Source organism: Uliginosibacterium sangjuense (genome assembly GCF_059132465.1).
This window is the reverse complement of the sequence record NZ_CP101132.1, coordinates 1295526-1350932: the sequence shown is the minus strand read 5'-3', so window position 1 is coordinate 1350932 and position 55407 is coordinate 1295526. Positions and strand designations below refer to the sequence as shown.

The window sequence follows — 55407 nt, the reverse complement described above, 5'->3', positions numbered from 1 at the left end:
CCGAATGGCACACAATTGCCGTAGGTGGCCTGGGCAAGGGCGGCAGAATGATTTACGCGCTCGATCTCACCCAACCGGTCGGCTCCGGCGAATCCGAGACCTCGATGACCTCGGGTGGCAACTACAACAAGCGCCTGCTCTGGGAGTTCACAGACCCTGATCTGGGCTTTACTTATGGCGAACCCTTGGTCGTCAAGACTGAGCATTGGGGCTGGGTGGTCATCGTTTCTGGTGGCTACAACAATAATTCCGGCATTGGAAAAATATTCGTATTGCATCCCAAAACGGGCGCCGTTCTCGCCACAGCAAGTACCGGCGTCGGCACACCCACGACCCCATCAGGTTTATCCGAACTCACAGGGTTCACCAGAAACTACAAGGACTTCATCTTTAAGGAAGTGTACGGCGGCGACCTCCTGGGCAATGTGTGGCGCTTCGATCTGCCCAAGCACAAAAGTGTGTCCGCAACGCCCGTCATCACAGTCACACATCTTGCCGTCCTGACCGATGCGGCTGGTGACCCACTACCCATTACGATGCCGCCCTGGGTGGATGTTGCGAATGATGCTCAGCGCTACGTTTTCGTTGGCACGGGCAAGGCGCTGCATAACGACGACTTGACCCTGGCATCCAAGCCCAATACGCAGACGCAGACTATGCATGCCCTGCACGATGGAGATCAGAATCAGCCTTACTCCTCCACCAACCAGCCCGCCGGCAAGACACTTCCGTATCGGCGTGGCGATCTAACCCAGGTTACGGACGTTCTGGTCGGCGTTCCATCCAAGCAGCCATATGGCTGGTACTACGACTTCCCGACCCCGCCCCAAACCCCTGCCTTACCAGTGGCCGCCACAACCCGAATGATTCACTACATGCAGGGCAATGCGTCGCAATTGGCATGGCTTGTCGATCTTCCAACCGCAGACCCCTGCGAACCGGGCTTCAAGTCCTGGGCCTACTGGATCGATATGGCAACCGGCAAATCCGTACTGATAGACACCACAGGCAATGCAGTCCGTACGGTTGGCGGCAGCGGTGGATACGTGGGTCTCAACTTCGCGCGCGCGGGCAATGACGTTGTCCTCATTGGAACCGACTCAAGCGGAAACACCTCGATCCTCGGCAAACAACGCACTCCCTCTACACCCCGTATCGTCAACTGGCGGACCATCGGAGAATAGGCATACGTGCGTTGCTGGTACTACCTGTTTCAGTTAGAATGCCGGACTTCGCTGCTGTAGCTCAGTCGGTAGAGCAACTGATTCGTAATCAGTAGGTCACCAGTTCGATTCCGGTCAGCAGCACCAAACAAAAAGGGGTGGCGTTTATCGCCACCCCTTTTTCATTCTGGCGTCAGGATCAACTGACGCCTTGACTGCGCCGACTCAGTCGCGAGTGAAACGACGACGCGGAGCTTGTTGGCCCGCATCTTCGCGGACATGACGAGGGCGATCACCCACGGGGTGTTGCGGACGCTGGCTCCAGCCTTCCTCGCGGCTACCCGCAGCGCGCGGGGCACGCGTATCGTCGCGACGCGGGGCAGCCGGACGGTCACTGAAAGTACGCCGACCTTCGCCGCCGCCAAAGCCGTTGCTGCGGGCACGCTCACCATAAGCGCCTTGAGGACGATTGTTGTCGCCGAAGCCCCGGTTTTCGCGACGCTCCCCGTAAGGACGTTCGCCGGCCGGACGGGGGCTGGTACGAGCCCCCTCTTCCGCCGGGCGGGCAAAGCTGCGACGCGCCTCAGTGCCCTGCTCACGACCGCCAAAACCGCTCGCGGGGCGAGGTGCGCCCTGCCAATCGCTTCGGCGCTCGCCGCCGAAGCCGCGGCTTTCGCCACGCTGTTCTTGGCGGCCATCGCGCGGGGCGAAACCACGGTCTTCACGAGGGGCGAAGCTGCGCCCCTCACGCGGAGCAAAACTACGCTCTTCGCGCGGCGCGAAGCCGCGATCCTCGAAGCGCGGCTTGCCACCAAAACCACCGCGACGATCACGGTCGAAGCGCGGACGACTCTCGGGCTTGAGCTTGGGCTCAAGACCAGCAATCTCATGCACGGCGATGCGCTGGGTGGTGAAACGCTCAATGGCGCGCACCTTGCCGCGCTCAGCCGGGCCGGCAATCGTGATCGCCACGCCATTGCGGCCTGCGCGGCCAGTACGGCCAATGCGGTGCACATAGTCTTCGGCACGCATCGGCATGCCGTAGTTGATGACGTGGCTGATGCTCGGCACGTCGATACCACGCGCGGCCACGTCGGTCGCAACCAGGATCTTGATCTCGCCACGGCGCAGGCCAGTCAGCGTGCGGTTGCGCTTGGCCTGCGGCATGTCGCCATGCAGCGGCGCGGCGGCAAAGCCGTTGGCAGCCAGATGGTCGGCCAGGAACTCGGTGTCGCGCTTGGTGGCCGCGAAGACGATGGTCTGATCCACACCCTCGCCCCGCAGCAGGTGGTCCAGCAGGCGCGACTTGTGGCGATCGTCGTCGGCAAAGTGCAGACGCTGCTCGATGTTCTCGTGCGTATCCTGGGAATTGGCCAGCTCGATGCGTTGCGCGTCCTTCATCATGCCCGCGGCCAGCTTGCCGACGGCACCGCCAAAGGTGGCGGAGAACATGACGGTCTGGCGCTCGGCCGGCAGCGCCTCGGCGATGGCTTCGATGTCCTCGATGAAGCCCATGTCCAGCATGCGGTCGGCTTCGTCAAGCACCAGCAGTTCCAGACGCGAGAAGTCGATGCGACCACGCTCGATGTAGTCCAGCAGGCGGCCCGGCGTGGCCACCAGGACTTCCAGCGGCTGCTTGAGCAGGCGAATCTGCGCCGGGTAAGGCATGCCGCCCACCACCGACACGACGCGCGTACGCTTGAGGAACTTGCCGTAGGTTTCGGCCGCCTTGGTCACTTGCAGCGCCAGTTCGCGGGTCGGGGTCAGCACCAGCACGCGCGGACCGATGCTGCGCACCGGCGATTCCATGGTCAGCTTGTGCAATGCAGGCAGCATGAAAGCTGCAGTCTTGCCACTGCCGGTGGCGGCTGAGACCATCAGGTCAGCGCCACTGAGCAAGGCGGGGATGGCCTGCGCCTGGACAGACGTAGGCTCGGTATATCCGGAGGTCTTGACGGCTTTGATGATGGCGTCGTGAAGACCAAAATTCTCGAAAGACATGAGTTTTCTTCCTGTGCCGCATTCAATGCGGCAAAGGCGCACGTAACGACGCACCGGCCTAGGCCGAGCGAAGACGGAGGGTCGCCAGTTGGGCGACAGATGACCGCAGGTGACGTGCGCGGTGGGGCGCGGCTAACGCAAACATCGGCGCCAACCAGAACGACACCCGCAAGATGTCTCCGCTGTGTGGGAGACGCGAGGAAGGAGGGTCAGGGACGATGAACCATGGCAATCACGCAGAACGGGCCACGTGATGCGAAGGGGCGCACTGTACAGGCTTGATGCAAAAAAGAAAAGCAAATTCTTGCGTCGCAGCGAGAGCACGCCCCGCCAGCACAGACCGAGAACTCAGTCGGTCGATTCCTGGGCTGTCTCGCGGTAGGCGCGCACGCCCGCCCAGATCTCCTGCTTGGCTGCGTCAGGCCCCTCCCAGCCCAGCACCTTGACCCATTTGCCCACTTCCAGGTCCTTGTAGTGGCTGAAAAAGTGCTCGATCTGACGCAGCAGAAGCGAAGGCAGGTCCTCAAAGGTCTCGACCTTCTCGTATAAAGGAGAAATCTTGCCGATCGGCACCGCCAGCACCTTGGAATCCTCGCCCGCCTCGTCCTGCATGCGCAGAACGCCAACCGGGCGGCAACGGATCACCACGCCTGGGATGAGCGCAAAAGGCGCGACCACCAGCACGTCCACCGGATCACCGTCGCCCGAGATCGTCATCGGCACATAGCCGTAGTTGCAGGGGTAGGACATCGAGGTGCCCATGAAGCGGTCGACGAATACCGTGCCGGTGTCCTTGTCGATCTCGTACTTGATGGGGTCGGCATGGGACGGAATTTCGACGATCACATTGACGTCATTGGGGACGTCCGTGCCGGGAGTGACGCTCTTGAAGGCCATGGAAGCGCTCTATCGTATGTTGTTGTGCAGCGCACATTATACGGAGCCGAGGCTTACGCCCGCCTTGCAAGCGGGAAAGCCCTTATGCGGGATTCACGTAGACGGCAGTTCGCCTGCAAAACCGCCTGCCACCAACGCAGCCTTCATTTGCTCAGGCTGGAGGCGGGCCGCATCGTAGCTCACCTTGGCCGTCCCCTGCTCCAGTGAGACCGATGCCTCCACCACACCGTCCAGGTCGCTCAGGATGCGGGTCACCGCACGGACACAGCCGCCACAGGTCATGCCAGCAACCTTGATTTCGATCTCCTGCATCTCGTCCTCCGACATCCGGGCGTCAACGACGCCCGATTCACCAAATGCCCAGCCAGCCCTGGCCAGGCTCACAGATCAGGCCCTGCCACAAGCGCCCGCCCAACTCCGAGGCATGCAGCAGACCATACACCCCGAAAGCCGCCACCAGCAGACCGCTCCCGATACGCAAGGCGGGATGTCGCGTCATAGCGCGCAGGCGGACCAGCGCCATGCCTGCCAGCAAGAGATTGGGCAAGGTGCCCAGGCCGAAGGCGAGCATCAGAGCCGCACCATGGGCGGCTGAACCGCTCACCAGAGCAGCGCTCAGTACGCTATAGGTCAGCCCACACGGAATCAGCCCCCACAACAGTCCCACCGGATAGGCCGCAGGCCAGCGTCGGACGGGCAACAGCCCTTTGCCCAGCGGCTGAATCCGCCGCCACACCGCGTGACCAAGCCGCTCCAGGGGTTGCAGCAAGCGGGTGATGCCGCACAGGTACAGGCCTAAAGCCACCAGCATCGCATTGGCCAGCACGTAGAGCGAGATCTGCACCGGCAGCCAGTCGTTGAACAGAAGGCTGGCCGACCCCAGTGCGCCGACGACGCCGCCCGTCACCAGATAAGTCGTGATGCGCCCGAGGTTGTAGGCCAGATGCACCGCCAGCCCTGCGCCCCCCCGGCCGGGTTGCGGCCCGCTCAGCGCGCTGACGATGCCGCCACACATGCCCACGCAGTGCACGCCCCCCAGCAAACCGATCAGGAATACGGCGAAATAACCGGTCTCAGGCATAACACGCATGACGCAGACAAAGGAGCGTCATGGTAGCAGGCAGGCTGTGCCGACTCAGATCACCCTGGAGTAACGGCGCTGCGCCCGATCAGCCCGCAAGTGATGATCGAACACCATGGCGACTGCCCGCACCAACAGACGCCCGGCGTCGGTGACGGTGATGAAGTCATCTTCAAAAGTCACCAGGCCAGCTCGCTCCAAAGCGCGCAATTCTTCCAACTCAGCCGCGAACTCGTGGCGGAAATTGATGTTGAAGCCCTGTTCGATGGCCTCCATCGACAGCTCGAAATGGCACATCAGCGACTGGATGATGGCGTGTCGCATCAAGTCTTCGGCACTGAGGACCCAGCCACGCATGACCGGCAGGTCGCCGCGGTCAATGGCCGCGTAGTACGGTTCGGTGTCCTTCTCGTTCTGCACATAGGCGCCGCCGACACGACCGATCGCCGACACGCCAAAGGCCAGCATGTCGCATTCAGCATGGGTGGAATAGCCCTGGAAGTTGCGATGCAGCCAGCCGCGGCGCTGCGCCTCGGCCAGTTCGTCATCGGGACGGGCAAAATGGTCCATCCCGATGTAGACGTAGCCCTCGGCCGACAGGCGCTCCAGCGCACGGGCGAAAATCGCCAGCTTGTCATCCGGCGTGGGCAGGTCTTCGGCCGCGATACGGCGCTGCGGCATGAAGCGGGTCGGCAGATGGGCGTAGCTGTACAGGGCCAGGCGATCCGGCCGCAGGGCCAGCACCCGATCCAGCGTCTGCTCGAAGCGCGCCACGGTCTGGAACGGCAGTCCATAGATCAGATCCAGGCTGATCGAGCGGAAGCCATGGGCACGCGCGCCTTCGATCACGCCGCGTGTTTCGTCTTCAGACTGCAGGCGATTGACTGCCTTCTGCACCACCGGGTCGAAATCCTGGACGCCGACGCTCATGCGATTGAAGCCCAGTTCAGCCAGCAATCTGACCTGATCTTCGCCGACCTTGCGTGGATCAACCTCGATCGAGAACTCGCCACCCGGCTTGAGTTGGAAGCGTTCACGGATCGCACCGACCAGGCGCCGCATCTCGGCTTCGTTGAGGAAAGTGGGCGTTCCACCACCCCAATGCATCTGCACCACCTGACGCGGACCGGACAGATGCTGCAACTGCATATCCATCTCGCGCACAAGGTAATCGATGTACCTTCCCGACAGCGTGCGATCCTTTGTCACGATTTTGTTGCAGGCACAGTAGTAGCAAACTGTGTTGCAAAACGGGATGTGGAAATATAATGAGAGCGGTCTTTCGATCCCCCCGCTTGCGCGGGCGGCCAGACGCTGCTCGAAAGCGGTAGCATCGAAGGCATCCGTGAAGCGGTCTGCCGTCGGGTAGGACGTATAGCGCGGTCCCGGAATGTCAAACTTTCGGATCAGTTCCGGGTCGAAGACGATGGACTGTCTCATGTTCTCTCTGAATTTTCTCTGGGGACTGTGACAATCGCAGATCGAGCCGTTATTTTGCTTGATAGCGATCAACCTGCAGAAAAGGCCCGAAGTGGATCAAAAAGTCAGCACACCCCTCACCCCGAACAACCTGCGGGTCGCCTGCGCACAGTGCAATCTGCGCGAGCTGTGCCTGGCAGTCGGCCTGGAAGACCAGGACCTGCACAAACTGGACGCCCTGGTGGCCCGCCGCAAGATCAAGCGCGGCCAGCAGCTCTACCGTGCGGGCGATCCCTTCGAGGCGATCTATGCGATCCGCGTCGGCTTCTTCAAGACCGACATCCTGACCGAGGAGGGCCTGGAGCAGGTGACCGGCTTCCACATGGCAGGCGAGATCTTGGGCATGGACGGCATCAGCACCGACACACATGTGTGCAATGCCACCGCGCTGGAGGACTGCGAAGTCTGCGTGATGCCTTACGACCAGTTGGAAGTGCTGTCGCGCGAGATCCGCTCACTGCAGCACCAGTTCCACAAATTCATGAGCCGCGAGATCGTGCGCGACCAGAGCCTGATGATCCTGCTCGGCTCGATGCGCGCGGAAGAACGTATCGCGGCCTTCCTGCTGAACCTGTCGCAGCGCATGAAGCAGCGCGGATACTCGGCCTCTGAGTTCCATCTGCGCATGACACGCGAGGAAATCGGCTCTTACTTGGGCCTGAAGCTGGAGACAGTCAGCCGCGCGTTCTCCAAGTTCCACGACGAAGGCCTCATTGGCGTGCAGCAAAAGTACATCCGCATCCTAGACAACGATGGCTTGCGTGCCCTGCTGAACCACACGACCTGCTGAGCCCCGCCAGCCAGGAAGAAAAAGGCCCGCCTGCGCGGGCCTTTTTCTTGGGTGCCGATCCGCTTAGATCGCTTCAGCCTCCATCTTGATGGCCCCACAGGGACACTCGGCCGCACAGACACCGCAGCCCTTGCAGTACTCATAGTTGAACTCGAACTTCTCGCCCGGGCCCAGCTTGATGACTGCATTGTCGGGACAGACGCCGTAGCAGTTGTCGCACTCGAAGCAGTTGCCGCAAGACAGGCAGCGGCGCGCCTCGAACAGCGCATTGCTCTCGTCCAGCCCCCCCTGCACCTCGTCGAAAGTGCTCTGGCGGCGGATGATGTCGAGCATCGGGCGCACGGTCTTCGGCGCGTCCGTGTAGTACCAGGGATTGAGCTTGTCGAAGGTGGCCAGCTCATTCTTCGGCGGCTTCACGTACTCGGTCCCACGCAGCCAGGCGTCGATATGCCGTGCCGCATGCTTGCCGTGGCCGACGCCAACCGTAACCGTGCGCTCGGAGGGCACCATGTCGCCCCCGGCGAAAACGCCGGCGTAGCCTGTCATCATGTTAGGGGCGACTTCGACCACGCCGTCCTTGAAGCTGAGGTTCGGCACGCCGTCGAGCAGACCCAGATCCACATCCTGGCCCAGGGCCAGCACCACGGAATCGGCTTCCAGCGTATCGAACTCGCCTGTCGGCACGGGCTTGCCCTGCTCGTCCAGCACCATCTTCTCGACCGTGATCGCGCCGCCATCACCGACCTGCTTGATGGTCGACAGCCAGCGCATCATGACGCCTTCCTGCAAAGCCTCCTCGACCTCGAAGTCGTGCGCCGGCATCTTGTCGCGCGTGCGGCGATACACGATGATCGCCTCCTCCGCCCCCAGGCGCTTGGCGGTGCGCGCCACGTCGATGGCGGTGTTGCCGCCGCCATACACGACCACGCGCCGGCCCAGCATCGGCTTCTCTTCACCTTCCATGCTGCGTAGAACCGCAACGGCATCGAGGATCTTGGCGGATTCCGCCGCCGGAATCGCGGTGCGCTTGGCAATGTGCGCGCCAACGGCCAGGAAGGCGGCATCGAACTTGCCTTCCTTCATCGCGTCGAGCAGGTTGTCGACCTTGGTGTTCAAGCGCAGCTCGACGCCCATGTCGAGAATGCGCTGCACCTCGGCGTCCAGCACTTCGCGCGGCAGGCGGTACTTCGGGATGCCGAAGCGCATCATGCCGCCCGCCAAGGGGCCTGCCTCGAAGATGACGACCTGGTGGCCCAGGCGGCGCAGGTGGTAGGCGGCGGACAAGCCAGAGGGGCCGGCACCGACGACCATCACCCGCTTGCCGGATTCCTGTGCCGGCGCATCGAACTTCCAGCCCAGCTTGATGGCCTCGTCACCGAGGAAGCGTTCGACCGAGTTGATGCCCACGGCCGCGTCGAGCTTGCCGCGATTGCAGGCACCCTCGCAGGGGTGATAGCACACGCGGCCCATGACGGCCGGCAGCGGATTGTCCTGCACCAGGGTCTTCCAGGCCTGCTCGTAGTCGCCGCTTTCGGCGTGGTAGAGCCAGCCCTGGGTGTTTTCACCAGCCGGGCAGGCGTTGTTGCAGGGGGGCATGCGCTGCAGGTAGAGCGGGCGATGGGTACGCCAGGTGCCCGTCTTGTTGACCAGCGAACTGCCTACGTCCAGCGTGATCGCAAAGGGTTTGTTCATCGTTGTTCCTCCCTCACACCGGCTCAGCGCCGAAGTAGCCGTAGTGCTTGGCATAGGGTTCATCGGTCAGGCCGAACTTGGCGATGTTGCGATCAGCCACGGCCTGGAAGCGGGCGATCACGTCCAGCGCGGGGTTCTTGCCGAACAGGTGGGCGAAGCGCTTTTGCGGCTTGAGGTATTCCTCCACCGGCAGCTTCTGGCGGATCTTCGACACGCCGCTGACTTCGCCGTACTCGGCCTCGAACACCGGGAACAAGCCGGTTTCCTTGGCCAGACGCGCCAGTCGGATGGTGTCGTGCGACGCGGCTCCCCAGCCCAGCGGACAGGGCACGAAGATGTGGATGTAGCGCGCGCCGCGCATGCTCATCGCCTTCTGGACCTTGTACTCGAGGTCGCGCAGGTCGGCCACGGTGGCAGTCGCCACATAAGGGATGCCGTGCGCCATGGCGATCAGCGGCACGTTCTTGCCCTGACCCCACTCGTTGCCCGGATGCTCGCCCACCGGCATGGTGGTCGCGGTGCGGGCCGAGGGCGGCGTGGCCGAGGAACGCTGCACGCCGGTGTTCATATAGGCCTGGTTGTCGTAGCAGATGTACAGCACATCATCATTCCGCTCGAACATGCCGGACAGCGGACCGAAGCCGATGTCGGTGGTGCCGCCGTCACCGCCCTGGGCGATCACGCGCACTTCGGCCTGGGCCTTGCCTTCCTTGCGGGCACGCACCTTGTAGGCTGCGGCGACGCCGGTCGCGACCGCTGCCGCGTTGCCGAACAGCGAGTGGATCCAGGGAATCTGCCAGGAGGTTTCCGGATAGGGCGTGGAGAACACTTCGAGGCAACCGGTGGCGTTGACGGCCACCATCTGGTTGTTGGTCGCACGCATGACCGCGTCGATCGCGTAGCGCGCACCGAGCGCCTCGCCACAGCCCTGACAGGCGCGGTGGCCGGAATTCAGCGAGTTGGTGCGGTGCATGTCGGCCTGCACCGAGCGTTGCTCGGGCGGCAGCAGGCGGTTGCCGACGGTGAAGGTGCCGGTCTGATAGAACTTGATGGATTGCAGTGCCATGTGTGTTCTCCTCAGGCGACGCGCTGGCCGGTCGGGCCAGTGGCGATACCCACGTCGCGCAGGATGTTCTCGGCGATGGGACCGGAACGGCGCGAGGAACGCTCGCGGTCCAGCTCCTTGTTGACGATGTTCCAGTCCAGATCCAGGAAGTGCAGCGACTCGAGCTGGTCGTGCATGGCTTGGCGGAACACGCGGTGCAGCGAGCTGCGCGTGATCGGACGACCACCAAGGCCGGCAACCACGGTGTAGACCTTGGTATCCAGGCCATCCAGCGCGAGGCGCACGTCGGTGGCGACGATGCCACCGATGCCCACGGCCAGGCTCTTCTCCAGCACCACGATGCGGTGGGCATGACCCAGCGCACGGCGGATCGCGTTGATCGGGAAGGGGCGGAAGCTGCTGATGCCCAGCACACCGATCTTGATGCCATCGGCACGCATCTCGTCGACCGTGTCCTTGATCGTGCCCAGCACCGAGCCGAGTGCGACCACGATGGTGTCGGCGTCCTCGATGCGGTACGGACGGATCAGGCCACCGGACTCGCGCCCGAAGATGTCCTTGAACTCGGCCGCGATCTTGGGGATCAGTTCCAGCGCCTGCATCTGCTTGGCATGCGCGAGGTAGCGCACTTCCGAGAAGGCATCCGGCCCCACCATGGCACCGATGGATACCGGGTTGGCCGGGTCCAGCACTTGGCGCGGCACATAGGGCGGCAGGAAGGCATCGACCTGCTCCTGCGTCGGGATGTCGACACGCTCATAGGCGTGGGTGAGGATGAAACCATCCATGCACACCATCACCGGCAGCGACAGCTCCTCGGCCAGCTTGAAGGCCTGGATGTGCAGATCGGCCGCTTCCTGGTTGGTCTCGGCGAACACCTGGATCCAGCCGCAATCGCGCTGGCTCATGGAGTCCGTATGGTCGTTCCAGATGTTGATCGGCGCACCGATGGCGCGGTTGGCCACCGTCATGACGATGGGCAGGCCCAGGCCGGACGCGTTGTAGACCGCCTCGGCCATGAACAGCAGGCCTTGCGAGGCGGTCGCAGTGTAGGTGCGGGCGCCGGCCGCCGAGGAGCCGATGCAGGCCGACATGGCAGCGAACTCGGACTCGACGTTGATGAACTCGCAATCCTGGATGTCACCGGCCTTCACCATCTCACCCAGACCTTCCACGATATGGGTCTGCGGTGAGATCGGGTAGGCACAGATAACTTCCGGACGGGCCAGGCCGACCGCTTCGGCGATGGCGTGTGAGCCTTCGGTCTGCTTAAGCATGGGTGGCCTCCTTCTGTTCGGCGCGGGCGAGCTGATAGGCCTCGGTCGCCGCGGCGATGTTGGCCTCGGCGATGCGGCCACTGAATTTGTCGCGGATCGCTGCAGTCACCGAATCCAGCGAGATCAGGCCGGAAGCGGCGGCGAAGGCGCCCAGCAGCGGCACATTGGGCACCGCGCGGCCGACGTGCTTCATCGCCAGCTCGGTCGCCGACACAGTGATCAGGCGCTCGGGACGGAATTTGCGCAGGGCCTGCGACAAGCCCAGCTCGGCAAAGCTGCGATTGGTGTTGAGGACCACGTAGCCATCGGCGCGCAGGCCGGCGAAGACGTCGACCTGGTGCAGCAAGGTCGGGTCCTGGATGATCAGCGCATCGGGCTCCATGATGGGCTCGCGCAACCGGATCTCCTTGTCGTCGATACGGCAGAAGGCCACCACCGGCGCCCCTGTGCGCTCCGAGCCAAAGCTCGGAAAAGCTTGCGCATTGCGCCCTTCGAGAAAGGCGGCGATGGACAGCATTTCGGCTCCCGTCACCACGCCCTGCCCGCCCCGGCCGTGAATACGAACCTGGAACATAACGATCTCCCCTGTTGAGAAGTGCAGAACTGCTTGGTTCCTGCTGCGCTATAGCCGACCTATGGCCAACAGTGAGGGAAGACACTAAGACAGGCGGAGGCGATAGCTTCTGCTTATCATCAAGAACCGATGAGAATGCTGTGCGCCGCGCGCGAAGCTTTTTCCAGCCGGGCGGTAAGGAATAGACGCGTGGCCCGGTCTGTTTGTGTGCATCCTGGCGGAACCTCTTGCCGCAACTGCCCGCCCAAAGACATAGAGAATCAAGTACCTGCCCACGGAGACCCACATGCTGACCCGCCGCCCCACCGACATCACGCCTTCCGAGATCACGCCGCGCGAGGTCTACGAGCGTCGCCGCGAGTTCATGAAAGATGCCGGCCGGGTCGCCCTGGCCGGCCTGGCGACCTCGGCCGCCTGGCCTGGCCTGGCCCAGGCCGCCAAGCTCTCCGGCGTCGTACCCGGCCCGTACAAGATCGCGGACAAGCCGACGCCGCAGAAGGACGTGACGAGCTACAACAACTTCTACGAGTTCGGCGTCGACAAGACCGACCCGGCCGAGAACGCACATCGCATGCAGACCCGGCCGTGGACCGTCAAGGTCGAAGGGCTGTGCAACAAGCCGCGCACTTTCGACATCGACGAGTTGATGAAGCTCGCGCCACTGGAAGACCGTGTTTACCGGCTGCGCTGCGTGGAGGGCTGGTCGATGGTGATCCCCTGGGTCGGCTTCCCGCTGGCCGCCCTGCTCAAGGAGGTCGATCCGCAAGGCAGCGCCAAGTACGTGGAGTTCACCAGCGCAGCCGACAAGAAAAGCATGATCGGGCTGTTCACCCCGGTGCTCGACTGGCCCTACACCGAGGGTCTGCGCCTGGACGAGGCGATGCACCCGCTAACCCTGCTGGCCGTCGGCCTGTACGGCGAGACCTTGCCCAACCAGAACGGCGCGCCTATCCGCCTGGTCGTGCCCTGGAAGTACGGCTTCAAGAGCGCCAAGTCGCTGGTGCGCATCCGCCTCCTGGAGCAACAGCCCAAGACGGCCTGGAACACCGCGATTCCGAATGAATACGGCTTCTATTCCAATGTGAATCCGACCGTGGACCACCCGCGCTGGAGCCAGGCCACGGAGCGCCGCATCGGCGAGATCAGGAAGCGCAAGACCCTGATGTTCAACGGTTATGGCGAAGAGGTCGGCAAGCTCTACGCAGGCATGGACCTGAAGAAATTCTATTGATCCGGTCGCGCCGCCCCTCCCCCGGCGGTGGTACGCTGCCGCCGGTTTCCGATCGCGGCCTGCCCACGCAGGCCCCTGCACAAACTTGAACGACACCCTCCTCACGCGCCTCCGCAACGCCTTGCGCAGCCCGCGCCCGCAGCGCATCGCGCAGGTCAAGCTCATCCTCTTCCTTGCCTGCCTGTGGCCGCTGGCCCACCTGCTGTGGGGCTTCGAGCAGGACGCGCTGGGCGCCAACCCGATCGAATACATCACGCGCAGCACGGGCGAATGGACCCTGCGCTTCCTGCTGATCACCCTGGCCATCACCCCGCTGCGCAAGCTCAGTGGCCTGCACTGGCTGGTCCGCCTGCGTCGCATGCTGGGCCTGTACGCCTTCTTCTACGGCGCGCTGCACCTGGCCACCTACCTGTGGCTGGACCAGTTCTTCGACTGGCAGGCCATTGCCAAGGACATTCTCAAGCGCCCCTTCATCACCGTCGGCTTCACTGCCTTCGTACTAATGGTCCCGCTCGCCGCCACCTCCTTCAACGCTGCTATCCGGGCACTGGGCGGGCGGCGCTGGCAGGCCCTGCATCGCAGCGTCTATGCCGTGGCCATCCTGGGCGTGGTGCATTTCTGGTGGCTGGTCAAACGCGACATCCGCGAACCCTTGGTCTACGCCGTGTTGCTCGCCGTACTGCTGGGCCTGCGCGCCTGGTGGCGCGAGCAGGAGCGGCGCGAGCAGGTGGCAGGCAAGTTCGGTCGCGAAATCCGCAAGACATGAGCGTGGCAGTCGAGGTGATCGTGTTCGACCTGGGCGGGGTACTGGTCGAACTGCAAGGCCTGGATGTGCTGCTGGGCGCGCCGCAGGACACGCCACACACCGAGGCCTTCTGGCACGACTGGCTGCTATCGCCAGCGGTGCGCGAATTCGAGGCGGGACGACTGAGTGCCGAGGCATTTGCGTCGGCCCTGGTTGAGGAATTGCGACTGGCGCTGACGCCGGCGCAGTTCCTCGACAACTTCCTGCGCTGGCCGCGCGGCTTCTTCCCCGGCGCCCTCAGCCTGCTGCAGGAGGCGGCGGCACAGCGCCCGCTGGCCGTGCTGTCCAACACCAACGACCTGCACTGGCAGCGCTTCGCCGCCGAGCCAGGTTTCCTGCCCTGCCTGCGACACCACTTCCTGTCCTTCGAATCCGGCCTGCTGAAGCCAGACCCGGAATGCTTCGCTCATCTGCTTGCCACGCTGGGCGTACCCGCCGCGCATATCCTGTTCATCGACGACAACCGCCTCAACGTCGAAGCGGCACGCCGCCATGGCCTGCAGGCCGAACAGGCGATCGGTGTCGACGCCGCACGCAGGCTTTTGCGGGAACGAGGGCTGCTGCAGTCACCCCGCGGATAAGACAGCGCCCCGTCATGCGGGGCGCTGTCTTATCCGGCATGGAGGCTCATACACCCGGCGGGCGCGGCGCGCTCTTGGGCCGGAAGGCCTTCACGATCTCGTCGTTGGTCACGGCGTAAGGCGCGCCGATCAAGTCCAGACAGTACGGGATGGCGGCGAAAATGCCGTCTACGACCAGCTTGCCCTCGGCATCGCGCAAGCCTTCCAGGGTCTCGCGGATCGCCTTCGGCTGGCCGGGAAGATTCACGATCAGACAACCGCCACGGACCACCGCAGTCTGGCGCGACAGGATCGCGGTTGGCACGAAATGGCGCGAGATGCGGCGCATCTCCTCACCGAAGCCGGGCATCTCGCGCTCCCCCACCGCCAAGGTGGCTTCCGGCGTCACGTCGCGCAGTGCCGGGCCAGTGCCACCAGTGGTGACGACCAGGTGGCAGCCGCGATGGTCGGCCAGCTCGATCAGCGTGCTCTCGATCAAGGGCCGCTCGTCCGGGATCAGGCAGGTCTCGGCATGCCAGGGACAGGCCAGCGCCAGGCCGAACCAGTCGAGCAGCGCCGGCAGGCCCTTGTCCTCATACGCGCCACTCGAAGCGCGATCCGAGATCGACACCAGGCCGATGCGCAGCGGGTCATCGGCGGTGGCGGCGCGCGGCAACTCACTCATCACCGACCTCGGCATCGTCGCTGGCAGCCCCTTCCTGCAACGCGTCGTCGAGCCCCTTGAGGATGCGGAAGATCTCGCGGAAGGCACGCGGCGGCTTGTTGTCCGTGTGCTCCTTGATGGCATTACGGCGCAACTGGCGCAGGTGCTGGATGTCCGCCTCGGGCCAGGTGGCGACGATCTCGGTCGCCACCTTCTCGTCCTCGATGAAGCGCTCGCGCATGCGCTCCAGGCGGTGCAGGCGTGCCACCTCGGCCTTGGACACGCCATTGACCTTATCCAGCTCGGCGCGGATCGGCCCCGCATCGGTCTCGCGCATGAGGCGGCCGATGTACTGCATCTGGCGTCGCATCGCCTCGTTGCGGCCGCTCATGCGCTGCGCCTCGCGCACCGCCTCGCGCAGGGCCTCTGGCAGGTCGATCTTGGCCAGGCGATCGGCGGAGAGTTTGATGAGTTGTTCACCCAGCTCTTGCAGTGCGGTCATGTCGCGCTTCTTCTGCGACTTGCTGGGGCCGTGCTGCGTGTGGGGTTCGTGGTGATTGCCGTGGTCGTGCATGACGTTGGAAAAAGGCTCCGGAAATGAAGGGCGGCGGCGCGATGACCGGCGCGTGACGGTAAGATTATAGGGTGCCGCGGGGCCTTCCCCCAGGCAGCCCCTGACGAGATCGCACATCCATGACCCAGACCACCACCCGCAAGACCGACAAGTTCAGTTATTCCAAAGCCCAGTTGCAGGACATCGCGCAGGACATCCTGGCCTACGCCGCCAGCCGCGGCGCCAGCGCCTGCGAGGCCGACGTGTCGGAGGGCTTCGGGCAATCGGTCAGCGTTCGGCACGGCGAAGTCGAAACAGTGGAGTACAACCGCGACAAGGGCATTGGCGTCACCATCTACCTGGGCCAGCAACGCGGCCACGCCAGCTCGTCCGACTTCTCGCGCGAGGCCGTACGTGCCACCGTGGATGCCGCCTTGTCGATCGCCCGCTTCACCGCCGCCGACCCCTGTGCCGGTCTCGCCGACCCTGAGCGCCTGTGGCGTGGCAAGCCGGCCGAGGTCAAGAAGCTGGACCTGTTCCATCCCTGGTCGCCCAGTGTGGAAGACTCCATCACCCTGGCTCGCCGCTGCGAGGCGGCCGGCTTGGCAGTCAGCGCGGACATCCGCAATTCCGAAGGCGCGACGGTGTCGTGCCAGCAATCGCATTTCGTGCAGGCCAACAGCCTGGGCTTCTGCGACGGCTTCGCCACCTCGCGCCACTACCTGTCGGCCTCGCTGATCGCCGGCGAGGGAGAAGGCATGCAGCGCGACGACTGGTACGCGACGCGGCGCAACGCAGCCGAGCTGCCGGCCCCCGAGGCCATTGGCGACTACGCGGCGCGCCGCGCGCTGTCACGCCTGGGCTCACGGCGCGTCAAGACCTGCGAGGTACCCGTCATCTTCGAGGCTCCGCTGGCTTGCGGCCTGCTCGCCAACTTCGTGCATGCGGCCAGCGGCGGCAGCCTGTACCGCAAGTCCTCCTTCCTCGTGGACGCGCTGGGCAAGCAGATCTTTGCCCCCGGCATCACACTGCATGAAGACCCTTTCATCGTAGGCGCGCTGGGCTCCACACCCTTCGATGACGAATGCGTGGCGACATCCGCCCGCGACGTGGTCAAGGATGGCGTGCTGCAAGGCTACTTCCTGGGCAGCTATTCGGCGCGCAAGCTGGGCCTGCAGAGCAGCGGAAATGCAGGCGGCTGCCACAACCTGAGCCTGGCGGCTGGTGACAAGGACCTCGCCGGTCTCGCGCGCGAGATCGGGCGCGGCCTGCTGGTCACCGAGTTGCTGGGCCAGGGCGTGAACTACGTGACCGGCGACTACTCGCGCGGCGCGGCTGGCTACTGGATCGAGCACGGCGAGATCGCCTACCCGGTCAACGAGATCACCATCGCCTCCAACCTGCAGGAGATGTTCCGCAACATCGCCGCCGTGGGCAGCGACGTCATCGTGCGTGGCGCCAAGCGCAGCGGCTCGCTACTCATCTCGCGCATGATGGTGGCCGGCGCCTGATCCTCGCCGCCTCAACGAAGTACACGCGCCCGGCGCCCCGCCGGGCGCCGCATGTCGCCGGAATGACGAAACGGGTTAACCCCGGTATCTGTGCGGCGCGCTCCCGTTCCTATAATCGCAACGCACACAAGACAGCGCCCGCTTCAGCACGGGCCCGACGACCGCCCGCCCCCATTGGCGGCCGCCGGCAGCAGCATCTGGTTTCACCCATCCGATTCTGTAGTGCCGTTCATTCATAGGGAGACAAGATGGAACGTCGTTCATTCCTGAAGAAAGCCAGCGTCGGCCTCGCCGCTGGTGCCGTAGCCACCCCCGTACTCGCGCAGGGCGCCCCCACCGTCAAGTGGCGTCTTGCTTCCAGCTTCCCCAAGAGCCTGGACACCATCTACGGTGCGGCCGAGATCGTCGCCTCGCACGTCAAGGCCGCGTCCGGCGGCAAGTTCGAGATCCAGCTCTTCGCCGCCGGCGAGATCGTGCCCGGCCCTGGCGTGCTGGACGCAGTCAAGGACGGCACCGTCGAGTGCGGCCACACCGCGAGCTATTACTTCATCGGCAAGGACCCGACCTTCGCCCTGGATGCCGCCGCACCCTTCGGCCTCAACAGCCGCCAGCAGACCGCCTGGATGTACGAGGGCGGCGGCCTGGAACTGATGCGCGACTTCTTCAAGGACTACAACATCTACAACATCCCCTGCGGCAACACCGGGGTGCAGATGGGCGGCTGGTTCCGCAAGGAGATCAAGACGGTCAAGGACCTGCAGGGCCTGAAGATGCGCATCGGTGGCCTCGGCGGGCCGGTGCTGCAGAAGCTTGGCGTGGTGCCACAGCAGATCGCGGGCGGCGATATCTACCCGGCGCTGGAGAAGGGCACCATCGACGCCACCGAGTGGGTGGGCCCCTACGACGACGAGAAGCTGGGCTTCAACAAGGTCGCCAAGTACTACTACTACCCCGGTTTCTGGGAAGGTGGCCCGCAGCTCTCGCTATATGTGAACATCAAGAAGTGGCAGGAGCTGCCCAAGGAATATCAGGTGATCCTGGAAGACGCCTGCGCGGTCGCGCACATCACCATGCAAGCCCGCTACGACGTGAAGAACGTCAACGCGCTGCGCCGCCTGGTGGCTGCCGGTACGCAACTACGCCCGTTCTCCAAGGAAATCATGCTGGCCGCGCACAAGGCCGCCTTCGAGTTGTACGACGAGTACTCGGCCAAGAACCCGAAGTGGAAGAAGGTCTACGAGCCGTGGAAGAAATTCCGCGACGACGAACTGCTGTGGTTCCGCGTCGCCGAGAAGAGCTTCGACGACTTCATGTACAGCGTGCCAAGCAAGCGCTGAAGCGCATTGCGCAAACGACAAAGCCATGGCGCATGCCATGGCTTTTTTTCTGCCTACCGGGAATAGGGCTGTGTGGCCGTGGGCCCCACGCCAGCCTCCTGGTAGACCACATCCCCATCCTTGGCCCACAGGAAATGCGGGACGCCGGCCGGCGCGACATACACACCACCAGCCGGGATGGCGACCATGCGCGCGTCATCCGCGATCTCGCCGAAACCGACATACAGCGTGCCCGACAGCACGGTGGAGTTGCGCGTGTCGGGATGGGTATGGACGGGTATGCGCCCTCCCTTGGCCAGCATCACGCGCAGCAGATAGGCCCCCTCCTTCTGCTCCGCGCCGATGACCCAGGCGCCGCGCAACTGCGCGTTGTTCGGCGGACTGAACCACTGCAGGCTGTCGGGAAGGACGGGAGCCGGAGCCGGTCCCTGGGCCCAGGCCGCCGACATCGACAAGAGCATGGCGGTCAGAACCGGCCAGTGAATGTGTCGCATCTGTTCTCTCCCTGCAAATTCGGCGGCTACGCTCACTCACCCTCGCGCAACTGGCGCACGGTGTAGCCGCGCTTGGCCAGCAGTTCGCCGATGTTGTTGGGGCCGACCAAGTGGCCCATGCCGACCACGGCGAACACCTGCTCGCCGCGCTCGGTCCATTGCTGGATGCGCGCACTCATCTCGGCGTTGCGTCGGTCCAGCAACTCGATGCGCATGCGCTCGGGCAGCATCTCGCCCTCGTTCAGCAAGGCCTGGATGCGCGCCGCATCGCCCTTGCGCCAGGCACCCACCATGTCCTCGAGGTAGCCGCCGATGCGGTTCTTCTCGAACAGCTCCAGGGTCTGGCGCAGGCTTTCCAACTGTTCGGCCTTGGAACCATAGGACAGGGCCTGGATCTGCCGCTCCACCGTCTCCAGCTCGCTCACCGGCAGGCCGCGCGACTGGGCACGCTGCAGCACCCAGACATCCACCCCCTGCTCCGGGCTCAGGCCCTGACGCTGGGCGGCCGCGATGACCAGCAGCGATGAGGCCATCCAGGGGCGGAAGCGCAGCACCAGTTCCTCTGGCAGACCCAGTTGCCCCAGCACGGCACGCAGGCGGCGCAGATCGGCGGCCCCGAGCTGGCTATCCAGCCCGGGCTCGCCGGGTGGAATCGCCGCCGCGTTCATCAGCGCCATCTGGTTTTCAGCCTTGTTGGGGTCCAGCTCCAAGGCAACACGCTTGCTCGCGTCGAGCCGGCGCAGGATGCTGTTCGACAAGGGAAAGCAGCCCGCGCTGCAGGCATGCACCGAGCCGAGCAGATACACTGTGCCGCGCGCGCTCTTGGCCTCCCACAGCGGCAACATGCCTTGCGCTCGCGCCTGGGCCGCCAGCAGGAGCAACCCGCAGGCCAGTGCCCAAACTGCACAGCGCTGCCAGCCACGGGCCTTCGCCATCCATCCGTTCAATCCGCTCTCCCTTCACGCATGTCGTTCACCCCCTCCGCTCCCCGCCCCCGCGCCGTGCTGCTGCTGGGCCCCACCGCCAGTGGCAAGACCGCGGCCGCGCTGCGCATCGCGCAGGAGAGGCCGGTCGAGATCGTCAGCGTAGACTCCGCCCTGATCTACCGCGACATGGACATTGGCAGCGCCAAGCCCAGCGCGGCGGAGATGGCGGCATGCCCGCATCATCTCATCAACATCCTGAGCCCGGAAGAAAGCTACGGCGCCGCACGCTTCCGCGAGGACGCGCTGACGCTGATCCACGACATCACCGCGCGTGGCAACTTGCCCCTGCTGGTGGGGGGCACGATGCTCTACTACAAGGCCTTGCGCGAAGGGCTGTCGGACCTGCCGCAGGCCGATGCCGACCTGCGGCGCGAGATCGACGAGCTGGCCGCGCGCGCCGGCTGGCCCGCCGTGCACGCCGAGTTGGCGCGGCTGGACCCGGAGGCGGCGGCACGCCTGCATGCGACCGATGCCCAGCGCATCCAGCGCGCGCTGGAGATCGTGCGCCTGACCGGCCGCCCGCTGGCCGAGAGCTACGCCCGCCAGCGCGAAGCGGCGCCTGCCGTCGACTTCGTGACGCTGGTGCTGAATCCGTCCGACCGCGCAGTCTTGCATGCGCGCATCGCCCAGCGTTTCGACGCCATGCTGGCGCAGGGTCTGGAACAAGAGGTACGTGAGTTGCGCGCGCGTTATCGCCTGCATCTGAACCTGCCCTCGATGCGCTGCGTGGGCTACCGCCAGATGTGGGAATACCTGGAAGGGGAATGCGACTACGCCACGATGCGCGACAAGGGTGTGTTCGCCACGCGCCAGTTGGCCAAGCGCCAGATCACCTGGATGCGCCAGTTCGCCCAGAGCTGGCCGGACTGGCAGGAGATCGACTGCCTCGCGGCGGATGCGACGGAGCAGGTGCTGCGTCGGCTGGACACCTGCCTGTAGCCGTAGCCCGGATGCAGCAAAGCGGAATCCGGGGCCGCAGCATGTGACCGCCCTCCCGGATTCCGGCCCAAGGGCCTTCATCCGGGCTAGGCCATCAGCCCGCCAGGTAGGACACCTGGATCAACAGCAACACCAGCACATTGAGCACCAGGGTGCGGCGGATCAGGCCGATGGTGCTCTGCAGGAACTCGACCTCGGCCTCGTCGCCGGTGCCCATCTCCGGGCGGTCGACCAGTTCGCCGCTCTCGTTGATGGGTTGGCCCAGGCGCACGCCCAGCGCACCGGCGCCGGCGGCGATCAGGGTGCCCTCGTTACGGTCGGGCCAGTTCGGTGCCTGGGTACGCCAGCTCCAGGCGGCGTCCTCGAAGTCGCCGACGATGGAGAAGGCCATCGCCGTCACCCGCGCCGGCAACCAGTCCAGCACCTGGAAAGCGCGGCGTGCGAAGCGGCCGAACTGCGGCATGCCGGGCCCGCCCGCCTCGCCCCAGTAACGACCGAAGAACTCGGTCATGCGGTAGAGCACCGCACCGCTAGGCCCCGGCAGCAGGATGAACAGCAGCACGATGGCGAACACCTGGCGGTGCGATCCCACCAGTGCGCTCTCGATGGACAGGCGCGTCACCTCCTCGGTGCTGGAGCGGCTGTAATCGTGCTTGCGCCACTGGCCCAGCAATTCGCGCGCACGGTCCAGGTCCTGCGCACGCAGCGCAGCATGGATGCGGGTGTAGAAGTGGCTCGCGTGGCGGAAGCCCATCGTGTAGTACAGCACCCCGATGTTGAAGGCGAAGGCCACCAGCGGATGAACCGCAAACAGGAGGGCGTAAACGACGGCGGTGAGCAAGACCGGCGGCAGCACCATCACGCACCAGGCCACCGTGCCATGGCGGGCCTGGCCGTCGTTGAAGCGGCGCTCGAAGGCGTCCCCCAGTGCGGCCAGCGGCGCGTGCAGCCAGCGCGCGGCGTTGAGGGGGCGAAACTGTTCGAGCAGCAGGGCGAGGATCAGCGAAAAGAGAGTCATGCTCGTTCTTCTGAGCGTCCATCGGCAGGACAGGGGAGGGCCGAAGATAGCACATGCGCCGGACACCCTGCGCCAAGCTGGTGCAGACGGCAGGATGCCGAGGATTCAGCGCGGCGTCAGAAAGGCCGCCAGCATCGCCAGCATGCCGGCGGTGGCGCCCCAGATGAAACGCCCCGGCCAGGGCACGGCGTAGAAGTGGGCGATGCGCCCGCCGCGCTGGATGCGATGGCGCTGGTAGTGGTGCGGCTGGACCAGGAAGGCCAAGGGCACCTCGAAGGCCTCGGCCACCTCGAAACTGTCCAGGCGCAGGGTCAGCGGCGCGTCCACCAGGCCCACCACCGGGGTCACGCAGAAGCCGGTGGAGGTGGCGTAAGGCGGTAGCTGCCCCAGCAGTTCGACGGCCGCGGGCGGGATGCCGATCTCCTCCTCTGTCTCGCGCAGGGCGGCATCGCAGGGGCTGGCGTCGGTGGCCTCGATGCGCCCGCCGGGAAAGCTGATCTGCCCCGGGTGATGGTGCAGGTGGTCGGTGCGCCGCGTCAGCAGCACGGTGAGCCCTTCAGGCCGCCGAATCAGGGGGATCAGCACCGCCGCACCGGTCTCGTTACCCTTGAGCGGCCATTCCGCCTCCCACACGAAGTCGTCCACCTGGGCGAAGCGCTCGCGCAGGCGGTAGATGGAGAGGGCCTCCTCGATCTGGGCGGACGTCCACACGCCAGCTAGCTCCCCATTGCGTGCGGCAAATCGTGTAACGGCCGGGACAACACGTTGTGAACCATGTCTTCAGTAACGGCGGCGCAGCACCATGGTCGAGCCATCGCGACGCATTTCCATGCGATTGAGCACGCTCATGCCCAGCAAGACCATCGGCATGTCCGTCTGCACCACCACGCCCTCGACGTTATTGAGCGTGATGTCTCCGATACGCAGGCGGTCGACCTTGACCGTCCATGCCTGCACCATGCCGTTGGCAGTCCCGACGACGCTGCGCTCGCCGCGCTGGAAGTCGATCCCGGCCGCCGCTGCCATCGACGGCCCCATGGCCACCGAGCTGGCGCCGGTGTCGATCAGGAAGCGTGCGGACGCACCATTGATCATGCCGGAGGTGGTGAAGTGCCCGCGGCCATCGGCGACCAGGGTCACCTCCATGCCGCTGCGGCCATGCTCCACCGCCGCCACTGACACCGGGGTGCCGATCTGCAATTGTGCGCTGCGGCCGTCGATCTCCACCGTCGCCGCGTCGCGCGTCACCGCCGTCAGCTTCACGCCCTGCAGGCCCTGCCCCACCGCCAGGGTGCGCGGTGCGCCGCCGTCGATGACCAACACAGCCTTGCCGGGGAAGACGCCTACCAGCGCCACCTCCGTCGCGCCAGCGAGCATCGGCAGCAGGCAGGCGCTCGCACATAAAATGCTTGCCGAGAACCGCTTGAACATCTCCACCCCTTTCATCACGCCCGCATGAAACCCGTTGCCGTCTTCCAGCATTGCCCCAGCGTCCAGCCTGGGCACTTTACCGACTTCCTCGATGCGCGCCAGTTGCCGTGGACGCGCATCGAGGTGGACGCCTGCACTGCCCTGCCCGCCCGCGCCACGGATTTCGCCGGCCTGTGCTTCATGGGCGGCCCGATGAGCGTCAATGATCCATTGCCCTGGATCGAGCCCGAGCTGGCCTTGATCCGCGACGCGATTGCACACGATGTGCCGGTGATCGGCCACTGTCTGGGCGGGCAGCTCATGTCGCGTGCGCTGGGCGGCACGGTGATGCGCAACCCGGTCAAGGAGATCGGCTGGGGCCTGGTGCGCCCGACCAACACGCCGGCCTCGCGCGACTGGCTGGGTGACTATGGCGATTTTGAGGTCTACCAATGGCATGGCGAAACCTTCAGCCTGCCGGCGGGCGCACAACGCATCCTGGACGGTGAGTACTGCGCCAACCAGGCCTTCGTGCTGGGCAAGCACCTGGGCATGCAGTTCCATATCGAGATGACCGAGCCGCTGATCCGCCTGTGGAACACGGAATGGGAGGCGGAATTCCGCACGGCAGCCCCACTGCCGCCCAGCGTGCAGCGCCCGGCGGAGCAATTCGCCCGTCTGCCGCAGGCCTTGCCGCACATGCGCGCGGTGGCCGAGCGCCTCTACACGCGCTGGGTGTCCGGACTGGTGGCCTGATCGCCCCTCGCCAGCATGGCCTCGAAAGCGGCCAGGGTCTGCGGCGCGCTGAACAGGTAGCCCTGGTACTGGTGGCAACCGTGGCGGAACAGGAATTCGCGCTGCACCTCGCGCTCCACGCCCTCCGCCACCACCGTGAGGCCGAGATTGCGCCCCATCCCGATGATGGACTGGGCGATCACCTCGTCACTGCGCGGGCCCGGCAGTTTGCGCACGAAGGAACGGTCGATCTTGAGCTCGTCCAGCGGCAGGCGGGTCAGGTAGGCAAGCGAGGAGTAGCCGGTCCCGAAATCATCCATGGACAGTTCCACACCCAGGCGGCGCAGTGCCTGCATGCGGGTGATCGCCCCCTCCACGTCGTCGAGCACCACGCTCTCGGTCAGTTCCAGCGTCAGGCGCGAAGGCTCCACCGCGCATTGCGTGAGCGCCTGCTCGACCTGGGCGACGAAATCGGCCTGGCGGAACTGGCGCGAGCTGACGTTGATGGCCAGGTGCAGCGCGGCCAGACGGCCACCGGCCTGCTGCCAGCGCGCCAACTGCTGGCAGGCCTGCTGCAGGACCCAGTGGCCGATGGGCAGGATCAGCTCCGAGGCTTCCGCCAGCGGAATGAACTCGGCCGGCGACACCAGGCCGCGCGTCGCATGCTGCCAGCGCAACAAGGCCTCCGCCCCGACCACCCGGCCATCGGCGTCCACCTTGGGCTGGTAGTGCAGCAAGAGTTCATTGCGCCGCAGGGCAAAGTGCAGGTCGTTGTCCAGCGCGTTGCGTTCGGTCAGCGCCGCCGCCTCGGCCGGATCGAAGAAGCGCAGGGTGTTGCGGCCGGCCTGCTTGGCCTGGTACATGGCGGTCTCGGCGCTCTTGAGCACGATGTCCGGCTCATCGCTGGCAGCAAACAAGGCGATGCCGATGCTGGCGGTGCACAAGCGCTCATGGCCATTGAGCTGGAAGGGCTCGGCCAGCAAACGGCGCAGGCGCTCGCCCAACTGCGCCGCCTGTGCCTCGTCCGCCCCGCCCAGCAGCACGACGAACTCGTCGCCCGCCAGGCGCGCCACGGTGCCCGGTTCCGCCACCGCGTGACGCAGGCGTCGCGCCACCTCGATCAACATGCGATCGCCGCTGTCATGGCTGCGGGTGTCGTTGACCGCCTTGAAGTTGTCCAGATCCAGCAGGAACAGCGCGCCGCGCCCGCCCTCCAGGGCCAGCCAGGCCAGGCTCTGGCGCAACCGGTCGTGCAGCAGGCGGCGATTGGGCAGACGGGTCAGCGGGTCGTAGTAGGCCAGGCGGTGGGCCTCGGCTTCGGCGCTTTCGTTCTGCAACACGTCGGTGAAGGTGCCGACGTGGTGCGTCACCCGCCCCGCCTCGTCCTGCACCGACACCAGGGTCAGCCACTCGGCGTGCACGCTGCCGTCCTTGTTGCGGTTCCAGATCACGCCCTGCCACAGGCCTTGCTGCTCGATGCCCGCGCGCAAGGCGGCATAGAACGCATCGTCATGATGATCGGAGCGCAGGAAGTCCGGCGAGCGCCCCACAACCTCCGCCGCCGGGTAGCCGGTCATCCGCTCGAAGGCCGCATTGACGCGCAGGATGACGCCCTGGGGGTCAGTCACCATCATGCCGGCCTGCGAGGCGAAGGCCACGGCGGCGATGCGCAGCTCGCTCTCCACCCGCTTGCGCTCGCTGATGTCGCGCAGCACGTAGACGCGCTGGGTCAGGCGCCCCGACAGATCGCGCACCGGGGTCACCGACAGCTCGCACCAGAAACGGCTGCCGTCCTGGTGCGGGCACAGGTACTCCACACTGCCTGCCACCTCCTCGGTCGAAGTGGCCAGCGCGCGGGCCCGCTCCTGCGCCTCGTCCAGCCCCAGCACGGCCGCTACCGGCAGCCCCAGCAGGGCGCGCTCGAAGCGCCCGGTGATCGCCTCCAGCGCATGATTCACATAGGTGATGCGGCCGTCGCCATCGCACACCAGCACGCCTTGTGAAATCTCGCCCAACGCCTGGTCGCGCGCCAGCAGCACGGCCATATTGCGACGCAGAGCCTCGTCGGCACGGCGCCGCCGGCGCATGCTGAGCACCAGGCCCAGGCTCAGCCCGAGCAACAAGAGACCGATGAAACCGCCGAACCAGAGCCAGACCTTGTACTCGACTTGCCAGGGCTGGTTGAGGATGCGTGCCTCCATCGGCAGGGAGGACGCTGCGATGCCGAAGCGCGCCAGTTGCCGGTAGTCGAAGGCGTACTCGCCATGCACATCGCGGCGCACCGGGATGCGCTGCGCCGCCTCGCCGTGCAGCACCCGCACCAAGGCCTCTCCGGCCGCCACGCCCTGGGCCCGCGCGTTGGTGAGGTAGCCGCCGACGATGCCGTGGCCGAGGTAGAAGCCCCAGGCACCGTAGACCGGTACCGGGCTCGCCCGGCTGACCCGCTGGGCGAGTTCGGCGAAACCGAGATAGACGCCCTCGCGGTCGGCCGCGACCGGCAGCAGCAGGACCAGGCTGTCGGCCGGCAGGGCGGCCAGGCGTTGTGCCAGCTCAGCGAAGCTGAACTGGTACCAGTGCTCGAAGACCGCGCGCTCGCGGAAGGGGTACAGGGCGGGCTCCAGTTCGGCCCGCACGGCTTGCCCGGTGGTCGTGTCATCGCTGAGCAGGATGACCCGGCGCGCCTGCGGGTGCAGGCGCAGCATCAGGGCCACGGTGGCGGCGCCATCGAAGGTCTCGGCCACCCCGGTCACGCCCGGCATTCCGGTCAACATCTCGTCGTGGAAGGAGTTGAGGCCGAGGAACACCAGGGGCCGGTCCGGGAACAGGACGTGGCGGAAATCGCGGGCGAAGGCGAAGGCGTCGTTGTCGGCAACCACCACCGCATCCAGCGGCTTGTGGCTGTACTTGTGCTGCAACAGGCGGCGCAGGTTGTCGAAATGGAGCGGATCGAAGATGCGTTTAGCATCCATGTACTCGACGTACAGCTCCACCGGCTGCGCGCTGGCCGCCAGCGCCTCGCGCAGGCCGGCGGTCTCGCCGTCGGTCCAGTCCATGCCGGCGTGGTAGGAATGCAGCAGCAGCACATGGCGCACCGCCGGCGACTCGTCTCCTCGCGCAACGCCCAGGCTGCACAACAGCAGCATGCTGGCGGCGACGAGTGCGCGCAGGCAAGCCGACAGCCCGACTGGAGATGAACGGTTCTTCATGACAAGGAGCGCACTTCTCAAGCGAGAACGATGCGTATCAGCATTACATATTTCGTCTCGTCCGTCCGGCCGGACGCACCGACCTGCCGCGCTTGTCTGGCGGCGGGTTTGATGACGGACGGGTGCGGGGCAAGCCGTCCGGGTGCGTCGGCCGGTCAGACCTGGAAACGGTTCACCATGCCCTGCAGATCGCGCGCCACATGCTCCAGCGCATCCGCCGTGCCACTGGTGCTGGCCGCGCCGGCGCTCATTTCCTCGACCATGTTGGCGATCTTCTCCACCTGCGCGGCGATGCTGTTGCTGGCGATGCCCTGCTCGCGCGTGGCTTCGGCCACCTCGCGCACCAGGGAGAGCGAAGTCTGCGCGCCCTCGCGCACGCTGCCCAGCGAAGACGCCGCCTCGCGTGCCTGCGCCACGCCCGCCTGGGCCTGCGGCACGGCCGCCTCCATCACGCCGACGACCTGGCGCGTGTCGTTCTGCACCGTCTGGATCATCTGCTCGATGCGCACGGTGGCGGTGGCGGTGCGCTCGGCCAGGCCGCGCACCTCGTCGGCCACCACCGCGAAGCCACGGCCCTGCTCGCCGGCGCGCGCGGCTTCGATGGCGGCGTTCAAGGCCAGCAGGTTGGTCTGGTTGGCGATCTCCTTGATCACCGCCGCAATGCCCCCGATCTCGTCGACGCGCTGACCAAGCGCGCCAACCCCGCTGCTGGCCTCGCTCACCGTGCCCGAAATGGCGTCGATCTGTGCCACCGCCGCATTGGCCCGCACCTCGCCGTCACCGGCAAGCTGCGACGCGCTGTGCGACTGCTCCTCGGTCTGGCGGGCATTGTCGGCGATGTGGTTGATCGCCACTGTCATCTCTTCGATGGCAGCCGCCATGGACGACGTGGCATCCGATTGCTGGCTCGCCGCGCTGGAAATCTGACGTGCGTTACCGGCCAGTTCGCTGGCGCTGGTGGTCAGCGTCTGCGCGCTGCGCTTCACCTGTGCCACCAGGCCCGACAGGCTCTGCAGCATGTCGCGCAGGGAGCCGAGGATACTGTCCTGCCCGGTCGGGGCGTTGAAGTTCGCACGCAAGTCGCCGGCGGCAGCCTGGCGCATGTAGGCCATGACCTCGCCCGGCTCGCCGCCCAGTTGGCGCACGATGCTGCGCGACACGAACACCCCGACCAACACCACCGCGCCGAGGGTCAGCAGGGCAATCAGCGACACACTGATCAGGCTGTTCCACATGGCCGCTGCGACATCGTCGACGTACACACCCGTGCCAATCACCCAGTTCCAGGCCGGCACCCCTTTGACATAGGCCAGCTTGGGCAGGGCCTCGGTGCCGCCCGCGCGTGGGAACACGTACTCCACAAAACCCTCGCCACGCTTGCCGGCGTCGACGATCGCGTCATACAGCTTGAAGCCGGCCGCGTCGGTCTTGCCCAGCATGACCTGGCCCTCGCGCTCGGGCACTGGGTCAAGCAGAACCACTTTGCCGTCGAAGTCGTAAATGAAGTAGTAGTCGTTCTGGCCGAAGCGCAGCTTGCGCATGGCAGCCTTGGCCTGTTCCTGCGCCTCGCCGCGCGGCAGCTTGCCGGCGGCCTCCAGGCCCTGGTAGTGGCTGGCGATGCCGGTCGCCGTGTCGACCAGGTGGCGCAGGCGCTCGCGGTGCCCGGCGGTCATGTCGTTGCGGGTTTTGATGACGACCGTGGCGGTCAGCAGCACGAAACCGAGAAAGGCAGCCACTACAAGGAAAGTCAGGCGGGTACGCACCCGCAGGTTGTCGAGCGAGAACATGATGGTCGTTCCGATGCAGGAAAGCGTTGGCTGCGCGCACTTGATCGGCCGCCCCGCAGTTGGGGGGACGCGCTCCGTACCACATTGAGGGATATCGACCCGTACCCACTAGGTCTTTAGGGGTAATTTCAGACCGCTCGCTCCGCGCAAAGCTTGATCCCACCCGGCAGACGCGAGAGGACGCCCGGGGTAGGATGCGCCGCGCACCAAAGCGGTGCCCTGCTCACGACACCAGACCAAGGAGAATCCATGTCCACACCCACCACCGCCAGCGGCGGCCCGGCCTGGCGCCAGGCCATCGCCGGCGCGCAGATCCTGTTCGTCGCCTTCGGCGCGCTCGTGCTGGTGCCCCTGCTGACCGGGCTGAACCCCAGCATGGCCCTGCTCGGCGCCGGCGTCGGCACCCTGCTGTTCCAGCTCGTCACGCGGCGCGAAGTGCCGATCTTCCTCGGCTCCAGCTTCGCCTTCATTGCCCCCATCATCTACGCCAGCCAGCAATGGGGGCTGCCAGCCACCCTCGGCGCACTGGCCTGCGTGAGCGTGGCCTACTTCATCTTCGCCGGCGTGGTGGCACGCCATGGCGCGCAGATCGTCCACAAGTTCATGCCGCCGGTGGTGATCGGTCCGATCATCATGGTCATCGGCCTGTCGCTGGCCGGCGTGGCGGTCAACATGGCGATGGGCAAGAGCGGCGACGGCAAGATCGAGCTGGTGGCCTACGGCCCCTCGCTGATCCTCGCCGGCGTGTCGCTGGGCACGACCATCCTGGTCGCGATCTTTGCCCACCGCTTCCTGCGCCTGATCCCGATCCTGGTCGGCGTGGCGGTCGGTTACACCCTGGCCGCGCTGATGGGCCTGGTCGACTTCAGCAAGATCGCCGCCGCCCCGTGGTTCGCCCTACCCCACTTCGTGGCGCCGGAATTCAACCTGTCGGCCGTGCTGTTCATGCTGCCGGTGGCGCTGGCCCCGGCCATCGAGCACGTGGGCAACGTGATCGCGGTGGGCGGCGTGACCGGCACCGACTACACCGAGAAGCCCGGCCTGCACCGCACCCTGGCCGGCGACGGCCTGGGCGTGCTGTTCGCCGGCCTGGTCGGTGGCCCGCCGATCACCACCTATGCCGAAGTGACCGGCGCCGTCACGCTGACGCGCAACTTCAACCCGGTGATCATGACCTGGGCCGCGGTGTTCGCTGTCGCCATGGCCTTCGTCGGCAAGTTCAACGCGATCCTGCAGTCGATCCCGGTGCCGGTCATGGGCGGCATCATGATCCTGCTGTTCGGTTCGATCGCCGCCATCGGTCTCAAGACCCTGGTGTCGGCGCGCACCGACCTGGAGATCCCGCGCAACCTGGTGATCGTGTCGGTGGTGCTGGTGCTGGGCATCGGCGGCTTCGGCATCATCGTCGGCAGCTTCGTGCTGCAGGGCGTGAGCTTGTGCGGCGTGGTGGCAATCCTGTTGAACCTGTTGCTGCCCAAGCAGGAATCGCTGAACTGAGGCCGCCGCGCCACAGCCTGGCAAGGCGCCCCGCGTGGGCGCCTTTTTCATGCCCTTCGCCAGCGGGCATGTTCTGGTGCAGACTACCCGGCCCTGCTATCCAGGATTGATCTGGCATGTACGACACCAATGAACTGGGTCAGCCCCTCGGCGCGGCGTTGCCCGACTGGCAAGCCGCCCAGCGCCCGCGACGCAGAGCCCTGTCGGGCCGCCTGTGCCGGCTCGAAGTCCTGGACCCGGCGCAGCACGCGGCAGCGCTATTCGACGCGTTCGCAGACGATGCCGAGGGCCGCATGTGGACCTATCTGCCCTACGGCCCCTTCCCCTCGCTGGCCGCCTACACGGACTGGATGCAGGCGCAGTGCCTGGGAGATGACCCGCTGTTCTTCGCCATCGTCGACCTCGCCAGCGGGCAGGCCGTCGGCACGGCAGCCTGGCTGCGCATCGAGCCCGAGCAAGGCTGCATCGAAGTGGGCCACCTCGCCTTCTCGCCGCGCATGCAGCGCCAGCCCGTCGCGACCGAAGCCATGTGGCTGATGATGCGTGAGGCCTTCGCGCTGGGCTACCGGCGCTACGAGTGGAAGTGCCATACCCTCAACCAGGCCTCGCGTGCGGCCGCCCAGCGCCTGGGCTTCTCGTTCGAGGGGGTGTTCCGCAATGCACGCGTCATCAAGGGGCGCAACCGTGACACCGCCTGGTTCTCGGTCATCGACCGCGAGTGGCCGGCGCTGGATGCCGCCTTCCAGCGCTGGTTATCACCTGAAAATTTTGACGCAGCAGGCCGCCAACGCAGCGCGCTTTCCGATCTGACCCGACCACTCCTGCACCATGTCTGACACCGACCTGCCGCCGCTGCCCACCCTGCGCCCCGGCCGCTACCGCCACTACAAGGGCAAGGAATACGAGGTCATCGGCCTCGCCCGCCACAGCGAGACGCTGGAAGTGCTGGTGGTCTATCGCCCGCTCTACAACGCGAGTGGCCTGTGGGTGCGGCCTTACGTGATGTTCGTCGAGACGGTCGAGGTCGATGGGCTCGAACAGCCGCGCTTCGCCTGCCTGGACTGAAGACAGGCTAGGACATAAAAAGCGCACCCGAGGGTGCGCTTCACATGAGCGGCAGGCCTGCTTCAATACTTGATGTCGCGCGCCTGCTGGCGGCCATCCTGCTTGGAATTGCGTTTGTCCTGGCGACACTCCGCATTGTTCTTCTGGTCCGCGGCGCGGCAATCCTGCTTCTGCTCGCGACTGTCCTGGCGCGTGTCCTGTCGCACGTCGCGACCCTGGCGCCGCTGCTGCGCCTGCTCCGTGGCCTGGGCCGGCGAATACAGGGCAGTCATGCCCACAGCCATGCACAGGCTCATCAACAGGGTTTGCTTCGTACTCGTGTTGCGGAACATGCGGTGCTCCTTTCGCGTTGAAGACGGTTTTTGCAGTCTGGCCCCACCCTGCGTACTCCGCAATACGCACTCCCGCGCGGGCGCCTGAATTAAACCGGAATACAGCCAAGGCGGAGGGCGAAATGCGCCAGGCAAAACAGGACTTCCCGGTCCATCAGGCCCGACGCTTTCTGGCGCCCGCCCCCATCGTACGGGTGAGTTCGTGCAGGCGCGGCCAGCGCAACATCATGACCCGAGGGCCTGTTCACAATGACCCGCCGGCTGCGCTGGGGGTGAATGGCGCGCAGATCAAGGCTCCACGACGACGGTTTGTTCATGCAATCCGGTCCCGATACTGCACGCTGGCGCCCACTGTTTCGCCACGACATGCAGTGACGCTCGCCGCCTCCAGGGGGGCGTCACGCAAGCGCCGTACCGCCAGGTGGCAATACACCTATTCCGATCAATTCGCTTTACCCCTGAGCTTCCATACTCTGCTTGGAGCGGCCCGGATCTTTCCCGCCGCGTAAAGGGGACATGCATGATTGACCACACCGGCATCCACGTCAGCGACCTGCCGCGCAGCAAGGCCTTCTACAGCGCCACGTTGGCCTCGCTGGGCTATGCCATCCGGCTAGAGTTGAAGTCGGCGATCGGCTTCGGCTCGCCGGCTACGCGTGACCCCGGCGGCGACTTCTGGATCAGCCAGGGCACACTCTTCACGCCGCGCAGCCACATCGCCTTCCGGGCCGACAGCGAGGCCGCCGTGCACGCATTCCACGCAGCGGCCCTTGCCGCGGGAGGCATCGACAACGGCCCCCCGGGCCTACGCCCGCACTACCACGCCAACTACTACGCTGCCTTCGTGCTAGACCCGGACGGCTACAACATCGAAGCCGTATTCCACGGCAACACCGACTGAGGAGGATCAGATGCATACCAGACCATGGCTTCGCGCCCTGCTGTTGCTGTTGTTCACCCCGCTTGCCATGGCGGCGGGTCTGCGTGACGGCGAGCGCGTCCCGCTGTGGGGCGAGATCCTGCCGCCGGGTTCGGCTGTTCAGGCCAGCCCACCCCCCAACACCAGCGCCCCCATCGGCAAGGAACTGCACAACAACCTCGCCGGCATCACGCACCCGACGCTGACCGCCTTCGCGCCGCCCAATCCCAATGGCATCAGCATGATCGTCGTGCCGGGGGGTAGCTACACCAAGCTGGTCGCCGCGAAGGAAGGGGCCGACATCGCGCGCTGGCTCAACAGCCTGGGCATCACCGCCTTCGTGCTGCTGCACCGCCTGCCCAACGAAGGCCATGCCAACGGTCGCCAGGTCGTGCTGCAGGACGGCCAGCGCGCCATCCGCGTGCTGCGCCAGCGCGCCACCGAGTGGAAGCTGGACCCGACGCGCATCGGCATCATCGGTTTCTCGGCTGGCGGGCATCTCGCCGCCGCGACCGGCACTGCCTTCGGTACCCTCAGCTATCCACCGCAAGACGCGGCAGACACGCTCAGCCCGCGCCCCGACTTCATGGCGCTCATCTACCCTGCAGTCGGCTTCACTCCAGGGCGTGACATGAACGGGCTGGCCGAAAACCGTGCCGCCTTCCTCGAGTACGCCACCGATGCCGTGCCGCCGGCCAATACCTCACCCGCCTTCATCGCCATCGCAGCCGACGACAGCCTGGTACGCAACACGGTGCGTTTCTGGCAAGCCATGGCACAGGCTGGCAATCCGCCGGAGCTGTTCATCGCCGCCAAGGGCGGGCACGGTTTTGCCTTGAAGCCAGATGCCGACCCGGCAGTGCGCGTATGGCCACAGCTCTTCGCGACCTGGCTCAGGACACGAGGCATCCTGCCCCCATGACGAAGACATCATGGCTGTTCTGCCTCTCGGTTCTGGCCTTGCTGTCGGCAGCCCTCGCCTTGGTGACCCGCCTGCCCGCCGAGTACCTGCTGAGCTTTACACCCTTCTTCCAGGGTTTCTGAATCAGGCGATGCGCGGCGTGCGCCAGGTCCAGAACAAGGCCCAGGCCAAGGCCCCCACGCCCAGCCAGTAGCTGTCGCCCATCGAGCCGCCGTGCTCGATCCACAGCCGCGCGAGGAAAGGGCCGGTCAGTTGCGCCAAGCCATAGAGCGCGATCAGGGCCGCCGAGAGGCGCGGCCCTTGATGCGGGTGCAGGGCGCGCGCGAGGCGCTGCGTGAGCAGCACCGCGCCGAGGAAGGTCGTGCCCACCAGCACCGCGCACAACAACACCCCTAACTCGCCCGGCCACAGCACCGGCCCGGCCACACCCAAGCCCTGCAAGGCGTAGTTCAACAGCAGGGCGCGCCGATCACCGATGTGCGCGCCGATGCGGTTCCAGCCCCAGGCCGCGACCAGCGTCCCCACCGCCAGCACCAGCCAGGCGCCACTGGTGAGCCAATGCGCCGCAGGCAACTGCTCGCGCGCCACCACCGGCAGGAAGGTGGTTGGCAGGATGTAACCCAGGCCCGCCCCGGCATACGCCATGAACACCGGGAAGCTGCCGCGATCCACCAAAGGGGTCACGATCGTGGACGGCACCACCGTGCCCGGCGGCGGCCGGTCCAGATGCGCCAGATGGCGACTGCTCCACCAGGCCAGCGGCAAGGCGGCCAGGGCCATCGGCCACCAGCGTTGCGCACCCTGCAACCAGCTCGCCGGCACATTCGCCAGCAGGTTCGACAACAGCAAGCCGCAGCCCACGCCCAGATAGACCAGGCCCGACAAGGCCGCGCGCCGGTGCCGCGCCAGCCACTCCAGCACCAGGGCCGGTGCCTGCACGAAGACGATGCCGTTGCAGATGCCATTGAACAGGCGCAGCAACAGGAAGACCGTGACGTTGTCGGTGAAGCCCTGGGCCAGGGTGCCCAGCGCACAACCCAGCAGCGCCGGCGGCATCACGCTGCGCAACTGATGCGGTTCATGCAGACGGATCGCCAGCATCGCCCCCAGCAGGTAGCCCACATAGTTCCAGGTCGCTGCACCCGCGCCGGCCGACAGGTCGAAGAAACCATCCGCGACCAGCATGGGCAGCAAGGGCGTGTAGGCGAAACGGCCCAGACCGTGCACCACCACCAGCGCGATGCCGGCAGCGAGCAGCGAAACCCAGGCGCGCAGGGCTGGCTCGGCCGCTGCGTCGTGTTGTGTCTTTGTCATGTTGGAGGAGGCATGTCGGGGGCGACACTCACTGTGCCAGCGCCGGCCCCGGACATGCAATCGGGGAGAGTCCGCAAGCCAGGTCGGATGTGAGAACCACCCAGTGGTCCACTTGGCACACTCGGCAGGGCGCTGAATAATGCCGACGGCAAAACCACCTAACCCCAAGCCATGCGATACCAAGGCCGCATCACCCAGTGGAAGGACGACAAGGGTTTTGGCTTCATCACCCCGAATGGTGGTGGCGAGAAACTATTCGTGCATGTCAGCGCATTCCGTAGCCGCCACATTCGCCCTTCCGAAAACACACTCGTCACGTATGAACAGAAGACAAATGAGAAGGGACGACTTCAGGCCACGGATGTCTCGTTTGTCGGCGATGCGGCCCGTGCCCCTGTCATGCCGAGCAGCAGCCCGTGGCCGGTTGTTTTCACCGCTGCTTTCCTGCTGTTGATACTTGCTTTCACGCTGTTGGGCCGGTTGCCGCCGATCCTCCTTGGCTACTACCTGACAGCCTGCCTGATCACCTTCATGGCCTATGCCATGGACAAGTCAGCGGCAAGAAGGAGTGCCTGGCGTACGGCAGAAAGCACGCTGCATCTGCTGTCGCTCATGGGCGGATGGCCTGGTGCGCTGATCGCGCAACGCCAGCTTCGCCACAAATCCGCCAAGGAGTCCTTCCTGGCAGTGTATTGGCTCACAGTGATCATCAACTGTGCTGCCCTCGCGTGGCTACTGACCGAGGGCGGCGCACGAACGCTGCAAAACATCCTCGGTCTTCCCTGACAACCCGTAGGGCAGATGCCGCAGGCGATCCGCCGGACCTCCCTCGCACAGCGTGATGCCGCCTGCGGCGGCTGGCGGAACCGCAAGCGTTCCGCCCTACTACGATGACGCTCAGCGAGCGGGCACGGCTTGCTCGATGATCTTCACCATCTCGCCATAGCCGCGCGAGCGGGCCAGTTGCAGCGGGGTGTTGCCTTCGCGGTCGGTCAGCTTGAGCGAGGCACCAGCCGCCACGAGCGCGCGCAAGGTTTCCTGGTGCCGCTTGCCGCCATCGCCCAGCACGATGGACTCGATCACCGCCGTCCAGTGCAGGTTGTTGACGTGATCCAGCGGCGCGCCGGCGGCGATGAGCTGCTTCACCACGCCGTCATGCCCAAGATGCGCTGCTGCGATCAGCGCCGTGCCGTCGTAACGGCTGGTCACCTGCTTGGCGCTGGCGCCCAGCGACAACAGCAGGCGCAGCGTCTCCTCGTCGTCCGCCACGGCGGCGATGGTCACGCTGTCGTAACGGTCGTTCTCCAGCAGGTCGAGCTTCGCGCCGGCCTTGGCCAGCATGCGGATGGCATCACGCTGGCGGGCGAAGCTCGCCACATGAAGCGGCGTACGACCGTGGCCGTCGCGCGCATCGAGATTCGCCCCGCTGGCGATCAGGCGCTCCAACTTGGCGAGATCACCCTTGTGCGCAGCCATGTGCAGGCCGGTATAGCGCGCCGCTTCGGCAACACTGGGCGCGGTCTGGGCGGACGCGGAGGGGACGATCCCCCAGCAGGTCAGGGCCAGACTGAAAGCACCGAGGGTGCGTTTGAATGTGGTGTCTGTCATGGCTGCGTTTCCATCAGAAATGTGTGTGCCATAAGTGCTACTTGCGGGCCGGAATGAAGGCGGCTTCGCCAAATGTGGCGTCCGGAACCCCTCCCAGCCTCCCCTTGTCAGGGGAGGTGCAACAAGCCATGCCAGCAGCCCCCTCCCCTGACAAGGGGAGGGTTGGGGAGGGGTTTTGTGCTTACCCCCCGGCCCTCCGTCTTGTTACTTCAGCAGGTCCTTGACCTTGTCCAGCGCCGCCATCGCGCACTGCTCGTCGAGGTGGCCGCCGGGTGCACCACCGATGCCAATGGCACCGATCACTTCATTGCCGACCTTGACCGGCACGCCGCCGCCCAGCAGCAGGTAGCCGGGGATGTTGACCAGGTTGGCCGCCGCCGGGTTCTTCTGCGCGCCTTCCATCATGGCCAGCGTGGTGTTCTTCGCCGACGCGGAGGTCCAAGCCTTCTGCTGGCTGGCGCCCAGGGTGTGCGGGCCGGCGTTGTCGGCGCGCTGCACGGCACGCACGGTGCCGGCGCGGTCGACCACGGTAGCGGTCACCGCATAGCCGTTGGCGGTGCAGGCGGCCACGCTGTGGGCGGCGAGCTGGTTGGCCAGTTCCAGCGACATGTTCTTCTCGGTCCGCACGGCCGCATTCGGCGTCACATTCTGTGCGGCGGCGAAGGTGGAAGCGGTCAGCAGGGCAACGGCGGTCAGGCTGTGAATCTTGCGCATGATGTTCTCCTCTTGGGTGGGGCGCCGGGATGTCGGCTGCCATGGGGAGAACTCTAGGGATTGGCCGTCCAGCGGCCTATTCGTAGGGCTACGCCGCGGCCTCCGTAGAACTACTGAGTGACCGGGGCGCCTGAAAAATGGCGCTGGCTAGGCGCGGCCACGCAGACAGTACAGGTGTACGGCAAGCGGCCGCAACAACGCCGGCGCCATTATTCAGGTGTCCTGCTCGACCAGCACCGCGTACTGACGGATCAATTGCGCCAACGACTCGGTCTGTAGCTTGGCGAAGAGATTGGCGCGGTGCGTCTCCACCGTGCGGGGCGAGAGGTCCAGCGCGCGGCCGATCTCCTTGTTCGTGAGGCCGGCGACGATCAGCCCCAACACCTCGCGCTCGCGCGCCGAGAGCTGGGCGTAGCGCTCGCGTGCGGCGCGGTCGGCGGCATGGCGCTCGCGCGAGCGCACATGCTGGCGCACCGCGTTCTGCAGCGTCTCCAGCAGCAGTTCGTCATCCACCGGTTTTTCGAGGAACTCCGCCGCGCCGGCCTTGAAGGCACGCCGGCACATGTCCACCGTGCCGTGGCCGGTCAGCATAATGACTGGCTGATCCACGCCTTGCGCGATCAGGGTGTCGAGCACCGTCAGCCCACTGATGCCGGGCATGCGCACATCGAGCAGGATGGCGCCGATCCCCTCGCGCGCGAAGCCGGCCAGAAAGGCCTGCGGCTCCGCCCAGGTCTGCACACGCAGGCCCACGGTGCCGATCAGCAGCGCGAGGCTGTCGCGTACCGCCGCATCATCGTCGATCAGGTGGATCAGCGGCGACTGTGGCGAGGCTTCGCTCATGCGCCCTCCTGCACCAGCGGCAGGCTCAGCACGAAGACCGCCCCGCCCGGGCTGCCGTTGCTGGCCTGCAACTCGCCCCCCATGCCGGCGGCCAGCGTCTCGCACAGGCTCAGGCCCAGCCCCAGGCCGCCCTCACGCGTGGTGAAGAAGGGCTCGAAGATGCGCGGCAAGACCTCGGGCGGAATACCCAGGCCGCTGTCGGCCACGCGCAACTGGCCGCGTGCGCCCTCTGCAGACACCCGCAGATGCAGGCGGCGCTGCTCCACCGGCACCCGCTCCAGCGCCTGCAGCGCGTTCATCACCAGGTTGTGGATGATCTGCTCCAGCGCCACCGGCTCGGCCAGCACGCGGCAGCCTGGCGCCCCTTCCACCGTCAGTTGCAGGCGGACGCGCCGGCACTCCGGTTCCAGCAGATAGAGCACCTTGTGCGTGGCGTCCAGCAGGTCGGTCGCTTCCACGCTGGCGCTGGTTTTCGGGCGCTCCACCGCGTGCCGCAGCCGGCCCACCACCTCGCTGGCACGCCGCGCCTGCTCCACCGCCTGATGCATCGCCCCGCGTGCGAGCTCCAGATCGGGCGGCGCCTCGGCCAGCACGCGGCGCGCCGCCTGGGTGTTGGCCAGCACCGCGGTGAGCGGCTGGTTCAGCTCGTGCGCCATGCCGGCAGCCAGCTCGCCCAGGGTGTTCAGACGCGCCACCTGGCCCAGACGCAGCAGCTCTTCGGCACGCCGCCGCTCGCTGCGCTGGCGGCGCAGTTGGTAGGCCCCAAGAAGGATCAGAACCACGCCGGCACACCACGCGCCCATCCACAGCCAGGGAAGTTCCTCCCAGCCCATGACCCGCATGGCATGCAGGTCGAAGGGCTGGCTATCGGCCGCCAGCCGCTTGCTGAAATCGAAGTGCCAGCCCCGGCGGCCAGCCTGCCCCGGCTGCAGCACGAGGCTCTGCGATTCGAACTGCAGCAACACCTGCACCGGGCTGCTGCGCGGATCGGTGGGCCACTCCTCCCACGGCAGCATCTCGCGCAGGCCGATGGTCATCGCGTGGCTGGCCGGCTCACCCGCCAGCACCAGCACGTAGCGGCCACGATTGAAATCCGCCATCGCCAGCTCGGGTCGGCGCAACTCGCGCGAGGCCGCCTCGGCGCGCGTCACCCGCGCATCGCTCCATTGCTCCTCACCCTGGCGCCGCTGGATCGCCAGCACCTGCGGGTAGACCGAGGCCAGCCGCCGCTCCCGCTCCGCCCCCTGCTCTGCCTGCAGCAGCGACACTGTGGCGAGCATCGCGTCGTGCTGCACCACGCGCTGGCTCAGCACGCGGTGCATGATGCGCGCGTCGGTCTCGAAGGCTTCGCGCGCGGTCTGCAGCGCCTGGCGTGCGATCAGCGCGGCACCGGCCAGCCCGAGCACGAGGGCCGCCAGCCACCACCAGAAGAGACGGAAGAAGGAACGCAACATGCGTCCATTCTGGCAAAAAGAAACGCGCGCCGCAGCGCGCGTTTCCAGATGGCGGGGATGCGTGCTCAGCGCGCGTCGATCAGCGCCTTGATGTTCAGCAGCGTGATCTCGTCATCGTCCGGCTTGCCGATCTGGCGCCCAGACGAGTACGGGAAGTTGTTGTCATTGACCGTCACGATGTGCGTGGCATCGACGATCGTGAGGCCTTCCGGCCCCAGGTGCGGCAGCACGAAACCTTCCTCATTCGGCCCCAGCTTGGCCAGGCGCTTGGGATTGGCGATCTTGGTCAGGTCGATGTAGGCCACCTTGCGCACGAAGCCTTCGCCATCCGCCGCCGCGAGATCAATCTTGTAGATGCGCTTGAACTTGGCCGGGCGCGTGAAGCAGTCGGTACGCATCTGCTCGCTGGGGCAACCGGGGCCGGCGCCCTCGGACGCGTCGTCACGCTCGATCACGAGACCCGTCGTGGCATCCAGCAACTGGAAGTCGGCCGCGATGTTGCCGGCCTCCTCGAAGCGGTACTTCCAGCGCTTGCCGGTGTAGGCGCGGCTGGCCACATCCAGCTCCAGGATGTGGGTGTAGGGCTTGCCGTTGCTGCTCTCGAAAGCCTTGGTCGCGGCGTCGTACAGCGGCCATTCGAACATCGGGTAGAGCTTGCTGCCATCCGGCGACTTGGCCATCGGCTCAAAGCCGCCCGAGCGGCGTGCGTCCCAACCCGGAATCGCATCGCTGGGCAGGTTGCCGAGGCGGCCACTCATGTAGTGATCGGGCGAGCGGTAGGTCTTGTCGCCGACCTTGGTCTCGATGATGCCCAGCACGCGGCCGCTGTGATCGACACGCAACACGTAGGGGCCGAACTCCTCACCGATCCACCACTCCTTGCCGACGATCTGGATCGACTCCGGGTCGAAATCCGCGCCAGTCAGGTAGCGCTTCTCGGTGGCCTCGTTCTGGATCGCGAACGGCACCTTGCGGTCTGGGTCGTGCAGGAAGGTGGTCTTCTCACGCGTGGCCTTACCGCTCTTCCAGTCCACCTTCACGTTGTGGACCATCAGCAGCGCATCCTGCGAGTTGATCTTGTTGCCGAAACCGTTGTCGGTCAGCACCAGGTAATGCTCGCGATCCACCGCCACAATGCCGGAGAAGCCCTGCACCGCCTGGCCCTTGACCGGCAGCGCGCCACCCGAAGCGCGCGGCGCCTTCGGGTCGCCGACGAAGGTATTGGCCTTCTCGCTGCCCAGCACCTCGTTACGCGTGCGGTTGTTGTTGGCGAACTTGCCGGCAGTGGCGAAGAAACTGCCCGCATCCTTCGGCGCGGCAACCGTGGTATCGAAAGGCAGATAGGCATGCCCGGCCAACTCGGCCGTGACCTCCTGCTGGGCATGCACCGACAGCGCGCCAGCGCAGGCCAGCACCAGTGCCAGGGGTTTCAGAACGAAGGAAGGACGAAACAACATGGAGGGCTCCCTGAGGCGAAAAAGCGGGAGCCTAGGGGCGCGGGATGACAGGGCCGTGAAAGATGAATTTCCCCCGCAAAGATCTTCCGTGAGAGCACGCCGGAACGGCAGAACCTTCCAGCTCTTCATCCTGCGTGCCCCCCTCTCCCCAGCCCTCTCCCGCCAGCGGGAGAGGGAGTTCCGCGCATATTGGCCGCAACCGACATGTCGTGTCCCCTCGCCCGCTTGCGGGAGAGGGTGGCCCGCAGGGCCGGGAGAGGGGCTGTGGCGGTGACCCCAAAAGACAAAAGCCACCCGCAGGTGACCATTGTCTTTTACGGCAGGACCGACTTACACCGCCGCCAGCGCCTGCTCCAGGTCGGCCAGGATGTCGTCGATGTGCTCGATGCCGATGGACAGGCGCACCGTGTCCTCGGTGACGCCGGCCTTGATCAGCTCCTCGGGCGAGAGCTGGCGGTGCGTGGTGGAGGCCGGGTGGCAGGCCAGCGATTTGCTGTCGCCGATGTTCACCAGGCGCGTGATCAGCTTCAGCGCATCCTGGAAGCGCGCGCCACCTTCACGGCCACCCTGCACCCCGAAGGTCAGGATGCCCGAGGGCTTGCCACCAAGGTACTTCTTCGCCAGCGCATGGTGCGGATGGTCTTCGAGGCCGGCGTAGTTCACCCAGCCCACCTTGCTGTGACCCTTGAGGAACTTCGCCACCGCCAGCGTGTTGGCGGTGATGCGATCCATGCGCAGCGCCAGGGTCTCGATGCCCTGGATGATCTGGAAGGCGTTGAAGGGGCTGATCGCCGCGCCCATGTTGCGCAGGGGCACGACGCGCGCACGGCCGATGTAGGCGGCCGGGCCCAGCGCCTCGGTGTAGACCACGCCGTGGTAGGACACGTCCGGCTCGTTGAGGCGGCGGAAGCGTTCCTTGTGCTCGGCCCAGGGGAACTTGCCGGAATCGACGATAGCGCCGCCGATGCTGGTGCCATGGCCGCCCATGTACTTGGTCAGCGAGTGCACCACGATGTCCGCGCCATGCTCGATCGGCCGGCACAGGTAGGGCGAAGGCACGGTGTTGTCGACGATCAGCGGGATGCCATGGCGATGCGCGATCTCGGCCAGGGCGCCGATATCAGTGATGTTGCCCAGCGGATTGCCGATGGTCTCGGCGTAGATGGCCTTGGTGCGTGCGTCGATCAGCTTCTCGAAACTGGCCGGATCGCGGTGGTCGGCGAAGCGCACGCTGATGCCGTACTGCGGCAACGTGTGGGCGAACAGGTTGTAGGTGCCGCCGTACAGCGTGGCCGAGGAGATGATGTTGTCGCCCGCCTCCGCGATGGTCTGGATGGCGTAGGTGATGGCGGCCTGGCCCGAAGCCAGCGCCAGCGCGGCAATGCCGCCCTCCAGCGCCGCGACGCGCTTTTCCAGCACGTCCTGCGTGGGATTCATGATGCGCGTGTAAATGTTGCCCTGCACCTTGAGGTCGAACAGGTCGGCGCCATGCTGCGTATCGTCGAAGGAATAGGCGACGGTCTGGTAGATCGGCACCGCCACCGCATGCGTGGTGGGTTCGGGCGTGTAGCCAGCGTGCACGGCAAGGGTTTCAAATTTCATTGTCATTCCTTGGTGTGATCAGGGAAACGATGAGTATAGCCAGCATAAGCCGCCGGCCAATGATCAAAGCCTGCTTTGCAAATTCGCTTTTGGGCCAAACCAGTGCACGCTGCCGCGCCGCCACGGCGGTGACGCTCCACACTCCGTCGTTCCTGCGCAGGCAGGCACCCAGCGACTTTTTTTGGGTGCCCGATGCCCGTCAACACAGGAATGTCGCAGCAGCGACAGGCGTAGGGCGGAAGCCCAGCGGGCGTTCCGCCAGCCGCCGCCAGGCGGCAAGCTGCTGGCGGCAAACCGCTGGCCGCAAGCTCCCGGCGGAACCTCCTACGGAGTTCCGCCCTACTCCATATTCAAGGGCGGCAAGCCATGCCGCGCCCGCGCGCGATTGCAGGCCTCGTTGCTGATGCCATGCAGGCCATGCTGCGCGAACTCGCGGCAGGGCTCAGGGCGGAACTCGTAGATGCCGCACTTCACTGCCTCACCGATCTTGCCCACCAGCGCCACGCAACGCGGCGGCGAGCGGTCGGTGCCGCGCATGCGGCAACTGTGCGCGGTCTCCTCGTCGGCCAAGGTGTCCGGCACATGCCCGCCCAGCTCGGAGGCGAGCTGGCTGCGGTGGAAACTCACGCGAAAGGCGGCGCAACAGGCACCGCAGGATTGGCAGATGTCAGGCATGCGATCCAGGATTCGGGTTGGCAGGTCCGGCCGGCTCGCCATCCTCTCCCAACACCTGTTCGAGCAGGTCGAGGAAGCGGCTCAGCACCGGGCCCGGCGGCTCGTCGCGCGTCACCAGCACCATGCTGTGCCAGGCGCGCGCATCGCGCAGGGGCAGGTAGCGTACGCGATCCAGCGCAACGCAGGCCATCGGGGCCGGCATCACGGTGACCCCTAGCCCGGCCGCGACGAGACCGATCTGCGTCACCGCCTCGTCCGCTTCCTGCACCACACGCGGCGTGAAACCGGCGGCCCCGCACAGCTCGCGCGTGACACGCGCGAGGCCGGCCCCGGCGTTCTCGGGGTACATGATGAAGCCTTCGTCGCGGAAGTCCTTGAGCGACACGGCAACCCGCGTCGCCAGTGGATGGCTGGCCGGCAGCACCATCAGCAAAGGGTCGCGTCGCAACAGGCGCAGGCGTAGCCCTGGCTCGCTCTCCAGCGCGCCGTTGTAGCGAACGAAGCCCACATCGAGCCGGCCTTGTCTGAGCGCTTCGAACTGGGCCGCGGTGAAGCGCTCCAGCAGGCGCAGGGTGACACCCGGCACTGCTTCGCGATACGCCCGCAACAAGCGCGTCAGCAGGGGCGTCAGTGGCAGCGAGGAGGTGAAGCCCACGCGTAGCTCTCCCAGCTCACCACGCGCCGCACGCCGCACCTCGTCGCCCGCCTCGGCCGCTTCGGCCAGGATGCGTCGCGCACGCTGCAGGAACAGTTGCCCCGCCTCGGTGAGTTGCACCCGGCGCTTGCTGCGCAGGAACAGCAAGGCACCGAGCTCCTCCTCCAGGGCCTGAATCTGCTGGCTCAGCGGTGGCTGGCCGATATGCAGGCGCTCGGCGGCCCGGGTGAAGTGCAATTCCTCGGCCACAGCCACGAAGTAGCGTAAATGACGCAGCTCCATTGATATGTACTGAATATAAGTAATTACTGAAACATATATTGGACTGGGGTAAATGCGCTGTCCAGAATGAAGCCACACTTCAGTGCGCCTCCCCCTGATCGCAGCATGAACACCCATGTAGTCCGCAGCACCGCCGACCTGTCCGCCCCGCCTTCCAGCGCACCCGCCAAGCTGCAGGCCGGCAGCCCCGCCTGGCGCCGCGCCACGCTGGCCATCTTCTTCGGCGGCTTCGCGAGCTTTGCCATGCTGTACGGCATGCAGCCGCTGATGCCCGCCTTCGCGGCGGAGTTCGGGCTCACGCCGGCAGCGGCCAGCGGCGTGATGTCGCTGGCTGCCGGCCTGCTCGCCCTGTGCCTGATTCCGGCCAGCGTGCTGGCGGACCGTCACGGTCGCAAGGCGGTGATGGTGGCCTCGCTGGCCGCCTCCGGCCTGCTGATGCTGATCGCCGCCAGCCTGCATGGCTACACCGAACTGATGTGGGCCCGCGCGCTGTTTGGCATCGCACTGGCCGGTTTGCCAGCCGTGGCGATGACCTATCTGGCCGAAGAGATCGCACCGGAGTCGCTGGGCCGCTCGGTGGGCCTCTACATCGCCGGCAACGCAGTCGGTGGCCTGTCCGGCCGCTTGATCTCGCCGCTGCTCGCCGACTATGGCTCCTGGCGCCTGGCCGCCGCCACGCTGGGGGTGCTCGGCGTGCTGGCCGCCCTCGCCGTCTTGCGCACCCTGCCTGCGCCGGCCCACTCCAGTCCGCGCCACAGCACGCTGCTCGGCCTGTTGCCGCAGGCCATGACGCATTTTCGCGATGCCGGCCTGCCCTGGCTGTTCCTGATCGGCTTCCTGCTGATGGGCTGCTTCTCCAGCTATTACAACTACCTCGGCTTCCGCCTCGCCGCGCCGCCCTTCTCGCTGCCGCTGGCCGCGCAGGGTCTGGTCTTCCTGCCCTATCTGTTCGGCATCTTCTCCTCGGCCTGGGCGGGCGGGCTGGCCGACCGCTTCGGTCGCCGCCGCGTGCTGTGGATCATGGTCGGGGTGATGGGAGCCGGCTTCACGCTGTCTCTGTCGCACAGTTCGCTGCTGCTGGGCCTGGGCGTAATCCTGGTGACCTTCGGTTTCTTCGCGGCGCACTCGGTCACCAGCAGTTGGGTCGGCCGCCGTGCCCGGGATCACCGCGCGCTGGCCTCGGCCATCTATCTGACCGGCTATTACCTCGGCGCCAGCGTGCTCGGCAGCGCCACCGGCCTGATCTGGCAATGGGGTGCCTGGTACGGCCTGATGGGCGTGCTGGGTGCCGTGCTGCTGCTGTGCATGCTGATCGCGCTGAAGCTGCGCGGGCTGGTGCCGCAACCGGGCTGAGCCGCTTGGAGCGCTCTCGTCGAACTTGAACCCCTCCCGACCTCCCCTTGTCAGGGGAGGAGCAAATCACGCGGGCCGAACCATTTGAGCCGAGACGAGCGCCCTCCCCTGACAAGGGGAGGGTTGGGGAGGGGTTAAAACCCCATCAGACCTGATTGACGAACCGGTACAGCGCCTGCCCCGAGTCGCGGTATTTGCGCTCGAAGGGGGTCAGCGGCTCGCCGACCTCGATGCTCTCCACGACAGGCGCCTTGCCCGTCAGCACACCGATGGCGAGCGCCATCTCCTCGACGTAAATACGCCAGTTGCTGCGGCACTCCAGGCGTCCGCCCAGCGCCAGCAGGTCCGGAAAGATCGCCATGCCGTGCCAGCGGCGAGACAGATGACCGATCTTGGGCCAGGGGTTCGGATACAGGATGTAGTGCCGGTCCAGGCGATGCCCGTCGCGCTTGAGCAGGCGCCAGAAATCCACCAGGTCGGCACGCACGAAATGCAGATTGGGCGGCAACTCGCCCGGCTTGCCGCGCGTCAGCCTATCCTCGGACTGATCCACGCCCAGCACGAAATGCGCGGGAAACTCGCGCGCCAGACGCAGGCTGCTCCAGCCTACGCCGCAGCCCGCGTCGAGCAGCAGCGGCGCACGACCATCCCAGTGCGCCATGACTTCGGCATAGGTACGCTCGCTCGCCGGCGAAAAGGGTTTGCGGAAGCGATGCTCGCGGTGACGCAGCACGACTTCCACAAGCCGTTCATGCGGCGCCTGCTGGGCGCTGCTGATCGCGCGCGAGTTGGCGTACATCGGACAAGCCTCAGAGTGCGGCGAGATACGGGTCCAGCAGCACCGGCTCGCGCAGGGTGCGCACCTGCTGGTACAAGGTCTCGGCCTGGGGATAGTGGCGACGCAGCAGGTTCAGCCACTGCTTGAGGCGGCCCGGCGCATGGCGCGCTTCGACCTTGATCTGCACACGCTGCCAGTAGTCATGCAGCAGCGGCACCAGGCGCGGCCAGTCCTGCGCTGGCGTGCGGGCCTCCTCACCCGAAAGCGAGGCACGAATGCGCTCCACCATGAAGGGGTCGGCCACTGCGCCACGCCCCAGCATCACGTCGCGGCAACCGCTCTCGGCGCGTGCGCGGTGGTAGTCCTCGACCGTCCAGATCTCGCCATTGGCGACCACCGGCACCTTCACCGCCTCGGCCACGCGGCCGATCCAGCTCCAGTGCGCCGGCGGGCGGTAGCCTTCGTCCTTGGTACGCGCGTGCACCACGATCATTTCCGCCCCGCCCTCGGCCAGCGCCGTGGCAGCCTCCACCGCGCGTGACTTGCACTTCACGCCCAGGCGCATCTTGGCGGTGAAGGGCATGCGGCCATTGACGGCGCGGCTCACCGCCCGCGAGATGTCGTGCAGAAGTTCAGGTTCGTCCAGCAGCACCGCTCCGCCGCGATGCTTGTTCACGGTCGGTGCCGGACAGCCGAAATTGAGGTCGATACCGGCCGGGTTCAGGCGCGCCAGCGTCTCCGCGTTTTCCGCCATGCAGGACGGGTCCGAGCCCAACAACTGCACGCGCACCGGCACGCCGGCCCCGGTGCGCGAGCCAGTCAGCAGTTCGGGCGAGATGCGCGTGAAACTGCGTCGCGGCAGCACCTGGCTGGTGACGCGCACGAATTCGGTCACGCACCAGTCATAGGTTGCGGCCTGCGTCAGCGTGGCGCGCAGGATGTCGTCCAGCATGCCCTCCATCGGAGCAAGCAGGATGCGCTGCGAAACGGCTGGGTCAGATTGAGTGTCGGAAGGGCGGAACATAGGCGCGACATGTTATCGTCGCGCACTTTGTGAAGAAAGCATGTTTTTGCATGCGAAACAGGATATTGCCGTGATCGTCGTCGACCTCGTTTGCCAACAGGAGCACCGTTTCGAAGGCTGGTTTGCATCCAGCGAAGCGCTGGACCAGCAGCGCGAGTCCGGCCTGCTCACCTGCCCGGTGTGCGGCTCGCGCCAGGTTTCGCGTCTGCCCTCTGCACCACACGTGGCCTCGCGCGGCCACGACGAGACACCAGAGCTGCCGGCCCAACAGCCCGACGTGGCAGGCTTGGCGGCTCAATTGATCCGTGCGCTGCAATCGCAGGCGGCGCAGTCAGAAGACGTGGGCGAGCGCTTCCCCGAGGAAGCGCGCCGGATTCATCACGGCGATGCGGAAGAGCGCGCCATCCGTGGCCAGGCGTCGCTCAAGGAAGTGATGGAGCTGTGGGAAGAAGGCGTCAGCGTGATGCCGGTTCCGCCAGCGAAGGAAGATCTGCACTGAAAGCATCGGGACAGGGCAGCGGCTGTCCCGTTTCCGGCACGAAACAGAAAGGCCACAGGTCGTCGAACAGCGCGGCGGCCGCAAAGCCTTGCCGCTTGCCGTGGCGCACACCTGACGCGCGCGCCTGAATCCAGCCCCCGAATTGCTTGCCCAGCTTGCCCATGTCCGGCCTCCCGGCCTGCCCGTTATCTGCGTCCCAGACTAGCTGGCGCAGATGACGGAACGCTGACAGGCGGGTTTCAGCGGCGTGACGACATCCCGATGACGAGCGGCACACGCATCTCTTGGTGACTCAGACCGCCATGCACGCCGATCATGTGGCGCCCTTTCTCGCCCGGCACACGATCGATCAGGGTCCAGTCCTCACGTGCAATCAGCACCCAATCCCCCGCCGCAGGCAGCTCGCGCGCCTGCTCCAGTGGGCCGAACAGGCCGCAGGCCAGCGCCTCTTCCGCCCTCAGCGCATGGAAGGCATGTCCCAGTTCACGCGCGAAATGGGCGCCGAAACTGGCGGCGAACTCCGGTTTGACATGGCAGTAAGCTACGCGCCGCTCACCCGTGAGCGGGCCATCGAGCATGGCGTAGAGCTGCGGATGCTGCATCAGGTCGATGCACCGTTCGGCCGGTGCGTCGATGAAGCCGTGATCAGCCGTGGCCAGCACACAGGCCTGCGGCACGCACCGGCGCATCTCGGCATAGCAGGCGTCGATCTGGGCCAAGGCCCGGCGCGATTCATCCGAGTCGATGCCAAAGTCATGCGCCGTGCTGTCCAGCAAGGGAGTGTAGGCGTAGATCAGCAAAGGGCCCGCAGCCGCCTGCGCGGCCTCGGCCACGCGCGCAGGCATCTCGCTCAGCTCGGTATAGGCATGCACCTGTGCGCCGGCGCCGTGGTATTCGCTGTAGGCGCCCTGTGCCAGATAGTCCAGCGTGACCACACGCACCTCGCGCTGCACCCGCCCCAGCATCGGCGGCGTACGCAGCATGCGGCCGACCAGCCCGGCATCCTCGACCAGCGGGCCGCCACGATGCCGCATCGGCAGCGGTGCCACCACGGCAGGGCTGGCATGGTCGCGCACGAACCAGCCCAGCAAACCATGCACGCTGGCCGGCTCGGCCGTCATCAGCGTGGTGATCGCGGTCGCGGTCGTCGAGGGGAATACGGAGGACAGGGAGGCCACGCGCTCGGCCCACAGATGAGGCGCCAGCGCCGCATGGGCACGCAGGAAATCGTCGCCCAGGCCGTCGATCACAAACAAGACCAGGCAATCAGCCGCCGCCCAGGCCGCCGTCGCCTCGCGACCGTCCGGCAGACGCAGACCGGCGTAGCGCGCGGGCACCTGGGCGCCACTGGCACGCGCCAGGCTCACCGCAAGGTTGAAAATGCCCCCGCCGGCGTAGTCCGGAAGAACCACCCCGGTTTCACGAAGTGCGGTGGGCAGGTTCAGGGAACCGCCACCTGGTGTCATGGCGTCGATGAACATAAGAAAAAGGGGAAGGTTTTCAGCCTTCCCCTATTCAGCAATCTGGAGCGGGAGACGAGTCTCGAACTCGCGACCTCAACCTTGGCAAGGTTGCGCTCTACCAACTGAGCTACTCCCGCAAATTGTTCTTTGGAGGCGCGAGCCGGAGTCGAACCGACCTACACGGATTTGCAATCCGGTGCATAACCGCTTTGCTATCGCGCCCCGCTCTGACCTCTTGGACCCGGCGCCACCAGGCCCGCACAACTTTTTCCAACTAAAAGGGGAAAGCCGGTTTCGCTTTCCCCAGAATCCTGGAGCGGGAGACGAGTCTCGAACTCGCGACCTCAACCTTGGCAAGGTTGCGCTCTACCAACTGAGCTACTCCCGCAAAAGAGACGCGCATTTTAATACACGTCCCGGAGATGTCAAGCGCGATTTGCGTGCGCGCTCAGCCGTGGCGTGTCAGGTCCGGCGCGGCGCGATGCAGGTAGTAACCCATGGACCACAGGGTCAGCACCGCCGCGATATTGATCAGCACAGTCCCGATCAGATGAATCGGCAGACCCCACAGATCATCGTGGAACAGCAGCATCGGAATCGCCACCATCTGCGCGGCCGTCTTGAGCTTGCCGATGTAGGACACGGCCACGCTGGCCGAGGCGCCCACCTTGGCCATCCACTCGCGCAGTGCCGAGATGGTGATCTCACGGCCGACGATGACGAAGGCGATGATGGCATCGCAACGCCCCAGCCAGACCAGGATCACCAGCGCGGCGCTGACCATCAGTTTGTCCGCCACCGGATCGAGAAACGCGCCGAAAGCCGAGGTCTGGCCCAGGCTGCGCGCAAGATAACCGTCGAACCAGTCGGTGATCGCGGCCACCGAGAACAGCACGCAGGCGAGCAGGTTCTTGCATGACAGGCTCATCCAGCTATCTGGCAGGTAGAAGATCGCCAGCAGCACGGGGATCAGCAGGATGCGCGCCCAGGTCAGCGCGTTCGGGATATTGAATTTCATGAATGGAGGCGTGGATCAACGCAACGCGTTGTAGATTTGTTCCGCGATTTTACGATTGATCCCCTCCACGCGGCATAAATCCTCGATCGTTGCGGCTTTCACGCCGGCCAGACCGCCAAAGGTCTCGATCAGTTTCTTGCGCCGTGTTGGTCCGATCCCCGGGATATCCTCCAGCTTCGAGCTCAGGCGCGTCTTGCTGCGCCGTGCGCGCATGCCGGTGATGGCGAAGCGGTGCGCCTCGTCGCGGATGGTCTGGATCAGGTGCAATGCAGGGTGATCGCCCCCGAGACGCAGCGGCTCGCGGCCATCCGGGTGAATCAGTTGCTCCAGGCCGGCCTTGCGCTCCTCGCCCTTGGCCACGCCGACCATGGCGATGTCCTCCAGGCCCAGTTCGGTGAGCACCTCCCAGGCCACGCCGACCTGGCCCTTGCCGCCGTCGATGAGAATCAGGTCCGGCCGGACACCCTCGCCTGCCGCCACTTTCTCGTAACGCCGCGTCAGCGCCTGGCGCATCGCGGCATAGTCGTCGCCGGGCTCGATGCCGCTGATGTTGAAGCGCCGGTACTCGGACTTCTTCATCGCCTCGCCCTCCCACACCACGCAGGAAGCCACGGTCGCCTCGCCCTGAGTGTGGCTGATGTCGAAGCATTCGATGCGGCGCGGCCGCTCGGCCAGGGCCAAGGCCGCCTGCAGCGCGTCGGCCTGGGCGTTAGCGCGTCCTGCCTCGCGCAAGCGCACTTCGATGGCGAGCTGGGCGTTGGTCAAGGCCATGTCCACCCAGGCCTTCTCGCCCTGGAAGCGTGCCGCCACAACGGCGGGTATGGCTTCGCGGCTGTCGGCCAGCATGGCGCGCACCAGTTCAGGATCGAGCGGCGCCACGATCAGGCGCGGCGGCGCGGGCAATTCCGTGTAGTGCTGCTCGACGAAAGCCAGCAGTGCATCCGTCGCGCCGACGCCCTCGCCCCCTTGCGGGAACTGTGGGCGGTCGCCCAGGTGGCGCCCGCCGCGCACCATGGCAAGGTTCACGCACACCAGCCCGCCCTGCTCTACCGCCACGATGATGTCGATATCCTCGTCCTTGCCGGAATCCATGTGCTGCTTGTGCAACACGGTTTGCAGTGCGCGGACCTGGTCTCGGAAGATCGCCGCTTCCTCGAAGGCGAAACGGTCGGACGCCTCCTGCATGCGCTGGGTCAGGTTGTCGATGACATCGGAATGGCGCCCTTCTAGGAAACCGACTGCGAGCTTGACGTCGCGCGCGTAGTCCTCATCGCTGATCAAGCCCACGCAGGGGGCGGTGCAGCGCTTGATCTGGTGCAGCAGGCAGGGCCGCGAGCGGTTGTTGAACACCGGGTTCTCGCAGGTGCGCAACTGGAACAGGCGCTGCAGCAGTTGCACGCTTTCACGCGCCGCCCAACCGGACGGATAAGGGCCGAAGTAGCGCACGCCCTTCTCGAAGCCGCCACGGTAATAAGCAATGCGCGGGTAGGCATCGGCCGAGAAGGCGATGTAGGGATAGCTCTTGTCGTCGCGGAACAGGATGTTGTAGCGCGGCTTGAGCGACTTGATGAGGTTGTTTTCGAGGATCAGCGCCTCGGCCTCGGAACGCACCACGGTGGTGTCGACACGCTGGATCTGCGCCACCATCATGGCGATGCGCGGGCTCGGATGGTTCTTCTGGAAGTAGCTCGATACGCGGCGCTTGAGATTCTTGGCCTTGCCGACGTACAGCACCTCTTCGTCGGCCCCGATCATGCGATAGACGCCTGGGTGCTCGGACAGGGTGCGCAGGAAGCCGCGGGCGTCGAAACTCATTGCGGACGAGGCTGATTCAGCAGAAAACAAGGGACTGCAACACTACCACCTTGGCGCGGAGGGGGCAGCAGTCATCGGGGACAAGCGGCAAACCGGCCGCGCGAGCGATACGGCTCCGCACAATGGGGCCTGCACGCATCCGGTCTGCCCCCATGTTTCCCACTCGCTCACACCCTCGCATCGCAGCCCTCGTTATCTGTCTGACCCTCGCCGCCTGTGGAGGCGGCGGAGACACCGGAGGCGGAGCTGCGAATACCGGCAGCTCATCGGGCAGCAGTGGCTCCAGTTCGTCCTCGGGTTCATCCTCAGGCTCGTCCTCGGGCGCGGCTGCGGGCTCGTCCTCCTCGGGCTCATCCTCCTCGGGCTCATCTTCCTCGGGCTCATCTTCCTCAAGCTCTTCGTCTGGTTCGTCGTCGGGCGGAGGCAGTTCCTCCAGCAGCTCTTCGAGTTCGTCTTCGAGCTCATCCAGCTCATCCAGCGGCTCAGGCAGTGCGCTCTACGTCACGCAGCCCGTGATCGCCAGTTGCGCCCCGGGGCAACTACGCGACAGCGAACGCACGGCCGTGCTCAACAAACTGAACGAGGTGCGTGCCCGCCACGGCCTGCCGGCGGTCAGCTATGACGCAAGCGAAGATGGCCCGGCCGCGGAAGCCGCGATGTACATGGTGGCCAACAAGCAGCTCACCCACAGCCCCGACAGCAGCGGCCTGTGCTACACGGCGAACGCCGCACGCCTGGCCGGCAGCAGCAATTTGGACATGCTGTGGACCTCTGGCTCCTCGGAGAGCACACCAAGCAGCAACGCCATCCTCGACTATCTGATCGACAACAACGTCAGCTCGCTGGGGCATAGACGCTGGGTGCTCTACCCCTTCCTGAGCAAGACCACCTATGGCCGGGTCGATGGCCGCCCCAACGGAACCAGCAACATGTACATGGCCTCGGTGCTCAAGGTGATCGGCAACTCCGCCACGAACGTGTCGTCGATGACGAACGACTTCGTCGCCTATCCCTACGGCACCTACCCGAAGGCAGAGTTCGGCAAGAGCTGGTTCCTGTCTTTCTCGGTCGTCGCGAGCAAGACCAATCCCAATGCGAACGGCAAGAGCCAGGCCAACCTGGACAGCGCCACGGTCAGCGTCGCGGCCGGCGCTACCGCACTGACCATCAGCGAACAATCAGTGGACTACAGCGGCTATGGCCTGCCCAACAATCTGCAGTGGAAAGTCAGCGGCCTGCAAGACAACACCGACTACACCGTGACCATCTCCAACGTGGTGGTCAATGGCGCAACGCGACAGTTCCAGTACAACTTCCGCCTGCAGTGATCAGGCAGTGAGCTGCTGCACCGAGGCCCAGGCCTGCTGGAAGCGCGCGTCGACCGACAGCGAGGCCGCATCGGGGGCGGAGCGCGGCAACAGCGCCTCGATACGCACCGCCGATTGTGGCGACGGTTCGGGCGCCCAGCGCGCCAGCAGCTCGGCCGTGAGATCCGGCCGGTTGCACACCAGCACCATGTCGCAGCCAGCGGTGAGGGCCGCATCGGCCCGCGCGACGATGTCGCCAGCCACGATGGCCCCCTCCATGGTCAGGTCGTCACTGAAAATGACTCCCTTGAAGCCAAGCTGCTCGCGCAGGATGGTCTGTAGCCAGTAGGCCGAGAAACCGGCGGGATTCGGATCAACCTTGCTGTAGATCACATGCGCTGGCATGACACCGGCAATCGCCTTGCCGACGCGCTCGCGGTACGGCGCGATGTCGTCCACCCACAGCGCCGCGAACTCGCGCTCGTCGACCGGCATGGCCACATGCGAGTCGGCCTCAGCGTAACCATGCCCCGGAAAATGCTTGCCCACCGCCGCCATGCCGGCCTCGGCCAGGCCGTCGGTCAGGGCACCGGCCAGCTCGGCCGCCGTGAAGGGATCGCGGTGGAAGGCCCGGTCGCCGACCACGGCGCTGTGGCCGAAGTCGAGGTCCAACACCGGCGTGAAGCTCAGGTCCAGGCCGTGTGCCAGCAATTCGGCGGCCAGCACGAAGCCGGTGTCATGCGCCAGGCGCTTGGCCGCCGCCGGGTCGCGCTCCCACACGTCGCCGAACACGCGCATCGCCGGCAGGCGCGTGAAGCCCTGGCGGAAGCGCTGCACGCGCCCGCCCTCGTGGTCCACCGCGATCAACAGGCGGGGCGAGCGCAGCGCGTGGATCTCGCCGGTCAAGGCCACAAGTTGCTCGGGCGACTCGTAATTGCGCGCAAACAGGATCACGCCCCCCACCAGCGGGTTGAGCAGCACCTGGCGTTCGGCGTCAGTGAGGCGAAAACCGGCCACATCGCACATCACGGGGCCGAGTGGGATTTGCAGTGGCATGACTCACTCCGGGACCGGCGAGAACGCCGGCCATGCATCAGTTCAGGGTTTCGAGGAGGGCGAAAGCGACGACGTAGTCCTTCTCGTCGCTGATCGACAAATGCGCGCTCAGGCGACGTGCCTGCACCAGCTCGGCCAGCGCCGGAGCCAGTGCATACACCGGCTTGCCCAGCTCGTCGTGCACGACTGCGATCGCATGCAGCGTCGCCGGGGCACGCAAGCCGGTACCGAGCGCCTTGGCGAAAGCCTCCTTGGCGGCGAAGCGCTTGGCCAGGAAACGGGCCTTGTCGGGGGCGCGCGCAAAATCCGCGTACTCGCTTTCAGCCAGGATGTGTTCGGCGAAACGCTCGCCGTGGCGTGTCATCGCATCACGCATGCGCGTCACGGCCACGATGTCGGTGCCGATACCCGCGATCATGGATGAACGACGGCCGCCTCGCGCATCAGGCGCTTCATCTCGGCCACCGCTTCGCGCAAGCCCACGAAGACGGCGCGGCTG

General features: G+C 65.9%; 56 protein-coding genes and 4 tRNA genes (2 of these 60 running past the window's edge). 20 read left to right on the top strand and 40 right to left on the bottom strand.

The window, feature by feature from the left end; all coding sequences use genetic code 11:
* Together NMB43_RS06185 and NMB43_RS06180 are read left to right on the top strand one after the other, a co-directional pair.
* Positions 1-1184, top strand: the 3' end of a protein-coding gene (locus NMB43_RS06185) for a pilus assembly protein (protein WP_494351276.1). Its footprint begins 2809 nt before the window's first position; only the last 1184 of its 3993 coding nucleotides appear in the window; its start codon lies beyond the left edge, outside the window; it ends in the stop codon at positions 1182-1184.
* A 50-nt stretch (positions 1185-1234) separates the two neighbouring features.
* Positions 1235-1310, top strand: a tRNA-Thr gene (locus NMB43_RS06180).
* Between the two features lie 78 nt (positions 1311-1388).
* On the opposite strand, the gene NMB43_RS06175 is transcribed toward NMB43_RS06180, so the two are convergent.
* The 5 genes from NMB43_RS06175 to hemN all read right to left on the bottom strand — a co-directional run bounded on the left by NMB43_RS06175 (position 1389) and on the right by hemN (position 6582).
* Positions 1389-3164: a DEAD/DEAH box helicase gene (locus NMB43_RS06175; protein WP_494351275.1), complete on the bottom strand. Its 1776-nt coding sequence runs from the start codon at positions 3162-3164 to the stop codon at positions 1389-1391.
* A gap of 348 nt (positions 3165-3512) precedes the next feature.
* Positions 3513-4061: an inorganic diphosphatase gene (gene ppa, locus NMB43_RS06170; protein WP_494351274.1), complete on the bottom strand. Its 549-nt coding sequence runs from the start codon at positions 4059-4061 to the stop codon at positions 3513-3515.
* A gap of 93 nt (positions 4062-4154) precedes the next feature.
* Positions 4155-4373 (bottom strand): heavy-metal-associated domain-containing protein, encoded by a 219-nt coding sequence (locus NMB43_RS06165; RefSeq protein ID WP_494351273.1) that lies wholly within the window; start codon positions 4371-4373, stop codon positions 4155-4157.
* A 37-nt stretch (positions 4374-4410) separates the two neighbouring features.
* Complete coding sequence (locus NMB43_RS06160) at positions 4411-5142, bottom strand: sulfite exporter TauE/SafE family protein (RefSeq protein WP_494351272.1); 732 nt, start codon at positions 5140-5142, stop codon at positions 4411-4413.
* 54 nt (positions 5143-5196) lie between these two features.
* Complete coding sequence (gene hemN / locus NMB43_RS06155; protein WP_494351271.1) at positions 5197-6582, bottom strand: oxygen-independent coproporphyrinogen III oxidase; 1386 nt, start codon at positions 6580-6582, stop codon at positions 5197-5199.
* Between the two features lie 91 nt (positions 6583-6673).
* On the opposite strand from hemN, the gene fnr reads away from it, so the two are divergent.
* Complete coding sequence (fnr, locus tag NMB43_RS06150) at positions 6674-7411, top strand: fumarate/nitrate reduction transcriptional regulator Fnr (RefSeq protein WP_494351270.1); 738 nt, start codon at positions 6674-6676, stop codon at positions 7409-7411.
* Positions 7412-7474: 63 nt separating this feature from the next.
* On the opposite strand, the gene NMB43_RS06145 is transcribed toward fnr, so the two are convergent.
* From NMB43_RS06145 to NMB43_RS06130, 4 genes are read right to left on the bottom strand one after another with little or no spacing between them, the layout of a single operon-like run.
* Positions 7475-9103 carry an NAD(P)-binding protein gene (locus NMB43_RS06145; protein ID WP_494351269.1) on the bottom strand — a complete coding sequence of 543 codons (1629 nt, stop codon included), beginning with the start codon at positions 9101-9103 and terminating at the stop codon, positions 7475-7477.
* Positions 9104-9116: 13 nt separating this feature from the next.
* A complete protein-coding gene (locus tag NMB43_RS06140; RefSeq protein WP_494351268.1) occupies positions 9117-10169 on the bottom strand; it encodes a thiamine pyrophosphate-dependent enzyme in 1053 nt (350 codons plus the stop codon).
* Positions 10170-10180: 11 nt separating this feature from the next.
* Positions 10181-11446 (bottom strand): transketolase C-terminal domain-containing protein, encoded by a 1266-nt coding sequence (locus NMB43_RS06135; protein ID WP_494351267.1) that lies wholly within the window; start codon positions 11444-11446, stop codon positions 10181-10183.
* Positions 11439-12020 (bottom strand): 2-oxoacid:acceptor oxidoreductase family protein, encoded by a 582-nt coding sequence (locus NMB43_RS06130; RefSeq protein ID WP_494351266.1) that lies wholly within the window; start codon positions 12018-12020, stop codon positions 11439-11441. The genes NMB43_RS06135 and NMB43_RS06130 overlap by 8 nt, the downstream gene beginning before the upstream one ends.
* Before the next feature lie 286 nt (positions 12021-12306).
* Between NMB43_RS06130 and msrP the strand changes: the two genes are divergently transcribed.
* The 3 genes from msrP (at position 12307) to NMB43_RS06115 (ending at position 14637) form a co-directional block, all read left to right on the top strand.
* Positions 12307-13251, top strand: a complete 945-nt coding sequence (gene msrP, locus NMB43_RS06125; protein ID WP_494351265.1) for a protein-methionine-sulfoxide reductase catalytic subunit MsrP — start codon at positions 12307-12309, stop codon at positions 13249-13251.
* Positions 13252-13336: 85 nt separating this feature from the next.
* The gene (gene msrQ / locus NMB43_RS06120) at positions 13337-14017 is read left to right on the top strand and encodes a protein-methionine-sulfoxide reductase heme-binding subunit MsrQ (protein ID WP_494351264.1); all 681 of its coding nucleotides are present in this window, start codon (positions 13337-13339) and stop codon (positions 14015-14017) included.
* A complete protein-coding gene (locus NMB43_RS06115; RefSeq protein ID WP_494351263.1) occupies positions 14014-14637 on the top strand; it encodes an HAD family hydrolase in 624 nt (207 codons plus the stop codon). The genes msrQ and NMB43_RS06115 overlap by 4 nt, the downstream gene beginning before the upstream one ends.
* Positions 14638-14683: 46 nt before the next feature.
* On the opposite strand, the gene mog is transcribed toward NMB43_RS06115, so the two are convergent.
* Both mog and yjgA read right to left on the bottom strand, forming a co-directional pair.
* Positions 14684-15301: a molybdopterin adenylyltransferase gene (gene mog, locus NMB43_RS06110; RefSeq protein WP_494351262.1), complete on the bottom strand. Its 618-nt coding sequence runs from the start codon at positions 15299-15301 to the stop codon at positions 14684-14686.
* Positions 15294-15854, bottom strand: a complete 561-nt coding sequence (gene yjgA / locus NMB43_RS06105; protein ID WP_494351261.1) for a ribosome biogenesis factor YjgA — start codon at positions 15852-15854, stop codon at positions 15294-15296. The genes mog and yjgA overlap by 8 nt, the downstream gene beginning before the upstream one ends.
* A 119-nt stretch (positions 15855-15973) precedes the next feature.
* Between yjgA and pmbA the strand changes: the two genes are divergently transcribed.
* Positions 15974-17344, top strand: a complete 1371-nt coding sequence (gene pmbA, locus NMB43_RS06100; RefSeq protein ID WP_494351260.1) for a metalloprotease PmbA — start codon at positions 15974-15976, stop codon at positions 17342-17344.
* Positions 17345-17592: 248 nt separating this feature from the next.
* A complete protein-coding gene (locus tag NMB43_RS06095; protein WP_494351259.1) occupies positions 17593-18681 on the top strand; it encodes a TRAP transporter substrate-binding protein in 1089 nt (362 codons plus the stop codon).
* 53 nt (positions 18682-18734) lie between these two features.
* On the opposite strand, the gene NMB43_RS06090 is transcribed toward NMB43_RS06095, so the two are convergent.
* Complete coding sequence (locus NMB43_RS06090) at positions 18735-19175, bottom strand: cupin domain-containing protein (protein WP_494351258.1); 441 nt, start codon at positions 19173-19175, stop codon at positions 18735-18737.
* Between the two features lie 32 nt (positions 19176-19207).
* Positions 19208-20110: a TraB/GumN family protein gene (locus tag NMB43_RS06085; RefSeq protein ID WP_494351257.1), complete on the bottom strand. Its 903-nt coding sequence runs from the start codon at positions 20108-20110 to the stop codon at positions 19208-19210.
* A gap of 30 nt (positions 20111-20140) precedes the next feature.
* Here NMB43_RS06085 and miaA point away from each other — a divergent pair, with 30 nt between their 5' ends.
* Entirely contained in the window at positions 20141-21100 is a 960-nt protein-coding gene (gene miaA, locus NMB43_RS06080; RefSeq protein ID WP_494351256.1) for a tRNA (adenosine(37)-N6)-dimethylallyltransferase MiaA, read from the top strand.
* A gap of 94 nt (positions 21101-21194) precedes the next feature.
* On the opposite strand, the gene NMB43_RS06075 is transcribed toward miaA, so the two are convergent.
* From NMB43_RS06075 to NMB43_RS06065, 3 genes are all read right to left on the bottom strand, one after another.
* Positions 21195-22118 (bottom strand): CobD/CbiB family protein, encoded by a 924-nt coding sequence (locus tag NMB43_RS06075; RefSeq protein ID WP_494351255.1) that lies wholly within the window; start codon positions 22116-22118, stop codon positions 21195-21197.
* Between the two features lie 105 nt (positions 22119-22223).
* Positions 22224-22829, bottom strand: a complete 606-nt coding sequence (locus tag NMB43_RS06070; RefSeq protein ID WP_494351254.1) for a CoA pyrophosphatase — start codon at positions 22827-22829, stop codon at positions 22224-22226.
* 69 nt (positions 22830-22898) lie between these two features.
* Complete coding sequence (locus NMB43_RS06065; RefSeq protein WP_494351253.1) at positions 22899-23549, bottom strand: retropepsin-like aspartic protease family protein; 651 nt, start codon at positions 23547-23549, stop codon at positions 22899-22901.
* Between the two features lie 24 nt (positions 23550-23573).
* Here NMB43_RS06065 and NMB43_RS06060 point away from each other — a divergent pair, with 24 nt between their 5' ends.
* Positions 23574-24284, top strand: a complete 711-nt coding sequence (locus NMB43_RS06060) for a type 1 glutamine amidotransferase (RefSeq protein WP_494351252.1) — start codon at positions 23574-23576, stop codon at positions 24282-24284.
* Here the strand turns inward: NMB43_RS06060 and NMB43_RS06055 are convergent.
* Positions 24251-27469: an EAL domain-containing protein gene (locus NMB43_RS06055; protein ID WP_494351251.1), complete on the bottom strand. Its 3219-nt coding sequence runs from the start codon at positions 27467-27469 to the stop codon at positions 24251-24253. The two genes, NMB43_RS06060 and NMB43_RS06055, sit on opposite strands and share 34 nt — an antisense overlap.
* Positions 27470-27624: 155 nt before the next feature.
* Positions 27625-29256 (bottom strand): methyl-accepting chemotaxis protein, encoded by a 1632-nt coding sequence (locus tag NMB43_RS06050; protein ID WP_494351250.1) that lies wholly within the window; start codon positions 29254-29256, stop codon positions 27625-27627.
* A 249-nt stretch (positions 29257-29505) separates the two neighbouring features.
* Here NMB43_RS06050 and NMB43_RS06045 point away from each other — a divergent pair, with 249 nt between their 5' ends.
* The 3 genes from NMB43_RS06045 to NMB43_RS06035 all read left to right on the top strand — a co-directional run bounded on the left by NMB43_RS06045 (position 29506) and on the right by NMB43_RS06035 (position 31818).
* Positions 29506-30753, top strand: coding sequence for a uracil-xanthine permease family protein (locus tag NMB43_RS06045; RefSeq protein WP_494351249.1), 1248 nt, complete (start codon positions 29506-29508; stop codon positions 30751-30753).
* A gap of 116 nt (positions 30754-30869) precedes the next feature.
* Complete coding sequence (locus NMB43_RS06040) at positions 30870-31589, top strand: GNAT family N-acetyltransferase (RefSeq protein WP_494351248.1); 720 nt, start codon at positions 30870-30872, stop codon at positions 31587-31589.
* Entirely contained in the window at positions 31582-31818 is a 237-nt protein-coding gene (locus NMB43_RS06035; protein WP_494351247.1) for a DUF1653 domain-containing protein, read from the top strand. The genes NMB43_RS06040 and NMB43_RS06035 overlap by 8 nt, the downstream gene beginning before the upstream one ends.
* A 62-nt stretch (positions 31819-31880) precedes the next feature.
* Here the strand turns inward: NMB43_RS06035 and NMB43_RS06030 are convergent, their stop codons facing one another.
* A complete protein-coding gene (locus NMB43_RS06030; protein WP_494351246.1) occupies positions 31881-32150 on the bottom strand; it encodes a hypothetical protein in 270 nt (89 codons plus the stop codon).
* A gap of 520 nt (positions 32151-32670) precedes the next feature.
* Between NMB43_RS06030 and NMB43_RS06025 the strand changes: the two genes are divergently transcribed.
* Genes NMB43_RS06025 through NMB43_RS06015 form a run of 3 tightly spaced genes read left to right on the top strand, consistent with a single transcriptional unit; the run spans position 32671 to position 34113 of the window.
* Entirely contained in the window at positions 32671-33051 is a 381-nt protein-coding gene (locus tag NMB43_RS06025; protein WP_494351245.1) for a VOC family protein, read from the top strand.
* Between the two features lie 10 nt (positions 33052-33061).
* Positions 33062-33991: an alpha/beta hydrolase gene (locus NMB43_RS06020; protein ID WP_494351244.1), complete on the top strand. Its 930-nt coding sequence runs from the start codon at positions 33062-33064 to the stop codon at positions 33989-33991.
* Positions 33988-34113: a hypothetical protein gene (locus tag NMB43_RS06015; RefSeq protein WP_494351243.1), complete on the top strand. Its 126-nt coding sequence runs from the start codon at positions 33988-33990 to the stop codon at positions 34111-34113. The genes NMB43_RS06020 and NMB43_RS06015 overlap by 4 nt, the downstream gene beginning before the upstream one ends.
* Position 34114: 1 nt before the next feature.
* Here NMB43_RS06015 and NMB43_RS06010 read toward each other — a convergent pair whose 3' ends face one another.
* Entirely contained in the window at positions 34115-35305 is a 1191-nt protein-coding gene (locus NMB43_RS06010) for a YbfB/YjiJ family MFS transporter (RefSeq protein WP_494351242.1), read from the bottom strand.
* 171 nt (positions 35306-35476) lie between these two features.
* On the opposite strand from NMB43_RS06010, the gene NMB43_RS06005 reads away from it, so the two are divergent.
* Positions 35477-36091, top strand: coding sequence for a DUF1294 domain-containing protein (locus NMB43_RS06005; protein WP_494351241.1), 615 nt, complete (start codon positions 35477-35479; stop codon positions 36089-36091).
* A gap of 111 nt (positions 36092-36202) precedes the next feature.
* Here NMB43_RS06005 and NMB43_RS06000 read toward each other — a convergent pair whose 3' ends face one another.
* The 8 genes from NMB43_RS06000 to NMB43_RS05965 form a co-directional block, all read right to left on the bottom strand.
* Positions 36203-36913, bottom strand: a complete 711-nt coding sequence (locus NMB43_RS06000) for an ankyrin repeat domain-containing protein (RefSeq protein WP_494351240.1) — start codon at positions 36911-36913, stop codon at positions 36203-36205.
* A gap of 204 nt (positions 36914-37117) precedes the next feature.
* A complete protein-coding gene (locus NMB43_RS05995) occupies positions 37118-37627 on the bottom strand; it encodes a GlcG/HbpS family heme-binding protein (protein WP_494351239.1) in 510 nt (169 codons plus the stop codon).
* 213 nt (positions 37628-37840) lie between these two features.
* Positions 37841-38470, bottom strand: coding sequence for a response regulator transcription factor (locus tag NMB43_RS05990; protein ID WP_494351238.1), 630 nt, complete (start codon positions 38468-38470; stop codon positions 37841-37843).
* Positions 38467-39924 carry a sensor histidine kinase gene (locus NMB43_RS05985; protein WP_494351237.1) on the bottom strand — a complete coding sequence of 486 codons (1458 nt, stop codon included), beginning with the start codon at positions 39922-39924 and terminating at the stop codon, positions 38467-38469. The genes NMB43_RS05990 and NMB43_RS05985 overlap by 4 nt, the downstream gene beginning before the upstream one ends.
* 65 nt (positions 39925-39989) lie before the next feature.
* A complete protein-coding gene (locus tag NMB43_RS05980) occupies positions 39990-41381 on the bottom strand; it encodes an esterase-like activity of phytase family protein (RefSeq protein ID WP_494351236.1) in 1392 nt (463 codons plus the stop codon).
* A 330-nt stretch (positions 41382-41711) separates the two neighbouring features.
* Positions 41712-42983: an O-acetylhomoserine aminocarboxypropyltransferase/cysteine synthase family protein gene (locus tag NMB43_RS05975; RefSeq protein WP_494351235.1), complete on the bottom strand. Its 1272-nt coding sequence runs from the start codon at positions 42981-42983 to the stop codon at positions 41712-41714.
* A gap of 339 nt (positions 42984-43322) precedes the next feature.
* The gene (locus tag NMB43_RS05970) at positions 43323-43658 is read right to left on the bottom strand and encodes a YkgJ family cysteine cluster protein (protein ID WP_494351234.1); all 336 of its coding nucleotides are present in this window, start codon (positions 43656-43658) and stop codon (positions 43323-43325) included.
* A complete protein-coding gene (locus NMB43_RS05965) occupies positions 43651-44595 on the bottom strand; it encodes a LysR substrate-binding domain-containing protein (protein WP_494351233.1) in 945 nt (314 codons plus the stop codon). The genes NMB43_RS05970 and NMB43_RS05965 overlap by 8 nt, the downstream gene beginning before the upstream one ends.
* Positions 44596-44700: 105 nt before the next feature.
* Here NMB43_RS05965 and NMB43_RS05960 point away from each other — a divergent pair, with 105 nt between their 5' ends.
* Positions 44701-45948 carry an MFS transporter gene (locus NMB43_RS05960; RefSeq protein WP_494351232.1) on the top strand — a complete coding sequence of 416 codons (1248 nt, stop codon included), beginning with the start codon at positions 44701-44703 and terminating at the stop codon, positions 45946-45948.
* A gap of 145 nt (positions 45949-46093) precedes the next feature.
* Here the strand turns inward: NMB43_RS05960 and trmB are convergent, their stop codons facing one another.
* Positions 46094-46747 carry a tRNA (guanine(46)-N(7))-methyltransferase TrmB gene (gene trmB, locus NMB43_RS05955; RefSeq protein WP_494351231.1) on the bottom strand — a complete coding sequence of 218 codons (654 nt, stop codon included), beginning with the start codon at positions 46745-46747 and terminating at the stop codon, positions 46094-46096.
* 10 nt (positions 46748-46757) lie between these two features.
* The gene (locus tag NMB43_RS05950; protein WP_494351230.1) at positions 46758-47678 is read right to left on the bottom strand and encodes a tRNA dihydrouridine synthase; all 921 of its coding nucleotides are present in this window, start codon (positions 47676-47678) and stop codon (positions 46758-46760) included.
* Between the two features lie 142 nt (positions 47679-47820).
* On the opposite strand from NMB43_RS05950, the gene NMB43_RS05945 reads away from it, so the two are divergent.
* On the top strand, positions 47821-48249 hold the full coding sequence (locus NMB43_RS05945) for a DUF1178 family protein (protein ID WP_494351229.1): 429 nt from the start codon (positions 47821-47823) through the stop codon (positions 48247-48249).
* Here the strand turns inward: NMB43_RS05945 and NMB43_RS05940 are convergent.
* The 7 genes from NMB43_RS05940 to uvrC form a co-directional block, all read right to left on the bottom strand.
* Entirely contained in the window at positions 48206-48412 is a 207-nt protein-coding gene (locus NMB43_RS05940) for a hypothetical protein (protein ID WP_494351228.1), read from the bottom strand. The genes NMB43_RS05945 and NMB43_RS05940 overlap by 44 nt on opposite strands.
* A gap of 76 nt (positions 48413-48488) precedes the next feature.
* Positions 48489-49730 carry an alkaline phosphatase family protein gene (locus NMB43_RS05935; RefSeq protein ID WP_494351227.1) on the bottom strand — a complete coding sequence of 414 codons (1242 nt, stop codon included), beginning with the start codon at positions 49728-49730 and terminating at the stop codon, positions 48489-48491.
* A 43-nt stretch (positions 49731-49773) separates the two neighbouring features.
* A tRNA-Gly gene (locus NMB43_RS05930) sits at positions 49774-49849 on the bottom strand.
* A gap of 11 nt (positions 49850-49860) precedes the next feature.
* A tRNA-Cys gene (locus NMB43_RS05925) sits at positions 49861-49934 on the bottom strand.
* A 90-nt stretch (positions 49935-50024) separates the two neighbouring features.
* Positions 50025-50100: transfer RNA gene (locus NMB43_RS05920), tRNA-Gly, on the bottom strand.
* A gap of 60 nt (positions 50101-50160) precedes the next feature.
* Positions 50161-50730, bottom strand: a complete 570-nt coding sequence (gene pgsA / locus NMB43_RS05915; RefSeq protein ID WP_494351226.1) for a CDP-diacylglycerol--glycerol-3-phosphate 3-phosphatidyltransferase — start codon at positions 50728-50730, stop codon at positions 50161-50163.
* A 15-nt stretch (positions 50731-50745) separates the two neighbouring features.
* On the bottom strand, positions 50746-52545 hold the full coding sequence (uvrC, locus tag NMB43_RS05910; RefSeq protein WP_494351225.1) for an excinuclease ABC subunit UvrC: 1800 nt from the start codon (positions 52543-52545) through the stop codon (positions 50746-50748).
* A gap of 152 nt (positions 52546-52697) precedes the next feature.
* Between uvrC and NMB43_RS05905 the strand changes: the two genes are divergently transcribed.
* On the top strand, positions 52698-53873 hold the full coding sequence (locus NMB43_RS05905) for a CAP domain-containing protein (RefSeq protein ID WP_494351224.1): 1176 nt from the start codon (positions 52698-52700) through the stop codon (positions 53871-53873).
* Here the strand turns inward: NMB43_RS05905 and nagZ are convergent, their stop codons facing one another.
* The 3 genes in view from nagZ to NMB43_RS05890 are tightly spaced (at most 37 nt apart) and all read right to left on the bottom strand, a layout consistent with a single transcriptional unit that may run on beyond the window.
* On the bottom strand, positions 53874-54908 hold the full coding sequence (nagZ, locus tag NMB43_RS05900) for a beta-N-acetylhexosaminidase (RefSeq protein ID WP_494351223.1): 1035 nt from the start codon (positions 54906-54908) through the stop codon (positions 53874-53876).
* A gap of 37 nt (positions 54909-54945) precedes the next feature.
* Complete coding sequence (acpS, locus tag NMB43_RS05895) at positions 54946-55326, bottom strand: holo-ACP synthase (protein WP_494351222.1); 381 nt, start codon at positions 55324-55326, stop codon at positions 54946-54948.
* A protein-coding gene (locus NMB43_RS05890; RefSeq protein WP_494351221.1) for a pyridoxine 5'-phosphate synthase crosses the window boundary here: on the bottom strand, positions 55323-55407 show its end. The gene runs 671 nt beyond the window's last position; the window shows 85 of its 756 coding nt (coding positions 672-756); the start codon falls outside the window, past its right edge; its stop codon occupies positions 55323-55325. Before NMB43_RS05890 ends, acpS begins: the two co-directional genes overlap by 4 nt.

Coding starts and splice junctions, on each gene's coding strand:
- NMB43_RS06025 (WP_494351245.1), top strand. CDS start 32,671: ATGATTGACCACACCGGCATCCACGTCAGCGACCTGCCGCGCAGCAAG.
- yjgA (WP_494351261.1), bottom strand. CDS start 15,854: ATGCACGACCACGGCAATCACCACGAACCCCACACGCAGCACGGCCCC.
- NMB43_RS06140 (WP_494351268.1), bottom strand. CDS start 10,169: ATGGCACTGCAATCCATCAAGTTCTATCAGACCGGCACCTTCACCGTC.
- NMB43_RS06060 (WP_494351252.1), top strand. CDS start 23,574: ATGAAACCCGTTGCCGTCTTCCAGCATTGCCCCAGCGTCCAGCCTGGG.
- NMB43_RS05950 (WP_494351230.1), bottom strand. CDS start 47,678: ATGCTGGACGACATCCTGCGCGCCACGCTGACGCAGGCCGCAACCTAT.
- NMB43_RS06115 (WP_494351263.1), top strand. CDS start 14,014: ATGAGCGTGGCAGTCGAGGTGATCGTGTTCGACCTGGGCGGGGTACTG.
- NMB43_RS06175 (WP_494351275.1), bottom strand. CDS start 3,164: ATGTCTTTCGAGAATTTTGGTCTTCACGACGCCATCATCAAAGCCGTC.
- NMB43_RS06020 (WP_494351244.1), top strand. CDS start 33,062: ATGCATACCAGACCATGGCTTCGCGCCCTGCTGTTGCTGTTGTTCACC.
- NMB43_RS06075 (WP_494351255.1), bottom strand. CDS start 22,118: ATGACTCTCTTTTCGCTGATCCTCGCCCTGCTGCTCGAACAGTTTCGC.
- NMB43_RS06010 (WP_494351242.1), bottom strand. CDS start 35,305: ATGACAAAGACACAACACGACGCAGCGGCCGAGCCAGCCCTGCGCGCC.
- ppa (WP_494351274.1), bottom strand. CDS start 4,061: ATGGCCTTCAAGAGCGTCACTCCCGGCACGGACGTCCCCAATGACGTC.
- pmbA (WP_494351260.1), top strand. CDS start 15,974: ATGACCCAGACCACCACCCGCAAGACCGACAAGTTCAGTTATTCCAAA.
- NMB43_RS06030 (WP_494351246.1), bottom strand. CDS start 32,150: ATGTTCCGCAACACGAGTACGAAGCAAACCCTGTTGATGAGCCTGTGC.
- NMB43_RS06000 (WP_494351240.1), bottom strand. CDS start 36,913: ATGACAGACACCACATTCAAACGCACCCTCGGTGCTTTCAGTCTGGCC.
- NMB43_RS06040 (WP_494351248.1), top strand. CDS start 30,870: ATGTACGACACCAATGAACTGGGTCAGCCCCTCGGCGCGGCGTTGCCC.
- NMB43_RS06050 (WP_494351250.1), bottom strand. CDS start 29,256: ATGTTCTCGCTCGACAACCTGCGGGTGCGTACCCGCCTGACTTTCCTT.
- NMB43_RS05980 (WP_494351236.1), bottom strand. CDS start 41,381: ATGTTGTTTCGTCCTTCCTTCGTTCTGAAACCCCTGGCACTGGTGCTG.
- NMB43_RS06035 (WP_494351247.1), top strand. CDS start 31,582: ATGTCTGACACCGACCTGCCGCCGCTGCCCACCCTGCGCCCCGGCCGC.
- NMB43_RS05905 (WP_494351224.1), top strand. CDS start 52,698: ATGTTTCCCACTCGCTCACACCCTCGCATCGCAGCCCTCGTTATCTGT.
- acpS (WP_494351222.1), bottom strand. CDS start 55,326: ATGATCGCGGGTATCGGCACCGACATCGTGGCCGTGACGCGCATGCGT.
- NMB43_RS06165 (WP_494351273.1), bottom strand. CDS start 4,373: ATGCAGGAGATCGAAATCAAGGTTGCTGGCATGACCTGTGGCGGCTGT.
- pgsA (WP_494351226.1), bottom strand. CDS start 50,730: ATGAAATTCAATATCCCGAACGCGCTGACCTGGGCGCGCATCCTGCTG.
- miaA (WP_494351256.1), top strand. CDS start 20,141: ATGTCGTTCACCCCCTCCGCTCCCCGCCCCCGCGCCGTGCTGCTGCTG.
- uvrC (WP_494351225.1), bottom strand. CDS start 52,545: ATGAGTTTCGACGCCCGCGGCTTCCTGCGCACCCTGTCCGAGCACCCA.
- NMB43_RS05975 (WP_494351235.1), bottom strand. CDS start 42,983: ATGAAATTTGAAACCCTTGCCGTGCACGCTGGCTACACGCCCGAACCC.
- NMB43_RS05935 (WP_494351227.1), bottom strand. CDS start 49,730: ATGTTCATCGACGCCATGACACCAGGTGGCGGTTCCCTGAACCTGCCC.
- NMB43_RS06005 (WP_494351241.1), top strand. CDS start 35,477: ATGCGATACCAAGGCCGCATCACCCAGTGGAAGGACGACAAGGGTTTT.
- nagZ (WP_494351223.1), bottom strand. CDS start 54,908: ATGCCACTGCAAATCCCACTCGGCCCCGTGATGTGCGATGTGGCCGGT.
- NMB43_RS06095 (WP_494351259.1), top strand. CDS start 17,593: ATGGAACGTCGTTCATTCCTGAAGAAAGCCAGCGTCGGCCTCGCCGCT.
- NMB43_RS06065 (WP_494351253.1), bottom strand. CDS start 23,549: ATGTTCAAGCGGTTCTCGGCAAGCATTTTATGTGCGAGCGCCTGCCTG.
- NMB43_RS05960 (WP_494351232.1), top strand. CDS start 44,701: ATGAACACCCATGTAGTCCGCAGCACCGCCGACCTGTCCGCCCCGCCT.
- NMB43_RS06045 (WP_494351249.1), top strand. CDS start 29,506: ATGTCCACACCCACCACCGCCAGCGGCGGCCCGGCCTGGCGCCAGGCC.
- NMB43_RS05995 (WP_494351239.1), bottom strand. CDS start 37,627: ATGCGCAAGATTCACAGCCTGACCGCCGTTGCCCTGCTGACCGCTTCC.
- NMB43_RS06130 (WP_494351266.1), bottom strand. CDS start 12,020: ATGTTCCAGGTTCGTATTCACGGCCGGGGCGGGCAGGGCGTGGTGACG.
- NMB43_RS05940 (WP_494351228.1), bottom strand. CDS start 48,412: ATGGGCAAGCTGGGCAAGCAATTCGGGGGCTGGATTCAGGCGCGCGCG.
- NMB43_RS05965 (WP_494351233.1), bottom strand. CDS start 44,595: ATGGAGCTGCGTCATTTACGCTACTTCGTGGCTGTGGCCGAGGAATTG.
- msrP (WP_494351265.1), top strand. CDS start 12,307: ATGCTGACCCGCCGCCCCACCGACATCACGCCTTCCGAGATCACGCCG.
- hemN (WP_494351271.1), bottom strand. CDS start 6,582: ATGAGACAGTCCATCGTCTTCGACCCGGAACTGATCCGAAAGTTTGAC.
- NMB43_RS06055 (WP_494351251.1), bottom strand. CDS start 27,469: ATGAAGAACCGTTCATCTCCAGTCGGGCTGTCGGCTTGCCTGCGCGCA.
- NMB43_RS06135 (WP_494351267.1), bottom strand. CDS start 11,446: ATGCTTAAGCAGACCGAAGGCTCACACGCCATCGCCGAAGCGGTCGGC.
- NMB43_RS06090 (WP_494351258.1), bottom strand. CDS start 19,175: ATGCGACACATTCACTGGCCGGTTCTGACCGCCATGCTCTTGTCGATG.
- NMB43_RS05970 (WP_494351234.1), bottom strand. CDS start 43,658: ATGCCTGACATCTGCCAATCCTGCGGTGCCTGTTGCGCCGCCTTTCGC.
- mog (WP_494351262.1), bottom strand. CDS start 15,301: ATGAGTGAGTTGCCGCGCGCCGCCACCGCCGATGACCCGCTGCGCATC.
- NMB43_RS05985 (WP_494351237.1), bottom strand. CDS start 39,924: ATGTTGCGTTCCTTCTTCCGTCTCTTCTGGTGGTGGCTGGCGGCCCTC.
- NMB43_RS06015 (WP_494351243.1), top strand. CDS start 33,988: ATGACGAAGACATCATGGCTGTTCTGCCTCTCGGTTCTGGCCTTGCTG.
- NMB43_RS05990 (WP_494351238.1), bottom strand. CDS start 38,470: ATGAGCGAAGCCTCGCCACAGTCGCCGCTGATCCACCTGATCGACGAT.
- NMB43_RS06145 (WP_494351269.1), bottom strand. CDS start 9,103: ATGAACAAACCCTTTGCGATCACGCTGGACGTAGGCAGTTCGCTGGTC.
- NMB43_RS06085 (WP_494351257.1), bottom strand. CDS start 20,110: ATGGCGAAGGCCCGTGGCTGGCAGCGCTGTGCAGTTTGGGCACTGGCC.
- NMB43_RS06160 (WP_494351272.1), bottom strand. CDS start 5,142: ATGCCTGAGACCGGTTATTTCGCCGTATTCCTGATCGGTTTGCTGGGG.
- trmB (WP_494351231.1), bottom strand. CDS start 46,747: ATGTACGCCAACTCGCGCGCGATCAGCAGCGCCCAGCAGGCGCCGCAT.